The following is a 43513-nucleotide window of genomic DNA, read 5'->3' as shown; positions in this document are numbered from 1 at the left end:
CGTGAGACAGGTCGGTCCCTATCTACTGTGGGCGTTCGAAACTTGCGGAGGGTCTTCTTTAGTACGAGAGGATTTAGAAGGACGTTCCTCTGGTGTTCCAGTTGTCGCGCTAGCGGCATGGCTGGATAGCTAAGAACGGAAAGGATAAACGCTGAAAGCATATAAGCGTGAAGCCCGCTCCAAGATCAGGTTTCGTTGAGCAATAGCTCGAGAGTCCCCTGGAAGACGACCAGGTTGATAGGCCGGATGTGTACGCGCAGTAATGTGCTTAGCTAACCGGTACTAATGGACGATTGCTTGACCACATTTATCAAACGCTTCCAGTCGCCCGGTGTTCCGGCGATGTAACGGTAAGCTTCTTTACAGAGGCTCTGCCACGCGATTCCTCAAATCGTGTACGTCGTCAGATTCCAGGCTGCTAGATGCCGTGACCACCTTGCTTCAACCACAGCGTTGCTTTAACCAAGCACGTTGATAAAACAGTTCTGTCAAAGAACACCCAAGTGTGCGGGGTTTTACCGCCCCGCCCACTTTTTTCCGGTGGCCATATCGGAAAGGTCACACCCGTTCCCATTCCGAACACGGTAGTTAAGCTTTCCGAGCCGATGGTAGTACCACAAGTGCGAGAGTAGGTGCTGCCGGATTTTTACAAACAACGCCCCGCGTGAACCAGTTTCACGCGGGGCGTTTTTGTTTGCACATGCATGTTCCTTTGTGAGGACGTCGCTGTTCGTTCGCCGGCCCTCGTTCTTTGCGCAACTCGACGATGACCACTACCGAACTTTGGTCCTTTCTCTGGCGCGGCTATCTGCTGACCGTCGCGGTTGAGACGCCGATTCTGTTGGTCGGCCTGCGGGCGTGTCATTCGCTGCGCCACCGGCTACTGGCCGGCTTGTGGCTGACGGCCTGCACTTACCCGATCGTGATTCTCACGATGCCGGCGCTGCTGCTGAGCGATGATGCGCGCTGGCCGTATTTGCTCGTGGCCGAAGTGTTCGCCCCGGGGGCCGAATGCCTGCTGTTCTGGCTGGCCTTCAATCGCCGAACCGCGTCGCCGCCGGCCGGCGCCCGGCGAGACTACGTGGCGATCATCGTCGCCAACCTGGCGTCCTTTGCGACGGGCGAAGTCGTCGGACGTCTCGGGATGTGGTGAACTGTTTTGTCCGTGGTCAGTGGTCCGTTGTCAGTTGCCAAAAAGCGATTAGCGGCTAGCGATTGGCGATTAGCCAGCAGCAAATCGCGATGGACGACCTGCATCGCCACCTTCGCCACATCGATGCAACGGTTTTGCAGCTTTGTCTGCACTAGCAACTAGCCACTAGCAACCAGCAACTTTTCCCCCTCTTCACCCCCCCAACCCCTACATTCGTCACGATTCCGATAGAGCGGAGCACCCGAACCGGCCGATGATAGAGGCGAGACGCCTTAGGGCCTTTTGCTAGCACTGCTGGTAACAGCAGGAGAACGATTCGTGGCGCTTCGCAACAACCATCTGCTCGCCCTGGTGCTGACGGCCGCCGTTACGGCGTCGGGCTGCGCCACCGGCTCGGGCTTCAGCTTTCCGGTCCCGTCCTGGCTGGGCGGCACGGGGCAACCCACGCCGGCCGCAACCGCCAAGAAGAACGCGGATATCTCCAAGGCCCAGGCCGCCGCTCAGCATAAGGAAATGAACAAGCAGTTCGGCGTCAAAGAAGACGCCAACTTCTTTCAGAAAGCCGGCACGTCGATGTCGGTGGCCTATCATTCGACCACCGACAAGGTCGCGGGCTGGATCGGACAAAAGAAGCCCGAGGCTCAGACGGTCGACGCCGTGTCGCTCAAGACGCCCGCCAACGCCAGCGCCGAGACCTATGTCATCGCCGCTCGCATGCAGGAGCGTAAAGGCAATCTCGACGACGCGATCATCAAGTATCAGAAAGCTCTCGAAATCGAGCCCAAGCATCTTTCCGCCCAGGTCGGCCTGGCCCGGCTTTACGATCGCCAGGGCAAGTTCGATGAAGCGGTGAAGATTTATCACCAGGCGCTGTGCAACGTGCCCAGCGAAGCGGGCACGTGGAACGACCTGGGCCTGTGTGAAGCCCGCCGTGGCAACCTGGAAGATTCGGCCAAAGCGCTCCGCAAGGCGACCGACCTGCAGCCCGATCGGGTGTTGTATCGCAACAACCTGGCCAAGGTGCTGGTCGAACTGAACCGTGCGCCCGAGGCCGTCGCGCAACTGCAAGCGGTCCACGGCAAGGCCGTCGCTCACTACAACATTGGCTATCTGCTGCAAGAACGCGGTCAGTCGGCCGCCGCCTTGCAAGAGTTCCAGCAAGCCGTGGCCGCCGATCCCAACATGGAGCAGGCCGCGCAATGGGTCGCCCAGCTTTCGGGCGCTTCGGCCGCGGGACTGGCGGCTAACGGGACGTCCGGCGCCAACAAGAACCAAACGGTCCTGTCTGTGCCGGCCGTCGCCGCAGGAACAACGACCACCGAACCTCGCGTGGCCGCGCGGCCGAATGCCGGCGCGCCGATAGCGCCGCCGCTGCAACAGCCTGCGGGCATTCAGCCCTTGCCTGCCGCGCAGCAACCCGTCACCGCGCCAGGTGTTCAAACTCAACTACTGCCGCCGGCTCAGCCCACCGCACCGGTACAACCGACGATCATTCGTCCGGTCGGGCCAGCTCAACCGGCCGCACCGACGCAACCTGCGGCGACAGCGCCCCAGGCCCGGCTGCCGTTGAGTGTCGAAAGCTTGCCGCCGCCGGTCGCGGTGCCGAGCAACCAGGTGCAAATGCTGCCTCCGGTAGGCTCGGGCTCGTAGAATCACTCTTTAACGAGTCGCTACCAGGGCGGACTGTCGTGGGTGGCCCAGGTGCTTTCACCTGGGTGGCCGAAGGCCACAAGAAACCTCGCGCGCCGTCCCACACGGGTGGCGAGTTTCCATTGGGGTTGCGCGTGCCCATCGAGTTTCTTGTTGCTGCGCAACACCGATGGCTAAGCCATCGGTGCCACCCAGGCGCTAGCCCTAGCTCGCGCAGCCGATCAGGATTTCACCGCGGCCGCCGTTCAGATGATCGCCGGCGAATTGCTCGAACGCGGTTGGCCAGTTCTCGGGGGTGAAGCCCAGCCCGCGTAGGAACTCCTCGTACAGCCGCAGGTACGTCGGCTGGCACCGACCCGAGGGGCGAAACATCGGCAGCAGCTCCGGCCTTCCGGCCAACACAATCAGGCTGCCACGTCGCATCCCCGCCGCCGGCCGGGCCCCACAGCCTTGCGCAGCCACGATGGTTCCAGCAATCATGTTGATGGCGGCAAAGTCTCCTACGAGTCCGCCGACGGCAATGAGGCCGCGCCGCATGGTATGGCCGACTTCGGCGCCGGCGTCGCCATGAATCACGATCGAGCCGCCGCGCATGCCGCGCGACGAGCCAACGTATGCGCCCCCGGCACAGCGTCCGGCGTTCCCCCGCACGACGATCGTACCGCCTCGCATCTCGACCCCCAGCCAATCATCGGCCGAGCCGTCGATTTGCAGTCGGCCGCCGCGCATCTCGGCCCCGGCGTGCCGCCCGACGTTGCCTGTGACATGCAATTCGCCGGCCGCCATGCCTCGGCCCACGCCGTGGACATTCGACAGTTCTCCGACCAGTTCCAGCCGGCCGTCGTCGATCGAGCCCGCGACGTCAAAGAACTCCCCCAGCGGCACTTGCCGCTTGCCGTGCCAGGCCGGCAAAGTCGCCACCTGGGCCGCCGAAAGCCCCGCCAGCCGGTCGGGGGCCAGGCTGTCGACTTCGAGCGCCGTCGCGGCGCGGGTACGATAGGTAAGGCGCAGGGGCATCGTGCGTGCAAAATCCGAATGACGAAGTCCGAATGACGAACGCTCGGGCGCGGGCCGCGACGTTCGTTGGCTTACCATCATAACGTAGCGAGGACAGCATGTCTGCCGATCGACCTTGTGGGCTGATTCTCTGCGGCGGCGCCAGCTCGCGCATGCGCCAGGACAAAGCCACGCTCCCGTTCGGTGGCGAGACGCTGATCGAGCGGATGGTTCGCATCGTAGGCTCAGCCACCAGTCGAGTTGTCGTCGTGGCCGCGCCGGGGCAAGCGTTACCGGCGCTCCCGCCCGCGGTACAAGTCGTTCATGACCGCACGCCGGGGCGCGGCCCGCTCGAAGGTCTGGCGGCTGGCTTGCGCGCCCTGGGGGACGATCAGGCCGTCGCGTTCGCAACCAGTTGCGACGCGCCCTTGTTGCGCGCGGAGTGGATCGAGCGGGTTTCCAGTTTGCTCGGCGCGCACGACTGCGCGGTCCCATTCATCGGTGGGTTCTATCAACCGTTGGCGGCCGCCTATCGCGCCCGGGTATTGCCCCAGATCGAACAGGCCCTGACAGCCGAGCAACGGAGCATCTGGCGGCTATTGAACCAACTCGACACGCGCCAGATCGCGGCCGAGGAACTCCGCGACGTCGATCCAGGACTCGACTCGCTGCGCAACTGTAACACCTGGGAAGAGTATCGGGAAATGCTGAGTGATGAATGATGAGTGAGGATTGCTGCGGTTTTCTATTCATCACTCATCATTCAGCACTCATCACTTGTCATTCTCCTCCACCGCTTCCATCAGCAACACCGCCAGACCTTCTAGCTCTCGCAGTTCGGCGGCGACGCGGGGATGAGCGTAGATGCGGACGCGTTTCACATAGTCGTCAAATTGATGCTCGGCCAAGGTCCGCACCACCGGGGACACGTCGCCGAGCCAGCGGTAGCGTCCCTCTTTGCTGTAGAAGACTTCGACGTTGAACTCGACTTCGCGTTCTTGCGGCGGGGCGTCGAACAGAATCTCGTGCGGGGCAATCACCCGACCGAGTTGCCGGCTGGCCAGATGGGCGAACTTTTCGGCGCACGCCACCAGCCAGGCCTGCGGCCGCCGCGACAGCAGCTCGAACAGCTCGCGCTGCTCGAACCAACTGCATTGCGTCACCCGCTTGTACAATTGCCGCTCGGGCCCAAACAGCCCGTCGAGCAACACACCGGCCGGCGTGCCGTCGCTGCGCCGCAACAACTCGGCAATCATCTCGGGCTCGTTCATTCGGAACAGTCGATCGAGGTCGAGCGCGTGGTGCAGCAGGTAAAACGCTCGCTGGAACATCGCCGTTGCCGAGCGCACGCCGTGATGCCAATAGACTTCGCTGAACATCACGTACCGGGCGAACAGCATCATCTCGGCCGCGGTTTTGCCCTTGTCGGTGATCGCCAGCCCGTCGCCAGCTTCGTTCAGGCACAGGCTGCCGATCAGCCGGCCTTGATCGAAATTGCGACCGTAGGGCACGCCGGCGTGCAAGCTGTCGCGGGCCAGATAGTCCATCTTGTCGATGTCGATCGGCCCGGAAAGAAGGCTGGCCAGGATGCGCCCCCCCTGCGGTCGTTGCTGCTCGGAGAGAATGCTCACCACGTCGCGCGGCTGCAGTCCCCACTCGTCGCGGAGCGTGTCGGCGATGTCCCCTTCGAGCAGAAAACTGTTGGCGAATAATTCGTGCCGCGGCACGCCGGGCAGGTGCATGTCTTCGATCGGGTGACAGAACGGCCAGTGGCCCAGATCGTGAAGCAGGGCGGCGCAAATGAACGCTTCGGCGTCGATCGGGCGAATCGCCTCGGCAAATCGCGCGTCCTGGCTCAACTGGCGTAAGAACATCAGGGCCAGGCGATAGACCCCCAGCGAATGTTCAAATCGCGTGTGCAAGGCCGACGGATAGACCAGCGAGACGAGCCCCAACTGGCTGATCCGGGCCAGGCGGCGGAACTCGGCGGTGTCGATCAAGGCCCGCACGCGCGGCGTCAGCGGCACGTCGAGCTCGGCTGGTATCCGCACCATGCCGCGCGGGGCGTCGAGCGCGGCCACCTCGGGAATATCTCGCAATCCGTTCATAGCGGCAGCCTACACCTTGAGCCCCCGGGGGTGCAACCAGACGGACGCGGTGTTACGATCGAACAGTTCCTTCGGGCGACAATCAGGCAATTCGCGAAGAGAATCCGGGATGCTGTGGAGCGAACTAATCGAGATGCGGAGCCTGCGGCGATGCGCGTTCCTGGCGCTCGCGCTGTGTGTGCTTGGTTCCGCGCCGTTGGCCGCGACCGAGTTCGAGGTGATGCTGCCCGAGGGCGCTCATAAAACTAGCGGCCGATTGTTCGTGTTCCTGTCGGCGCAGGAATCGCCAGCGCCGATGAACGGCCCCAACTGGTTTCGTCCCGAGCCGTTTTTCGGCCTGGATGTGAAGGACGTCCAGCCGGGCTCAACAGTGCGTGTCGACGCCACGGCCGACGGTTATCCAGGGCCGCTCAACACAATTGAAGAAGGGCGGTATCACTGTCAGGCGATTCTGCACTCGAACCTTGATGTGCCGCAGCCTTCGCGTGGCGTCGGCAATCGATACAGTCCGATCGTCGAGGCTTCGATTACCCGCGATGCTGACCACGTGGTCAAGCTACGCCTGAACCAGTCGGTGGCTGCGCAGACGTTTGCCGAACGTGACTGGCTAAAGCGAGTCGAAATAAAGAGCAAGCTGCTGAGCGATTTTCACCGCCGGCCTGTCGTCGAGCCGGTGGGCGTCGTGTTGCCTGCTGCTTACTTTCGCGACACCGAGCAGCGCTTTCCGGTGATTTACTCGATCCCCGGCTTTGGCGGCAGCCATCGTGACGCCTTGCGCTACGCGGCGGCGGCTCCGGCGGTCGAAGCCAAGGCGGTCGATTTCATTCGCGTCTTTCTCGACGGCCAGTGCCAGTGGGGGCATCACTGTTTCGCCGACAGCGCCACCAACGGCCCACGCGGCCAAGCCCTGATCGACGAGATCATTCCCGAAATCGATCGCCGCTTTCGGACGATTGCCGATCCGCGAGCGCGGTTCCTCTCGGGGCACAGCTCGGGGGGCTGGTCGAGCTTGTGGGTGCAGGTGAAATATCCGGACACGTTTAGCGGCGTTTGGAGCACGGCCCCCGACCCGGTCGACTTCCGCGACTTCCAACAGATCGACCTGTACGCCGAGCCGCCGCAGAACATGTTCACCGATCCCGAGGGAAATCGGCGGCCGATCGCGCGGCGCAACGGCAAGCCCATGCTCTGGTACGATTCGTTCTGCAAAATGGATGACGTGATCAAGCGCGGCGGGCAATTGCGTTCGTTCGAGGCGGCGTTCAGCCAGTTGGCCGACGATGGCTCCCCCCAGAAACTCTGGAATCGACAGACTGGGTTAATCGTCCCCGCAGTGGCCAAGACTTGGGAGGCATACGACATCAGCTTGTATTTAGAGCGGAACTGGTCGCGGCTTGAGCCCAAGCTGCGCGGCAAGCTGCACGTCTACATGGGGGCGGTCGACACGTTTTACCTCGAAGGGGCGGCCGAGAAGCTTGCCGCGCGGCTGAAGGAGTTGGGGAGCGATGCCGAGATCAAGATCGTACCTGACCGCGACCACAGCAATCTGATGACCACCGAGGTCTATGCCGAAATCCGCCGCCAGATGTCACGGAAGTATCGCGAGCACTTCGCCGAAGAGCCGGCCGCGGCGAAATGATCGCGCGTTGAATACCCTGCGCGCCAATTAAGACCCCCTACCCCACAAGGGGCGATGGTGCGCTGCTTCTGGTCTCTGTGATTCAATTACTTGTCACGCACCGCGCCGGACCAGTCGATTTCATACAGCAGATGCCCGCTCGGCTGCATTCCCAATCGGCCGTACGTGGCCAACGCGGCCGTGTTCTCGCGCTCGACGTACAGGCGCATGCCACGCGCGTCAGGATCGGCCTTGGCGGTTTGCATCACATGGTCGAACAGCGCGCGGAATACGCCCTGGCCGCGGTACTCGGGCCGGACGAAGACGCTTTGCAGCCAATAGAGGATCCCGTCGCGCCAGTCGGTCCACTCGAACGTGATCATCGTCTGGCCGATAACTTGCCCGTCGATTTCGGCCAGGAAATAGCGACACTGCTCGGGTCGCGCCATTCCACGGGCGACGCCGCGCTGGATCACGTTTGGATCAAGCCGCTTATGCTCGCTCTCTTCGGCCAAGCGAGAGTTGAACTCGGCGATGATGGCAACATCGTCAGACGAGGCATCGCGGACGTGAATTGAAGATGCCATGATCCCGCGATGTCTCAATGAAATAGCTTCCCTTGGATGGCACGGCCGCTCGTCGGCCGTGTTGCGAAGCAACAAGAAGAAGCCTCTGCAACGCCTGGGTTTGCCCGGTTTGTCGTGTCGATCGTTCTTCTTGTCGCTGCGCGACCCAGCCGACAAGCGGCTGGGCCACCCACTAACTACGTTCGCTCACTAGCCCCTCTTCTTACCCCTGCATATACATCACCACGGCCACGATCGTCGCCACGGCGGCCGCTCCGGCCACCACGGCCAGCGTGATCTTGGCCCAGCTATAGGGCCGCGAGCCGCTTACCTGGCCGGTGCGGGCGTTGACCAGGATGCGGAATGTCCGATCCTGATAGCGATAAACCGCTAGCCAGATCGGCAGCAGGATGTGTTTGAATGTCATGGCCGCGTGCTGCGTCTTGACCGTCGACAGCGTCTGGTGATCGCCGCCGATGTCCTGGCAGCAGAGTTGCCGGATCACGCCGTCCATGATGCCTTTGGCCAACTCGAACCCGCCCCCCAGGTCGATGGCGTAACGCTCGGTCTTGAAGCCGGCCAGAAAGGCCAGATCGAACGGCCGCAGGTGCTCCAGATCCCATGATGTCAACTTGGCCAGCAAGTCGGCCGGCAAGCTCTTCGACGCGCAGATCAGCACGTCGTCAAAAAAGTGATCGACCCGGCCGTTGACGTTGGTCCACGACGTGTACGTGACCATTCGCGTGTGGGTTTCGGTCTGGCCTTGCGAATTGGTGGTCGTGTACGTCTCGGGCACCTGGTAATCGTCGCCGCGCTGGCCGGTGTACCAGGTGACCGTCATCGAATCGTAGGTCCAGTACGGAACATAGATGCCCGAGAGCTGTCCCAGGTTTGCCAATTGTTTCAGCTCGGTCGGCGCGAACCAGCGGCTGGTAATCCAGCGATTGAAGGCCTCGATGGCGTTTCGCTCGTCGACGGCGAACGGCAGCACCCCTTTGGGGGCGATCAGCGCGTGAACCGGCGTCGGCTTGTTCTGCAGCGTCGTCGCGCAAAACGGACAGCGATCAGCCGCGACGTGGGCATCGAACACCACCACCGCGCCGCAGCTCTCGCAGCGCACTTCGGCGGCGTTGGGGTTGGTGACCTCTTGCTGCTGTTGCTCGGCCTGGCGAGAGAGCCATGTTTCCAGGTCGTTCTCGGCCACGTCGGCCTGCTCGACGGTAATCGCCTCGGTGTGGCCGCAGTAAGGGCAATGCAACGACTCGGCCGTCGGATCGAAGGTCAGCTTCGCGCCACAATTCCGACAGGGAAACTTCTTCTCGGTCGGCGGCGCAGGACGTTGCTCGACGACTTCGGCCACGACCGGCGCGGCAATAGCGCCGGCGGCGCTTGCGCTAGGGTCTGATCGATTCGGCGCTACCGCGTCGCTCATCGCTCGGGTCCATCCACTACCAGGCGAATGAGAGACACGTTATTGCGGCGGCAGCGGCGGAGGGGCCGCGGCGAACAGCGACGCCAGATCGGGTACCGTCGAGGCCGCCACCCATTCGGTCAGCCCGCGTCGCCAGACTAGCGAGTCGCGCTTCAACTGCCCGTTCTGTAGCATGGTGCCAAGTGTCGGCAGGTCGAACGGCCCCGCTTGCTGGCCATTGACGGCCACGTAGAACCCCGCGGCAGTTGGCAAGGGTGGCGGCGCCGTCCCGGCCCCCATCGAGCCGGCCAGCACATTGGCCATCTGCCCACCTACCGCGATGCCCGCCCCCAGACCTACGCCAGCGCCGGCCGCGCCGCCGGGGTTGTTGGCGGCGTCGCCGATGGCCGTGGCGGCCTGATAATGGGTGTACCGGTTCAAATCACCGATCACGCTCATCTTGCTGCGAGTGTCGAGCGCCTTTTCGACTTCCTCGGGCAATGAAATGTTCTCGACATAGAACATCGTCAGCGCCAGGCCCAGTTGGGCCAGGTCGGGCTTGATGGTTTGCAGCGCCAACTGATTGAGCTTCTCGTAATTGCCGGCCAGATCGAGGATCGGCATCTTGATTTGCCCCATCACGTCGGCAAACCGCGAGACGATGGTGTTGCGCAACTGGTTCGAGATTTCAAACGTCTCGAACGACGGATCGGTCGCCACCAGTTCCTTCAGGAACACGGCCGGTTCCGAGACATGCATGGCGTAGGTGCCAAAGGCGCGAATTCGCACCGGGCCGAACTCGGGGTCGCGAATCATAATCGGGTTGGCCGTGCCCCATTTCTGGTCGGTCCATTGGCGCATCGAGATGAAATAGACTTCGGCCTTGAACGGCGACTCGAAGCCGTACTTCCACCCTTGCAGCGTGGCCAAGATGGGCATGTTCTGGGTCGACAGGGTGTACGTCCCTGGCGCGAACACATCGGCCAGCTTTCCTTCGTTGACAAAGACGGCGTTCTGTCCCTCGCGGACGACGAGCTTGGCCCCCATCTTGATTTCGTTGTTATAGCGCGGGAAGCGATAGGCCAGGATTTCGTTCTGCGACGGCTCGGTCCATTGAATGATGTCAATGAACTCGCCGCGAAGTTTGTCCATCAGTCCCATACGAACATCTCCCCAGTTTGGAATGACGCTAAGGTGTTTGAATGATTACTTACGTAGGCCCGGTTTCTTGGCTGGTTGTGCGGCGGCGCTGGCGGCGTTTGTTTTCTTTGGCTGAACAAGTTGATAGGCCCCGAGGCCAATCATTGCCAAGTCGACGACGATCTGCAAATAATATCCGTACATCAGGCTGGTTTTCAGCCCGCCGCTGCGGGCAATGTCAGCTCGTACAAAATCGCCGGCGCTTTGATCAAACGCCGTCACGGCATACGCAATCGCCATCAACAGCAGCACCACTCCCACGGCCAGCGGCGGGTATGCGACCCAGCCGGGTTGCGGCTTCCAAGTGACCACGATCGACAGCAACGAACTGACCGCCAGGCAGAGGATCAACGACGCAAAGCCCAGCCAACTGCCGGCTCCTTGCCCATTGTCCTGCGGCGACGGCGTCTTCCAGGGCATCACACAACTGAACATGCCGATCGCGCCGACGACCAGCACCCATACGGTCGGATTCGTTAAATACGAAGCGGAAGCTGGCTTGGTTGTTGTCGATTTCGCCATTTCTATTCGCTCATCGCTGACTGGGATTGGATCGCTAACAGGAAAAAATGTTCTCGCCCCCTGGCTCACCAAAGGCTCGGCTTCCCCATCAGCCGGCGCAGCAAGCCAATCTGTCCGGCGTGCAGCATCTCGTGCCGCGCGTTCCAGAGCAGGCATTCGAGCTTGGTCGCGGCCAACGGGTGGGGCTTGTGCGGCGCGGCGTCGCATTCCAGGTCGGACAGGTTCGGCAGCTCGCGGGCCGCTTGCTCGTACACCCGATCGAACACGACGCGAATCTCGGCCGGCGGCGGATACGCCCCGGCGTTCAATGTTGGCGCGGACCCCTTGGCAAACGTGGCGACAAAATCGGGGCTGATTAGCGCATCGTCGCTGGGCCGATGATCGCGGATGCGTTCGAGTGCCAGTCGATAGTTCGCCATCGCCAGATGCCCGACCTGCCAGGCCACGTGCGTGATTCCCTGGGGCGGCATCCAGAACCAATCGTCGGGGCCGATGTCTTCGAGCAGCCGCACGGTGTAAGCGCGAGCGGCTTGAATCTCGTGCCAGGCGGCGGCCACGCGTGAACTGGCAAAACTGGTGTGATTCATGCCTAGGAACATAACACACCGCCGGGGGACGACCAATCGACTGGCGTTGATTACACTGAAGGGCTATGAGTTTGCTGCGAATTCAAGGCGGACGGGTCTACGACCCGGTGCATGGCGTCGACGGCCAGGTGGCCGACGTCTGGCTCGACGGGGGCAAGGTCGTCCCTGCGCCGACCGACCCGAGCGTGCGCCCGGTGCGGACGATCGATGCCCGCGGCATGGTGGTGATGCCTGGCGGCGTGGACATGCACTGTCATATTGCCGGCCCCAAGGTGAATCTGGCGCGCAAGATGCGCCCCGACGACAAGCGCACCTCGCCGGTCGTCGCCCGCCGCCCCGGTTGGCGTAGCGGCACCTTGGGCGCGGTCCCCAGCACGTTCGCCACTGGCTACAAGTACGCCGCGCTCGGTTACACCACGGCGTTCGATGCGGCGATCACGCCCCTGGCCGCCCACAGCGCCCATCAAGAACTGGCCGATACACCCTGTCTGGACAAGGGCTTCTTTGTCCTGATGGGGAACAACCATTTCATCATGCAGGCGATCCGCGATCGCGAGCCCGAGCGGTTGCGAGCTTTTGTCGGTTGGCTGCTCGGCGCTGCGCGGGGTTACGCGCCCAAGATCGTGAATCCTGGCGGCGTCGAAGTCTGGAAAGAAACAGCCGGCAACGTGCATGGGCTGGACGAGCAAGTCGGCGTGTTCAATGTCACGCCGCGGGCGATTGTTTCCGAGATTACGCGCGCGGCTAATGAGCTGAAGCTGCCTCACCCGGTGCACATCCACTGCAACAATTTGGGCGTGCCGGGCAACTGGTCGACGACGCTGGAGACCATGCGGGCCATCGACGGCCAGCGCGGACACTTAACGCATATTCAATTTCACAGCTACGGCGGCGGCCCCGACGACGAAACGTCGTTCAATTCCAAAGTGCAGCCGTTGGCCGACTATGTGAACGCGCACCAGAACATCACCGTCGACGTGGGGCAGGTGTTGTTTGGCCGCACCACCAGCATGACCGGTGACGGACCGCTGGGTTATTACCTGTCGCGGGTCTATAAGACCAAGTGGTTTTCGAGCGATACCGAGTTGGAGGCGGGCTGCGGCATCTGCCCGATCGAGTACAAGGATAAAAGCCTGATCAACGCGCTGCAATGGGCGATCGGGCTGGAATGGTTCTTGCTGGTCAACGATCCGTGGCGGGTGGCGCTGACGACCGATCATCCGAACGGCGGTTCGTTCCTGGCGTATCCGCAGATCATCAAGCTGCTGATGGACAGCGACTTCCGCCGCGAGGTGGCGCGCCGGCTGCCCGAGCAAGTGCGCCAGCGTTCGCTGATTGGCGAGTTGGATCGCAAATACTCGCTGTATGAAATCGCCATCATCACCCGGGCCGGCCCGGCGCGAATGCTGGGCCTGCGCGACAAGGGGCACCTGGGCGTGGGGGCCGACGCCGACGTGACGATCTATGCGCCGAATGCCGACGTGCAGCAGATGTTCGAGCTGCCGCGCTATGTAATCAAAGCGGGGCAAGTGATCGTCGACGACGCCGAGCTGTGCGATGCGCCGATGGGGCAAACCTTGGCCGCGTGCGCCGATTATGACCGCGGCTTCGAGCCGGCGATTGCCGAGTGGTTCAATCGGCATTCAACGATTCGGTTCAGCAACTACCCGGTCCACGACATCGAGGGGCTGACGCCATCGACCACCGAGAGCGAGGTGGCTGGGTGAAATCGCGCCGCTTGTTGTTCGTTGTGGCTGGTTGCGTCGTCGGAGTGGCGGCGATTGGTTTGGCCGCTGATTACTTTTGGGCGTTGCCGGCCGGCCGGGAAGCCAAGTTCGTCGGGCGTGAATCGTGCGCCGAGTGTCACCGCGCCGAAAGCGAAGCCTGGAACGGGTCGGATCATGATCTGGCGATGGACCTGGCCACGCCCGAGACGGTGCTGGGCAACTTCGACCACCAGGAGTTCACGCACTTTGGCATCACGTCGACCATGGACCGTGACGGAGACAAGTTCTTCGTCACCACCGAGAATGCCGCAGGGAAGCTGGAAAAGTTCGCGATCAAGTACGTGTTCGGCGTCCGGCCCTTGCAGCAGTACATGGTCGAATTTCCCGACGGGCGTGTGCAGGTGCTGTCAATCGCCTGGGATGTGAAGGGGAAACGCTGGTTCGATTTGCATCCCGACGAGCGTGTGCCGCCGGGGGATGAATTGCACTGGACCAAGCCGGCGTCGAACTGGAACTACATGTGCGCCGAGTGCCATTCGACGAATCTGCAAAAGAACTTCGACGTCAAGTCAAACACCTACCACACCACGTTCAGCGAAATCGACGTCAGTTGCGAAGCTTGCCACGGGCCGGCAAGCCTGCACGTCGAGATCGCCAAGAACCGCCGCGTGTTCTGGGATCGCCGCTATGGCTACGGCCTGGCGCAATTGAAGACCACTGCGAACAAGGCGCAGGTCGACGCCTGTGCGCGCTGCCACGCGCGTCGTCGCGTGGTGCATGGAGACTATCTGCCAGGGCACGAGTTTCTGGACTTTTATCAGCCCGAGCTGATCGAGCAGCCGCTGTACACGGCCGACGGGCAGATACGCGACGAGGTCTACGAATATGGCTCGTTCCATCAAAGCCGGATGTATCGCGAGAATGTCCGCTGCAGCGACTGCCACGATCCTCATTCGTTGAAGCTGCGGTTCGAGGGGAATCAGCTTTGCCTGCGCTGTCACACGTTGGCCAAGGGGAACTACGATTCTCCGACCCATCATCACCACAAGTTCGAGAGCGCCGGCGGGCAGTGCGTGAATTGCCACATGCCCGAACGGACCTATATGGTGATCGATCCGCGGCGCGATCATAGCCTGCGCGTGCCGCGACCCGATCTGACCGTGAAGTACGGCGTGCCGAATGCGTGCAATGATTGCCATGTCGAAAAGACCGATGCGACGGGCAAGGCGATTGCCGTCGAGCCGAACGACGCCAAGGTGCCGAAGCTGCCCACCGACAAAGCGGCTCAGTGGGCGGCCGACAAAGTGGTGGAATGGTACGGCCCGGTTCGCAAGCAGAGCCCCTATCACGAGCACCTGGCCCACGCCGCCGCGGCACCCGCCGACGAGGCCAATAGACTGTTGCGCGAGCTGGCCCAGGACCGACCCGGCGCCGACAAGGCCGTCGTGGTTCCCGACATCGTTCGGGCCACGGCCATCAACATGCTGTCGCGCATCGGCGGGACCAACGCGCAATTGACGTTTGAAAAGGCGCTGACCGATCGTGACCCCTTGGTCCGCGCCACGGCGGTGCAGACGTTCGACATGGCCGGTGCCACGTCGCCGGAACAGCAAGCCGAGTTGCGACGACGATTGATGCCGCTGCTCGGCGATCCGATCCGGCTGGTGCGCACCGAGGCGGCCAAGGTGTTGACGCATGTGCAGCGCGGGCAGATGACGGCGGACCAGGCGCGGCAGTTGGACGCGGCTTTGGCCGAATTGCGCGCCGGCTTGCAAGCGACGAACGATGACGCCGGCCCGCACATGATCGAAGCCACGGTCTATTTCAATCAAGGGCAGCTCGAAAAGGCGCGCGACGAATACAAGCTGGCGATCATGCTGGCCCGCAACGGACTGCAAGCCGGCCAGTCGCGGATGCAACTGGCCACCGTCGAGCACGCGCTGGGGAACAACGCCGAGGCCGAGCGACTATTCCGCGAGGTGATCAAGATTGAGCCGCGCTACAGCGAGGCCTGGTACAACCTGGGGCTGGTGATTGCCGAGAACGAATCACGACTTTCCGATGCGACCGAGGCGCTGCGGCAAGCCGCCCAGTTGTCTCCGAATGTCGGGCGCGTGCAATACAACCTGGGGTTGGCGCTGCAGAAGCTGGGACGCACCGGCGAGGCGGAACAGGCCCTGACACGTGCGTGTACGCTCGAACCACAAGTCTCGGCGTATCTGTACGCCACGGCGGTGCTCTATGCTCAGTTGGAAAAGTGGCGTGAAGCGGCGATTTACGCCAAGCGACTCCTTGATTTGGAGCCGCGTCCCGAGTACCAACAACTGTTCCGCATGATCCAACAGCGCGCTGGGGGCAGGCCTTAAATCGTAGATCGAATTCGACCACGACGACACGACGGGCACGACGTCGGAAAAAAGGCAGAATCAGGTCGAATGCGGGGCAAGTGCGGTTGTTAATTCACGAACATTTTCAAATCACTTATGCTGAAGGAACGTATCATGGCTGACAGTCGCAAAGCCGAAGTCGAAGCTGCTCAGAAGTCATTCGATTTCGCGAAGAACAAGTACCAGTTGAAACTCGAGACGAACCAGGGGGACATCCTGCTGGATATGTGGGCGGACGTCGCGCCGGGGCACGTGAACAATCTGCTGGGGCTGGCCGAGATCGGCTTCTACAACGGTGTGAGTTTTCACCGGATCATCAAGGGCTTCATGATCCAAGGTGGCTGCCCCGAGGGACGCGGCACCGGCGGCCCGGGCTACACGATCAAGGCTGAGTTCAACGACCGGAAGCACGAGCCAGGCGTGCTGTCGATGGCCCGGACCAACGATCCCAACTCGGCCGGCTCGCAGTTCTTCATCTGCTTGGACCGGCACACCCACTTGGACCGGCAATACACGGCCTTTGGCAAGACGACCGATCAGGCCAGCTTGGACGTGGTGAAGAAGATCGGCTCGGTCGCCGTCGACGGCAACGACAAGCCGCGCTCGCCGGTGACGATCACCAAGGCCACGGTCATCGAAACCCCGGCCGGGTAGTTTTTACACCTCTCCCTTGATGGGAGAGGTCGCTGAGCGGAGCGAAGCGGGTGAGGGTGAAAACGTCGCGGGCCAGATGGCCGCGATTAGTGAGGTGGGCTAACCTGAGTTTGTGATTGTCGGCTCGCAGCGCATTTACCCTCCCCCCGCCTCTCCCTGAAAGAGAGGGGTGTTGGCCGATCGAGCTGCCGCGCGATAATTAGCGGCGTCACTCGTACGTCCACTTGGTGAACCAGGGGTCGCGGGTTTGCTGTTGCCAGTTGCGAACTCGCTCTTGCAACTCGGCCAGCGTCGTGGCGTGAGCAGAATCGTCGGCCAAGTTCTTGGTCTCGTGCGGATCGGCTTCCAGGTCGTACAACTCGTGCCGCGCGCGCATCGAATAGGCCCGCGCCGTCCGCTGGCCGTACATGGCGTCGGGGCCGCGCTTCAGGGCCGCTTGCCAAGTGCGCGAGGCGTACAAGTCGGACGCGAACGGAAACGGCAGCTCGTGGGCCACGTTGAAGATGTACTTGTACTTGCCCGACACGAGGGCTCGCATCGGGTAGTACATCGTGATCTCGTGGAACGTGTGGGACAGAAACGCCGAGTCCCAACCGTCGGGATGATCCTGCTCGACGATGTCGAGGAACGAGCGACCGTGGCTGCCGATGGTTTGCGGTCCCGGCGGGCGCTTGCCGTTCTTGTTGGCCTTGGGGGGCGTGACTTCGTAGCCGGCTAGCGCCAGCGCCGTCGGCGTGATGTCGACCCAGGTCACGCGAGCGTCGTTCATCACGCCAGTGCGCGATTGATGCGGTCGCTTGACGATCATCGGCAAGTTAGCCCCTGGCTCATAGAGCGTTGTTTTGGCCCCAGGAAACGGCGGCCCGTTGTCGCTGATGAAGACGATCAGCGTGTTGTCGTACTGCTTGGTCGCCTTGAGCATCGAGATCAATGCCCCGACCTTTTGATCGAGCCGGTTGATCGCCGCGTAGTACTGGGCCAGCTCTTGCCGAACCTCGGGCAAGTCGGGGAGCCAAGTGGGGACGGTGATTTGCGCCGGGTCGAATGTCACCGGCTCGACGCCTGGCTCGTCACCGGTATTGTGAAACCCCGAGGCGTCGTTGGCCCGATGGGGTTCGGTGGGGCAGTAATAGAGGAAGAACGGCCTGGCATCCTGTTCGCTGAGGAAGGACCAGGCCTGGGCGGCGAACGCCACCTTGGTAGGCGCCCCGGCCGGCTTCAGATCTTTGCCATATCGCTCGAAGTGATAGGTCTCTTCCGGCGCGACGTGGTACTTGCCGATCGAACACGTGCGATAGCCGGCCTTGGCCAACGCGACGGGGAGCGTGAGCTGCGTCTCAAAGGTGCGGAAGTGGTGCTCGCTATGCTCGTGGCCATAATGGGCCGTGGCGTGGTTATAGAGCCCCGTCAAGATCACCGAGCGGCTGGCGCTGCAACTGGCCGTGGTGCAATAAGCCCGTGTGAAGCGGGTGCCGTCAGCGGCCAGTCGATCCAGTGCTGGCGTGCGGGACAGCTTGTCACCGAAGCAGCCCAACTGCATTCCCAGGTCATCGGCGACGATGACGACGATGTTCGGCTTGGTCGCGGCCCAAGCGGATGAAACCAGCAAGACCAACAGCAACGACAAGGGGGCAAGCGCGCGGAGCTTCACGGCAAGGGCTCCCAAAGGGCGGGGCAAAGCGGGCGGGGAATGCCGCCATTGTGCGTCGGCGCGCGGGTGAATGCCACCCCCACAAGGGAAGTCAACCGGCAGTCATCTGAAGCGGCCTACTTGGCGTCGGCCGGCGGGGGCTCGGGAACCGGCGGCAGGTCGGCCGAACCGAGCGTTTGCAATTCGCTCAGGTCTTCGACCTGGCAGACGGCCGACAGATCGGCCACCGCTTGCCACTGGGCGCCCAGCACGGTGAGGTAGACCGTGATGGTCGAGGCCAGCGTCTGTTGCGCGACGATCACGTCGCCAAAGCTGACGCGGTCGGGCTGCTGTTGATGGCGTTCATAGACGCCCCGGTAGACGCGGGCCTGGTCGGGCAGGATTTGCACCCGATAGAGTTCCAGCAGCACGCGGTTGTTCTCGTACCGCTCAAAGGCGTCGGCCGCGACGGCCGTCAGTTCGTTGCGAACGCGCGTGGCTTCGAGCGAGGCCTTCTGCAGCTCGCCCTGGGTGCGCATGATGTCGCCGGTGTTGCGGTCATAGATCGGCAGCGGCAAGCCAGCCTGCATGTTGAACGTGGTGCCGAACGGGTTCGACGTGAAGTCCTTTTGCACCGCGGCGTAGAAGACCAGGTCAGGGACTGGCGTGACTTCTTCGACGCGCAGGTTGAGCCGAGCCTGGGTCTCGCCGAACCGCGCCGATTCGATGTCGGTGTGACGCTGCAGCACGCGATTCCAAGCGATGTCGAATCGCAGCGGCGGCGCCGCCACGTCGAGCGTGCCGGCCAACTGAATGGGCGGCATGTCGGGCACGCCGGCCCCAGCCGCCAATTGCTTCCAGGCCGAGAAGTAACGGTTCCTGGCCTGGATCAACGCGCCTTGCGCCTGGTTGGCTAGCACGCGCAATTGCATTGGTTCATAGGGCGCGGCCTCGCCGCCGCGCAGTTGCTCGACCTGCACGCGGTAGGCTTCGTTGGTGAACGCCGCCAGGGCGTGCGTCGCCCGCACCGCCTCCTGGGCGACCAACACGGCGTAGTAGCGAGATTGAACCTGGGTGATGACCGTGATGCGAGTCTTGCGCAGATTCAGTTCCGCTTTGCGGATGTCCATCGACGCGGCGGCCTGGGCCAAATGCAGCTTGCCGGCGGTCTTGATCAGTTGCTGGACGTAGCCGCCGTGATAATTGGCCGTCCCGCCCGAGCCGACGGTATCACCCTCGTAGCCCATGACCGGGTTCGGATGGGTGCCGACCTGAATGGCGTTGCCGCGCGCGGCGGTGACGGCGGCTTGCGCCTGGCGCATGGCTGGGTTCGCCGCCAGCGCCAAGTTTTCGAGTTCAAGCAGCTCCATCGGCCGACCATTTGCGCCCGGTGGCGGCAACAGATCAGGCGGCAGCGGTGGCGCGCTGGGGAACAATTGATCGATGTTCCGTTGCCGCGCCTTCGGGTTGCCCGGGTCGTACGGCGACAGCTTGAGCGGCGGCGCCAACGCGCCGGGCAGTTCCGGCGGCAAACGCAAGCCGCGGGGCGCGGCCTCGGGCTGGGCCTGTGGGGCTTTGACGCGTTCTGGGGTTGTCGGCGGTGGTGGCGGCGCCAGCGACAAGTCGAGCGAGCGCGGCGGCTGGGCCAGGTGGATTCGCGATGGAGCCGGCGTGGCCTTTTCCTGGGTCGCCGGTTCCTGCGCGCTCACTTGCGTGACGAACGTCGAGCGCAGTTCCGCCACATGGGGCAGCGGATAAACCTCGGCGGCCGACGACGGGACGTACTGGGCCGAAGCGACATTCGCGCACGCGAACGCCAGCGCAGCGCCGGTAATTTGTCGTAGGCGGAGCAGCCAAGCGCGAAACTCGATTTGTAAGTGGGCGAACGACATGCGTCTCGCGTTTCAGGCCGACGAGTCTTTCGAGCGCTAGTGGACGAGACATGCGGCGCCGCAGATGACGGATTTGCCGAACCTGCGGGCATATTTCGACCTAACAGTTCTATCGGCTGTGCCATTTATAGGACTTACTCAATCAACGGCACGCCGCGCGGATGGCAGCGAGTTCCGGTCGCGCAGCGGCGCGAGATTGCGGAGACTTTGACGGCGCGCTGGTTGGCGTCGCGCAGGAGGATGCAAGGCGTTGCCGCCAACTCCAATTAAAGAAGCCATGACAGCAGCCAGCGCGACCTCAGTCGACGAACTCACCGGCCCCTTCGGGCGGCTCGCGGTCGCCATAGAAGCTGTAAAGCAGCGGCACCGGATTGAACATCAACACGATCATCAGCATGCCGCCGACGACCACAATGGCCAGCGGGCGCTGCGACTCGGAGCCGATCTTGGACGACATCGCTGCTGGCAAGAGCCCCAAGATAGCGGTCAATGCTGTCATCGTGACCGGCCGAATGCGGTTCTCAACGCCTTTATGGATCGCCTGGAGCAGCGGCTCGCCGTGGGCGCGGAAGTGATTGAACGACGACACCAGCAACAAGCCATCCATGATCGCCACGCCCAGGATCGAAATGAACCCGACCGCGGCCGAGACGTTGAAGTTGATGCCGGTGATAAAGAGCATCCAGATGCCCCCCATCGACATCACGCCGACGTCGGCAAAGACGACAAACGCGTCGATCAACGAGCGGAACGCCAGATAGAGAATCACCAGAATCAGTACGAAGGCCAAGGCGACAATCTTGACGAGCCGCGCTTCGGCTTCTTGCATCTGCTGGAACTCGCCCGCCCAGACCATTTCGTAAGGCGCTTCGACAAACTTGGTTTTCTGCTGACATTCCTCGACGGTGCTGGCCAGGTCGCGACCATGAACACCGAATTTGACAGCGATCAATCGTCGGCCTTGCTCGCGCGAGATGGTCGACGCGCCAGGGCGGACGTAGCTGCCATGTGGGTCGGGCTGTCCTTCGGCGTTGACCGGCGTGACCAGGTCGCCCAACCGGCGGCGCGGCACGCGCGACAGGCTGTTGACTGCGGTGTTAAAAGCGCTGCCCGTCAGGCTGGGCATCGGCAAGCTGGTGCCCATCGTTGACAGGCCGACGCTGGCGCCGCTGATGGGCGTGGCTTGCACGGTCGCGACCGTGCCTTGCGATACGGTGTTCTTCACCACATCGACGGGGATGTTCAGAATCTCGTCGATGTTTTCTCGCAACTCAGGAGGCCAGCGCAGAATGACATCGAAACTCTTTTCTCCTTCGACCATGTCAGTAAACGGCTTTCCACCGACTGCCGTTTCGATGACGTCTTCCAGATCGGCCACGCTGACGCCCCATAGAGCGCACTTTTCACGATCAACCGGCAACGTCAAGTTGGACTGACCTTTGATATGGAAGATGCCAGGGTCTGACACGCCTGGCACGTTGGCAATCGTGGCACGGACCTTTTCGGCCAGCACCTCTAGTTGATTAAGATCGCCGATCCCTGATGAGCCTGGCGGGGCGATGATTTTAACTGAGTTTTCACCTTTGACGCCTGATAATGATTCGAGCACGTTGTCACGAATCATCTGGGAGAAGTCCCAGTTGATGCCAATCAAATGGCGTGACAAGTTCCAGTTCATGTGCGCGATCAGCTCTTGCTTGGTCCGCGCGCGCTTGGCCTTGAACCAACTGGCAATGCCGCGGGTCTCGACCGTTGCTGGCCACTCTTCGTACGGCTTCAATGGCACGAAGCATTCGACGTTGTAGTAGCCCGTCGGGTCGGTGCCGTCGTCCGGCCGGCCGACCTGTGCCGTGGCCATGCGCACTTCTTCATATTGCGACATGATGCGGCGCGCAATCGCCGACTTTTGCGCAACTTCCTGCAACGACACGTTCACCGGGAACGTGCCGCGCACGATCATGTTGCCTTCTTCAAGTTCGGGCATGAACTCGCGTCCCATATAGGGCAGCGCCACCACGGTCGCGATCGCAGCCGTGGCATAAATCGTGACGGCGACGCCACGATTGCGCAATTGCATGTCGACTACGCGCGACGCGGTATGCTTTAGCAGCCGAACCAGCACGTTGTCACGGCTGGGCTTCAGGTTTTTGAAGAACAGCATGCACATGACCGGTGAAACGGTCAGTGCCAACAGCAACGCGCCGCCGAGGGCAAAGGCGTACGTGTCAGCCATGGGGCCGAAAATCTGACCTTCCGAGCCTTTCATCGTGAACAACGGAAGCATCGCGCAGATCATGATAATGGTCGAGAAGAACAAGCTCCGCTCGACTTCGCGCGAGGCGCGGACAATCCGTTCGCGAATGCTCAAGCCCGAAGTGTCATAAGTGCTCAGCCGGCGGTAGATATTCTCGACCATGATCACCGACGAGTCGACGATGATGCCGAAGTCGACAGCTCCAATCGACAACAGATTGGCGCTCTTGTCACGCAGGAACAGCACGCCGAACGAAAAGAATAGCGCTAAGGGGATATTCAGCGCGACAATTAACGCCGCGCGGACGTTGCTAAGAAACATCAACAAAATTACGCTGACCAGCAGAATGCCGACGAGCAGATTCTCGTGGACTGTCTCGGTCGTAACATCGATCAGTCGCGAACGATTATAGAACGGATCGATTTGCACGCCGGGAAGCAGTCGTCCCGGTGTGCCATTCAATTCGGCGATTTTCACCTGGACCTTGGTCAACGCCGGGATCGAGGCGCGGCCTTTGTAGAGCAGGATGATCCCTTGGACCATGTCGTCTTCATGGTCCCAGATCCGTTCATGGTTGTCGTCGCGCAGTTCTTCGCCTTGCTCGTCAGTCCTGGCGCGGGATATGCCCAGCATCCCTTGGCGGGTTTGCCAGCCGACAATTACACCGCGCTGGCCGATTTCCTCCCCTTGGCGAATCGGGCCTCCTTCGACGACGTGCTCGACGCGAATTGGCACGTTATTCGTCGAGGCGATGACGATGCGACGGATTTCATAGAGCCGGCGACGTTCTTCCTTGCGGAGGAAATCGAACGCCTCTTCCGGCGTCTTCATCTGCATGGCTCGCTGCATCGGGTCTTCGCCGCCGCCGATCAGGCCGATGCCGCGGACAGGTTGAATCGACGGCCCTTGGATCACGTAGTCGCCGCCGACGTTGGCGTTGCTCTGCGAGATGGCGTCCTGCAATTGGTCAAGCGTGATGCCGTATTCCTTGAGCCGCTGCGGATCGGGGTGAATTTCGTAGCGTTTGACGCTGCCACCCGAACTGACCACGCCGGCAATCCCGTCCACGCGGCGGAATTCACGAACCAGGGTCCAGTCGTTGAGCGCCTTCAGGTCGTTCTGCGTGTAGATATCGCGCCCCATCTTGTCGTGGGGATTGGTCAGCGTGTAACGCAGGATTTCGCCAATGGGCGAAGCGGGAGAAATGACCGGGTCGACCCCCTTCGGGAGATCCCCCCTGGCATTGTTTAGCCGGTTGATCACTTCCTGCTTGGCGCGTTCGTAGTCAACGCCATATTCAAACTGGTTCCGCAGGTGGGCCAGGCCGAACATGCTCTTGGCTCGGGTATACTTCAAGCCCGGGATGCCAGTCAGGGCGACTTCGAGCGGGATGGTGACCTGACGCTCGATCTCTTCAGCCGAGCCGCCGGGGTATTGCGCCACGATCTCGATGATCGCCGGGGCCGGGTCAGGATAGGCTTCGACGTTGACGGCAAAGAAGCAATACATGCCGCCGCAGGCCAGCACCACGACCAGCAAGACCACAACCACGGGGTTGTTCGTGGCCCATTGAATCAGCTTGCCGACCATGCGACGACCTACGCTGCCGTAATGCCCGCGGCGGAGCCGGCAGCCCTATCTATTTGTTGGCGACTTTGGTGTTGGCGCTCAGATCGCGCAGTTCGCGGGCCATTTCCAAGCAGCCCGAGTCGACGACCTCTTCTCCGGCCCGCAGGGGGTGCAGGCCGTGCTTGCTCTGTTCCACGGTGAGTTGCGAGGCAATGTAGACTTGCTGGTCATGGCGGCGCGTGGGAAATACGCGTCGCAACGTGAACTTCAGCTCATTGGGGCGCCGACGCACAAAGACCGACGTCTCGCCGTCCTGATCGACCAATGCCGTGGCGGGTACCGCGACCTCGTGGGGATTGGCTGGCAGCTTGACTTCGGCGCTGACGAATTGGCCGACGCGCAGCCGTCCGCTGGCGTTGTCGACCCAGCCGCGAATCAGCGCCGTGTGCTGATTGGGGTCGATGATCCGGCCGATCTGGTCAAACGACCCGATCAGCGGCTGTTCGGTCGACCCGCTCATCAGCTTGACCTGCCACTCCCGTTCTTCCGGTTTCAGTTCTTCGAGCAGTTCCAGGTCTTCTTCATAGGCGTGGGCCAACACGTCGAGCCGCGTCAGGTTGGCGATCTTGTACAGGTCGAGCGCGGTTTCCACATAGTCGCCGATGTTGAGGTTCTTTTCGACGATCACGCCGTCGATGGCCGAACGAATCTCGACGCGCGCCCAAGACTGATTCAATCCCCCTTCGGTCTTGCCCTTATTGGCGTGCAGACGCCGGGCCTCGGTTCGGATCTCCTCCAGATCTTGGTCAGTCAACCGCCATGTGCGCAAGGTGCGCTCGGCGCGATCGACGGCAATTCGGTCGGCCTCGACCAGCCGTTCGGTCTCGCGCAAGGTGCGCTCGGCCAGCGAGCCCTGGCGGAACAGCGGCTCGAGTCGCGTGAATGTCTCTTCATCCAGGTACAGTCGCGACAGAGCGTCGACGAGCTCGCTTTTCTTCTCGCCCAGGTCTTTGCTCCAGATGACCGCCATCAACTGGCCCTTCTTGACCGGATCGCCAAAGCGGAGATGCAAGTTCAAGCGATTCGGCGTGGCGTCCTTGTCGACGATCTCAAGCGTGCCAAGTTCCACCACCTCGCCGGCAAAGCGAGTGTGAACGTGCGTCAAGCGATCGGCGTTCAAAAATAGCGAGCCTTCCATCCGCAACGCGGCCGGCGGTGGCGCCTTGATCACCGTAACGGTGTGGGCCTGCATTCGCTCATAGACGTCGGAAGGCAGTTCGATCGTCTGGGGCTCATTCTCCACCAGCGCGGCACGCGGCGCTTTCGCATGATGATGCGGATCGGCGACTTTCTCGCTTTCCCGAGCGCGTTGCCACGCGCGCAGCGACACCACGGCGATCGCGACAATGGCGACCGCCAATCCGATCTTGATCCAGCGGCTGGCGTTCGGCTTCATGGCGTGGTGCGTTGAGCGGAGGAGTCCGCGCGAAGCAAGCGACGAAGCCACGATGCGACAAAGTGACGCATCGCGACTTATTCGCACAGTATCGGCGTGGACGATTCAGCGTGTCCTCTGACGTCCCCCTCATGGAGTCCGCCGGCACTTTAATTGCCAACAGATCCCTTAGTCTACTTAATCTTACACTCGGCCGATGCTTTATTGCGGTTTCTAAAGGTTTTGACACTCGCGGCGAACCTGGCCGGCCGGTCACTCGGAACCTGCCAGTCGGTCGGCCGGACTGGGCGCAATAATCCGCCCAAACGGCCCCAAAATCGGGGAACTTGCGATTAGTGTCGCTGGGGTTTGAACAGCACCATCCCCAGGGGGGGCAGCGAGATTTGGGCCGAGAAAGGTCGCCCGTGCCACGAAATCGGCTCGGCTTGCAGCCCGTTGGCGTTGCCCACGTTGCTGCCCCCGTAGAACGACGAATCGCTATTGAAGATTTCGCGATACCAGACCTGCTCGGGCAGCCCGATTCGATGATTGAGCCGTGGCACTGGCGTAAAGTTAAAGGCCGCCACGACGTAATCGCGAGGATCCTTGGCCTTGCGGATGTAGATCAACACGCTTTCGTCATAGTTGTGGCAGTCGACCCATTCAAAGCCCGAAGCTTCAAAATCGACCTGGTGCAGGGACGGCTCGCGGCGCATCAGGTCGTTCAGATCGGCGACCAATTTCTTGATCCCCTGGTGTGACTCCCATTGCAGCAAGTCCCACTGCAGGCTTTGATCGAAGTTCCACTCGTTCCACTGGCCCCATTCGCCACCCATGAACAACAGCTTCTTGCCCGGGTGAGTCCACATATAGCTGTACATCAGCCGCAGGTTGGCGGCCCGCTGCCACAGGTCGCCCGGCATCTGGTCCAGCAGCGATCCCTTGCCATGCACCACTTCGTCGTGTGACAACGGCAAGCAGAAATTCTCGTGGAAGGCGTAGATCAAGCTGAAGGTTAGCTCGTCGTGATGGAAGCGACGGTGGATCGACTCGTGACGCATGAAGCGCCGCGTGTCGTTCATCCAGCCCATGTTCCACTTCAAGTCAAAGCCCAAGCCGCCCAGATAGGTCGGCCGCGACACGCCACCCCAGGCGGTCGACTCTTCGGCAATGGTCAGCGTGCCGGGATACTGCAGGTGAGTCTGGATGTTCATCTCTTTGACCAACGAGATGGCTTCCAGGTTTTCGCGCCCGCCAAAGGCGTTGGGGAGCCATTCCCCTTCCTGCCGGCTGTAATCCAGGTACAGCATCGATGCCACGGCGTCGACGCGCAAGCCGTCGATGTGATACTTGTCGAGCCAAAACAGGGCGTTGCTCAGCAGGAAGTTGCGAACTTCGTGCCGGCCATAGTTGAAGATCAACGTGCCCCAGTCTTTGTGCTCGCCCTGGCGCGGATCGGCGTGCTCGTACAAGGCCGTGCCGTCGAACAGCCGCAGCCCGTGCCCGTCGCGCGGAAAGTGAGCCGGCACCCAGTCCAGCACGACGCCGATGCCGTTCTGGTGGCAATGGTCGACAAAGTACATGAAGTCTTCCGGCGTGCCGTACCGTGACGTCGGCGCATAGTACCCGACCGTTTGGTAGCCCCAACTGCCCGAGAATGGATGTTCGCTGACCGGCAACAGTTCGAGGTGCGTGAAGTTCATCTCCTTCACGTAGTCGACCAGTTCGTGCGCCATTTCACGATAGGTCATCCAGCGCTGCGGATCGTCGCCGGGCCGCCGCCAGCTACCCAGGTGAACCTCGTAGAACGACATCGGCGCGTTTAGCGCGTTGTGCTGGGCGCGTGTGGCCAGCCACTGGCCGTCGTTCCAACGATAGCGCGTCAGATCGACCACCTTCGACGCGGTGCGCGGCGGCACTTCGGCGCCAAAGCCGTAAGGATCGGACTTCTCGAGCGTCTCGTGGCCGTGCTTGAGTTGGTACTTGTACAGCGTCCCTTCGCCGAGACCGGGAACGAATAGTTCCCAAAAGCCGCTGGGAATATGCTTGCGCATCGGGTGACGGCGGCCGTCCCAAGCGTTGAAGTCGCCGACCACGCTCACCGAGTCGGCGTTCGGCGCCCAGACGGCGAAGTTCACCCCTTGAATGCCATCGACGGTTCGTAGTTGCGCGCCAATCTTGTCATAGCTGCGCCAGTGCGTCCCCTCATTGAGCAAATGGCGATCGAACTCGGTGAGGTATGCTGGGAACGAATACGGGTCGTGCAACATGACGCGCTTGCCTTGTTGATCCGCCAATTGAATCTGATACCGCACGGGAGGGTCGGTCGGGCTGCAAATGGCCTCGAACAACCCCGCGGGGTGAATCCGGCGCATCGGGCGTGGCGTGCTTCCCTGTGCCGGATCGACTACCCAAGCCTGTTCACAACCAGGTGCAAACGTCCGCACGGCCAGCGCCTGTCGCCCCTCGACGGTCACTTCGTGCGGGCCAAGAATCTCGAACGGATCGTGATGTCTACCTTCGACCAGCCGGCCAATACTTTCCAAGTTTGCCGCAGTCCGCAAAGCGCGCTCCTTCGTCAGTCGTTTTGGATTGTCGTTCGTCGCTAGTGTGGCGTCCAGCTACCAAAAGCCATGCTCAAAACAAGGGGCGGCGTGCCGGGTCAATTCGACCGGCTCGCTCCGTTTCGTTCAAGCCATGAACCGCCGCAATGTGCCGAATGGGGCCAGGGATCGGCATTCAGCCAGCCGATGAGTTGTTCGACTTTAACCCGTGTCCAGTTAATGAGTTCCAGCCCATGCTGCGGCAGCCAGGCCGAGAGCCATTGTCCGTGACGCTCGGCCGTTGGCGGCCGCGAATCACCCCGGCATTCGACCTCGACCAGTTCAAACGGCTCGGCTTGGGCAGCCGGCGATTCGACGACCAAGGCGGTCTCGGCAGGCAGGTTTTTCCCCTGGCGACGCAGGAAGTGGGGAGCGCGAACCTGCAGCTTTGGCGCAGCTTCGGCTCCCCTGGCTGGTGTGGCCAAATCGCTCGCTGGTTCAACGTGCGCCGTGTCGACACGCGACGTACGCAGCTCGATCTGATGAAATGCCATCGCTCGGTCGAGCCGCTGCCAGAGGTCGCGGTTCTTGACCGGCACCATCTCGCCATAGCATTCCCAGGTCCAGTCGTTGGCCCGCCACTCGTCGAGCCCATAGGCGATGCCGCGCCGCACGTATTTGCTGCGTGTCACCAGCGTGACTCGCGAGGGCTGATCCAAAGCTTCGAGCCCACGGATCACTGACAACAGCTCCAGGCGCTCGCCGTGCTGGTCAGGTTCCAGTTCCTGGGCCGTTTGCATCGCCGTTCCATCGGCCGCGTGCAAGACGAAACTCCATTCGTCCCTTTGGTTCCGACGGCTGACATCGGCCAGCAGCAGGAAATGCGGTTCCGGGGGATTCATACGCGTTACGCTTCAATCACTGGGGGACACATCGAAACATCAGCAATCGTGAACAGAACGCCCTCGGGCCGGCAGTGGCCGCCGTCGTCATGGCAATATTGGCCGTGGACGAAACGGAGCTAGGCGCACTTTAGCGGGCCGGTCAGGTTTTGCTGATCGACAACTGCTTCGTAGTCTCACAAGTTTATCACGCGGTTCGCTGCGCCTCGGAATCAGCAATCACAGTTTGCCCAGTTCATCTGTTAAACTGTGCGCTCTATAGCGACTGCTGGGTACTTTTCCGCCGGGAGATTACGCCATGAGCGTCAAACGTGTGCTGATGATCGTTGGTGACTTCGTGGAAGACTACGAAGTGATGGTCCCGTTTCAGACCTTGCTCACCCTGGGGCACCAGGTCGACGCCGTCTGCCCCGACAAGAAGGCCGGCCAAACCGTCGCCACGGCTATCCATGACTTTGAGGGGGACCAGACGTACAGCGAGAAGCGCGGCCACAACTTCCGGCTTAACGCCACGTTCGCCGAGGTCGATGTGGCCGGTTATGACGGCTTGATGGTCCCGGGCGGGCGCGCGCCGGAGTATTTACGGCTGAATCCACGGGTGCTCGACCTAGTCCGCGCCTTTGCCAAGGCCATCAAGCCGATCGGCGCGATTTGCCACGGCATTCAGGTACTGACCGCGGCCGACGTGATACGCGGCAAATCATGCACCGCCTACCCAGCGTGCCGGCCCGAGTTGGAACTGGCCGGCGCCAAGTGGGTCGAGCCTTCGGCCGGCTTTGACAGCGCGCACACGGACGGCAACCTGGTCACCGCCCCGGCCTGGCCAGCTCACCCAGCGTGGGTCCGCGCGTTTGTCGCGGCGCTCGGTTCGCCGATCGCGACGTAGCGAGTTCGCGAGCGTCAAATAAAAACACAAGCCCAGGGCATGAAGCCTCCTGGGCTTGTGTTGGAACAGCAGAACGTCGCGCGATTCGCGAACTGACTAGGCGGCGATCTTCAGCACCGACACGTCGCCGGTAATGCCGCAGACGAACTCTTCAAAAATCCGCAGATCGAGCGCCGAGGCCGAATCGTTCTCGGGGTGGAACTGGGTGCCCAGCGCGAACCAGTCGGGACGAATGCTCTCAATCGCTTCGACCACGCCGTCCGGGCAGCGGGCCGACACAATGAAGCCCGGCGCGACTTCGTCGACCGCCATGTGGTGGAAGCTGTTGACGCGGATTTCACCTTCGCCGTAGACCCGTTCCATCAGCGTGCCCGGTACTACTTCCAGGGCGTGACGATGGGCGTTGTCCAGCGGGTCGCTGTGCGGCAGCGCCTTGGGCATGTCTTCGGGGAGGTGGAAGAACAGGTTGCCCCCTTCGTTCACGTTCAGCAGTTGCATGCCCAGGCCAATGCCAAACACGGGCAGCCGGCGATCGGCCACCAGCTTCATCAGCCGGCGATCGAAATCTTCGCGGCGATTGGCCATCATGCGAATCGACGGGTGGAGCATGAAGCCGTCGCGGCGTGGGTCCATGTCGGCACCGCCGACCATGACGATGCCGTCCAAAAGTTCGAGCACGCGGCTCAAATCCTTGTCTTCTTCCATCGGAGCAATGATCACTGGCACGCCACCGGCTTTGACAATCGAATCGTAGTAGCCGGCACAAACATAGCTGAACGCCGGCGAATCCTTCTTGGCGGCGCGGAAGTCCATGTTCAGACCGATCATTGGCTTCGTGCTCATGTTTTCCCTCTCCTGTGGGTGCGAGGACACATCCTGGTCCACGCTAAGCGGAACGAACGTTCAGAGACTCTGGGGCCGAGTCGTCTCGTGTTCGATGTCCAAGGAGCGAGCGGTGAGCGGGAGCTGATGGTCGACGTGCGAACAGTCGCCATCAACGATCGCGCGAGTAGCGCGTTCGAGACCGGGGTGCGGAAACGCGGTCGTCATCCCTGACATCCTCGCAAAGCAAAACGCCGCGGCTCGCCATCAACAGGGCGGAGCCAAGCGTCTTGCGGCCCATCCTTGAGCACTTCGCAAGAGAAACTTCGACTCGACAAGACAAGCAACCGAGTGCGTCCAACGCAAACGGCTGATAGGGTCGGGTTATAGAGCGAGGTGAAAACTTTGCAACAAAATTGCCGATTTTGGGGGGTGGACTCGCTGCTTGCACAAGATGAAGTGCTAGCGACAGTTAGGTCCGGCTAAAAGAGCGATTGACCCGCGAGGCGCGGGGCCGCGATTCGCGCCATTTCGACGGCCGAGCGCGCGGGCCATGTAAAAACCGTGTCATTCTTCTGTCATCGCCCCCAATTTCGCGGCAAAAACTGGTACTTTACCCCCAAGCCAGCCGTTCCTATGCTGGCCGCTTCAACCCGATCACCCCAGCGCCGCGCTTCGCCCGACACGTGTGGCGAACACCGGCTGTTTTCATGCAATATCAGCACGTTTGCCTCGAAGCCTTCGGCTACCAGCTTCCAGGCGAAATTCTCACTACGGCCGAAATCGAAGCGCGGTTAGAGCCTGTCTATCGCCGGTTGCGCCTGCCCGCCGGTCGCTTGGAATTGATGACTGGCATTCGCGAGCGCCGCTTCTGGTCGCGCGAGACAATGCCCAGCAGCCCCAGCGTTACTAGCGCTGAACAGGCCATCGCCGCGGCCGGGATCGACCGCCGCAAGATCGGCGCGCTGCTCCACGCTTCGGTCTGCCGCGATTATCTCGAACCCGCCACCGCTGCCGGCGTGCACAATCGTTTGGGTCTGTCGAGCGATTGCCAGGTTTACGATGTCTCGAACGCCTGCCTGGGCATCCTGAACGGCATGGTGCAAATCGCCAACATGATCGAGCTGGGCCAGATTCAAGCCGGCCTGGTCTGCGGCACTGAAAGCAGCCGCGCCCTGGTCGAGAACACCATCGACACGCTCAACAACGATTTGACGCTGACGCGCGAATCGATCAAGTCAGCCGTGGCTTCGTTGACCATCGGTTCGGCCAGCGCCGCCGTGCTGCTGGTTCACCGCAGCTTGAGTCGCACGCAGAATCGGCTGACCGCGGCCGTGGCGCGCGCGGCCACGACAGGGCATGAACTCTGCCGCAGCGGGCGCGACGAGTCGATCGGCGGCGACGCGCTGCCATTGATGAACACCGACAGCGAACGCTTGTTGCGCGACGGCGTGGCCGCCGCCGTGCCGGCCTTCGCCGCGTTTCAAGCCGCCACCGGTTGGAGCGCTTCGGAGATTGACAAGACGATCTGTCACCAAGTCGGCGCGGCGCACCGCAAGCTGATGTTCGAGTCGCTCGGCCTGTCGCCGGACATCGACTTTGCCACGTTCGAGACCCTGGGGAACACCGGCTCGGTCGCGGTTCCCATGACGGCCGCCATGGCCGTCGAGCGCGGACACTTGAAGCGAGGCGATCACGTCGCCCTGATGGGCATCGGCTCAGGGATCAACGTCCTGATGCTGGGCGTCGACTGGCAGACCGCGCCAGTCGTAGTCCGTGAAACGGCCAGCGTCCCCCACGCCCGCACCACACGCTTGCCAACCGCCGGCAGCGCATCGTAGCGAATTTCAAGCCCAGGGGTTTCAGTCCCTGAGGCTTCGTATCAGCTCGTAGATCAGCACGCGGCAGTCGACGGCCTTGAAAACCGCAGACAGGGGCCTGACAATGCCGCGAGTCGCGTCGTAGCGTCTCATGTCGTGGCGGCGCGCCGCAACCCCTGCACGCTCGCCACTTCCTTCAACCGACCCCCGGCCAGCAGGATCATCGCTATGCGACCGCACATCTGGCTGGCAGTTGTCGTCATGGCGAATCTTTGGCCGGATGCATTGCAAGCCGCTGATTGGCCTCACTGGCGCGGCCCCGCCTATACCGGCATCAGCGCCGAGACCGATTGGACCTGGCAATGGTCGGCGGACGGCCCGGCCGAAGTATGGCACGCCGAAGTGGGCACCGGGTTCAGTTCGATCGCCGTGGCCGGCGGCCGCGCGTTCACGTCGGGACACCAGGGGGGAAACGACACGTTCTACTGCTTCGACGCGCTGACGGGTGAGCAGCGCTGGAGCTACAGCTATCCCGCTCCGCTGGTCGACAACCTGCACGAAGGGGGCCCGGCCGCCACGCCGACGGTTGACGGCGGGCTCGTTTACACCTACAGCAAGGACGGCCGACTGTTGGCGCTGCACGTGGCCGACGGTTCGGTGGCCTGGCAAGCCGAGGCCGGCAAGCTGGCCGACGTCGAGATGCCTGCTTGGGGCTTTTCGAGTTCGCCGCTGGTGCTGGGCAACAAGGTGATCGTCGACGCCGGACGCGTGATGGCGTTCGAGAAAACGACCGGCAATATCCTGTGGCAGACTGACGCTTGGCGACCCGGTTATGGCACCGCCGTGCCGCTGACGTTCGACGGCCAGGCGTGCATTGCCGTGCTGAATAACGACGTGTTGCTGGTGGCCCAGGTGGCCGATGGCAAGGTGCTGGCAACGTACCCCTGGGAAACCGATTACATCACCAGCGCGTCGACGCCCGTGGTCGTTGGCAACGAGTTGTTCGTCTCAACCGGCTACAACCGGGGCTGCACGCTGCTCAAGTGGGATGGCAAAGAATTGGTCAAAGTCTACGAGAACCGCCACATGCGAAACCACATGGCCAACTCGGTCCTGTGGGAAGGAGGCCTGTTCGGCATCGACGGCAACAGCCACAACCGCCGGCTGTGCGAGGTGGCGTGCATTGACGCCGCCTCGGGCGAGTCACGCTGGCACCAGCGTGGGCTCGGCTGTGGTTCGCTGCTGCTGGCCGCCGGCAAGTTGCTCGTTCTGAGCGATGAAGGGGAGTTGGTCGTCGCCAACGCCACCAGCGAGAAGTTCGATGTGCTGGCCCGGGCCAAGATTCTGGACGGGCGTTGCTGGACGGTGCCGACGCTGGCGAACGGCCTCTTGTACGCCCGAAATGCCGACGGACACCTGGTCTGCGTCGACCTGCGCCGGAAGTAAAGCGTGACCATGTTGACACTGGTAACTGGCGCGACGGGCTTCTTGGGGCGCTATATCGTCGAACAACTTGTCTCGCGCGGCGATCGGGTGCGCGGACTAATGCGGCGCGACGATCCGCAGTTGGCCGCGCTTGGTGTTGAGCAATGCCTGGGCGATGTGCGCGACGCTCATTCCGTCGAACAAGCCTGCGCTGGCGTGGACCTAGTTTTCCACACTGCGGCGATTGCGGGCATCTGGGGGCGCTGGACCGACTTCTATCAGACCAACATCCGCGGCACCGAGCACGTTTTGTCCGGTTGCCGGCGTCACAACGTCCCGCGGCTGGTGTTTACCAGCAGCCCGAGCGTCACCTTCGACGGCGGCGACCAGTCTGGCATTGACGAATCGGCGCCGTATCCGACCCGCTGGCTGGCGCATTACCCGCACACCAAGGCCCTGGCCGAACAAGCGGTGCTGACCGCCAATTCGCCAACGCTGTCGACGTGCGCGTTGCGACCTCACTTGATCTGGGGGCCGCGCGATCGGCACCTGGTGCCGCGCCTGATCGAGCGAGCGCGAGCCGGGCAGTTGCGCCGCATTGGGGCTGGCAACAACGTGATCGACATGATTTACGTCGAGAACGCGGCCCGAGCGCACTTGCAGGCGGCCGACGCCTTGATCCCAGCTTCGCGCGTGGCCGGGCAGGCATATTTCCTGAGCCAAGGTTCGCCAGTGAACTGTTGGGGCTGGATCAACGAACTGTTGGCTCTGGCTGGTTTGCCGCCCGTACGGCGCAGCGTGCCGGTGGGAGTGGCATACGCGGCCGGTGCTTTGCTCGAAGCAATCGCGAAGCTCACCGGGTCGACGAGTGAACCGCGGATGACGCGGTTCTTGGCGTTGCAACTGGCGCGGGATCATTACTTCGCGCTCGACCGCGCTCGGCGCGACTTCGGCTACCAGGCGACCGTATCAACGGCCGAAGGGATGGAGCGACTACGCGCGAGCATGAAACAGCGTGCGTGAGATTTGCTCAATCTAAAGCAATGGAAAGGGTGCCATGCTCAAGCCCTTAAGGCTTGAGCATGCCGAGAACACGCTTCACATGCTCAAGTCTGCTGACTTGAGCATGGCACCCGCTGACGATGGGCGACCAAACAGGCTGCCTACGCCAGCTTGGCGCGGATTTCGCCGAGCGCTTGTTCCAGCGCGGCCGGAATCTTTTCCGGATCCTTGCCACCAGCCTGGGCCAGGTTCGGCCGACCGCCGCCGCTGCCCCCAACCGTGGCGGCTGCGCCGCGAATCCAGTCGCCGGCCTTGAGGCCACGTTTCTCCAGGTCGGGCGAAATCCCGGCGACGAGCGTCACTTTGCCTTCTTCGGCGGCGGCCAACATGATGGCGGCGCTGCCGGCCTTTTGCCGCACGGCATCGATCAGCCGACGCATGTCGTCGGCCGACGCCCCCGGCGCATCGCAGACCACGACCTGGGTCTTGCCGACCGTGATTGCCTTGGCCATCAAATCGTCGGTCGTCACGGTGCCCGAGCGCGGCGCGCTGGTGGCTTGCTTCTTCAGGTCGCGGACTTCCTTGACCAAGGCCGCCACGCGGGTCGGCGCGTCGTCCAATGAAGTGCGCAGCGCTCCGGCGATCTCGCTCAGCGCGTGTTCGATTTTGCGAATGCGTTCCAAGGCGGCGTGACCGGTCAGGGCCACGATGCGCCGCGTGCCGGCCGAGACACTTTCCTCGCCGACGATCTTGAACAGGCCCACTTGCCCCGTGTTGTCCAAGTGCGTGCCGCCGCACAGTTCCTTGCTGAACTCGCCCATCGAGACCATCCGGGCCATGTCGGGGTACTTCTCGCCGAACAGCATCATCGCCCCTTGCTTGCGGGCTTCGGCGATCGGCAACACCTCCCAGCGGATCGGCTGCGACGAGGCCACCAATTCGTTGACCTCTTCTTCGATCTTGGCCAGTTGATCGCGTGGGATCGATTGCGGATTGGTGAAGTCAAACCGAAGGAAGTCGGCGTCAACCTTCGAGCCTTGCTGCTTGGCGTGGCCGCCCAGGTGCTTTTGCAATGCGTGATGGAGCAGGTGCGTGGCCGAGTGCGCGCGGCGAATGCCTTGCCGGCGCCCCAGATCGACGCGCGCGGTCACCGTGGCCCCTTGCGTGATTCGTCCCTCGCGCAGATGCCCGACGTGCAGCACCAGTCCGTGCCCCTTCGCGTCCTTCTGGGTGTCTTGGACGTCAAAGCGGAAGCCCGGGCCGACGATTTCACCTTTGTCGCCCACCTGGCCGCCACTTTCGCCGTAGAACGGCGTCTGGTCCAGGACGATGGTAATCGGCTTGGCATTGCCGATCTCATCGACCTGGTCGACCAGGTGATCGCTAGCGATCAGACCAATGACCTTGGCCGCCGACTCGGTGGTGCCATAGCCGAGGAACTTGGTCGCTCCTTGGGCTTTGACCAGCGCGTCCAATGGGGTCGATGTGGTGGACATCACGTCTCCCATCCGACCTTCGCCCGAAATCTTGCCATGCTCGTCCATGGCCTTGCGGAAGCCGTCCCAATCGAACGTCAAGTTGTGCTCCGCGGCCAGCGTCTCGAACAGCTCAGGGGGAAAGCCGTGGGTGGTCCACATGTCGGCGGCTTCGTCGCCGCTGACCATGATGCGACCCTTGTTCTTCATTTCGCCGAACAGGCGCTCGATGCGATCCAAACCAGCGTCGATCGTCGAGAAGAAGTTGGCCTCTTCCAGGCGAATGACATTCTGCACGCTGGCAATCGTCTCGCCCAGCTCGGGATACGGCGCCTGCATCATTTCAGCGACCTTGGGGACCAGCTGGAACAAGAACGGCTCGTGCAGGCCCATTTGGCGGCCGTCGAGAACCGCGCGGCGCAGCAGGCGCTTGATGACGTAGCCCTGTTTTTTGTTGCCCGGGTGGACGTTCTCGTGGATGGCAAAGGCACACGCGCGCACGTGGTCGGTAATCCGCCGCAGCCGGCGCCCGTTCTCGCTGGCCGCGTCGTATCTCACGCCGGCCACTTCGGCGGCCGCCTGGACGATTGGGAATAGGATATCGATGTGGAAGTTCGTCTCCACGCCTTGCAGCGTGGCGGCCGTGCGTTCGAGCCCCATGCCGGTGTCGATGTTCTTGCTAGGCAATGGGCGGAGATTGTTCGGCGGCTCGCCCACGCGGTTGAACTGGGTGAAGACCAGGTTCCAGATTTCGACCGAGCCGCCGGTCGGCGGATGGTAGAAGATTTCACTGCACGGGCCGCAGACGCCGTCCGGGCCTTTGCTCGGCGCGCCGGCCGGCCAGAAGTTGTCGTCTTCGCCCATTCGCTCGATGCGATCGGGCGTCAGCTTGACGTCACGAACCCAGATGTCGGCCGCTTCGTCGTCATCGTGATAGACCGACACGGTCAGCCGGTCGGCGGCCAGGCCGAGCCACTTCTTCGACGTGAGGAATTCCCAACCCCAATTGATCGCCTCGCGCTTGAAGTAATCGCCAAAGCTGAAGTTGCCGAGCATCTCGAAGAACGTGTGGTGATAGGCCGTGCGACCGACGTTGTCGATGTCGCCGGTACGAAGACACTTCTGGCAAGTCGTGGCGCGCGTGAAGTCGAGCTTGCACTTGCCCAGGAAGTGGTCCTTGAACTGGTTCATGCCGGCCGGCGTGAACAAGACCGAATGGTCCCAGGTGGGAACCAGCACATCGCTGGGGCGGCGGGTGCAGCCTTTGGATTCGAAAAAGGCGAGATACTTCTCACGGAGTTCGTCGGTTTTCATCGCAGGCGTGGAACCTTGCTCGAAGGGCTGGAAAGATAAGCCCTTAATGATACCGGCCGGGGCTTAATTCAAAAAGACGAGCATTGGCCCGGGAAGTTCGCCATTTCGCGGCCAATTCGAACTCGCTGCAATGTTAGCGCTAGCCTTGCCCGCTTGGCCCTAACGCCCCTGGTCTGGGCACGCTAGCGCAATACCGGTCGCGAACACCGGTTTCGACGTCGACCAAGCGATTACGGGAACACGAACGACGGGTCAGCGCCGCAGTTCTTCACAATGCCCCAAACGGCCATTGCGCCGGTCAGGGCTAATAGCGCCACGCTCGACAAGACGACTAACTGGAACCGCCGGCGGAACGCGGAATTGTCGTCCAGCGTCGCCAACAGCCCGAACGGCAGCAGCACCAACGCCCCAAAGAAACAGACGATCGTCATGTACCGCAGCGTCAGACACGCGGCATGGGCGTTGATGGTGAACATGACCGTAATGGCGATCGCCAGCGTCAAGATCACCGCGCCGGCTACCACCAGCAACCAGACCCACAAGGGCAAGCCGGTGGACGATTCACTTTGGTTGGTCGACATCAACGGTCTCGGAGGGGGCGGCTGCGGGGTGGATGATAATGGGTGGCAAGCGCGCCGCGTCTTCGCGCGTCGGGTCGCCTCCCCCGAACTAGTGTAGCGCCTGAATGCCAACTCGGCCATACTTTCGTGGCTGGGCCGTTGGCGGTTAACGATTATTCCAGCGCCGACCGCCATTGTCGGCAAATTCACGCGCTGGTATTCATCAAGGCGGCCGCCGAAACATTGCCCAACGCCGCGCCGCCCGATACGATTCGGGCCAGTCACGACGAAGTCGACTTTCACCATTTACCTTGGCCAAGACGAAACAAAGGCTTTCGACCATGAGCAATACCCAGGCTTGCCTCAAGCGTCAGATGCAACAGGCACGGCAATATACCGAAGCGCTGCTGGCCGACTTCAAAACCCCGGAACAATGGCTGCACCAGGTGCATCCCCAGGCCAATCACGCTCTCTGGTTCGCGGGGCACATGGCCACGGCCGACAACTACTTCGTCTCCTGCCTGGCTCCCGACAAGGCCAAGAAGTTTCCCAGTTACGACACGCAGTTCGGCATGGGCTCGCAGCCAACCGCCGAAGCGGCAAAGTATCCGCCGATCGAAGAGGTGTTGGCCGCCATGCGCGAGCGCCGGACCACGCTGATGGAACTGCTCGACAGCTTGAAGGAAGACGATCTGGACAAAGCGCCGGCCAGCGGGGCTTCGGACTTTTTGCCGACCGTGGGCAAGGTATTCGAAGTGGCGGTCTGGCACGAGGGGCTTCACTCGGGGCAAATCTCGGTCACGCGCCGCGCGCTGGGGCACAAGCCTGTGTTTGGTGGAGCGTAATGTAGGGACCGCGCTGATAAGTGAAGCGACGTCGAATGCCCCCGGTCATTGACCGGGGGCTAATGGCCGAATGGCGATGCTGCGCTAGCCGATCGTGACCAGAATCTTCTGGGCGGCTTGCGAGCCGAGCGTTGATTCGTGCCCCTGGCTCGAGATCTTCACTACGCCTGATTCGGCCCGGTTCGACAACACCTTGCCCGAGGTGCCAATCGTCAGTCCTGCTTCGGTCAGGAATCGCAAGAACTCGGGGGACTGGTCCAACACGCGGACAAGCGTGAATGAGTCCCCCGTTGCACAGTCGGCCAGCGACTGGCTCGATGGTTCCTCGTCGAGCTTCCCTTCATGGCTGGGAATCGGATCGCCATGAGGATCAACCTTGGGGCGGCCGAGATAGGTATCAATCCGATCGATCAGCAAGTCGCTGACCGCGTGTTCCATATGCTCGGCTTCGGCATGCACCTCGTCCCACGTCAGATTCAGCGTCTTGACCAGAAACAGTTCGATCAGCCGGTGGCGACGCACGACGTGCAGGGCCAGGGCTTGCCCCTTGCGCGTCAGCTCGGCCCCCGAATAGGGCGTATACGTCGCTAGCCCCGCGTCGGCCAAGGTCTTGAGCATGCTGGTCACCGTGCCGGGCGACACGTCGAGCGCCTGGGCAATGGCACCGGTCGTGGCGGGCTGGCCGGTGGTGTGGCACAGTGTGTAGATGGCTTTCAGGTAGTTCTCGACGGTCAAACTAGGCACGACGGCAATGCTCGCTGGTTTTGGGCGGCCCGTTTCGCCCCCGGCCATTGGTCGGGGGCATTGGGCAAAGGTCACGGCAAGAAGGGCTGATTCTAAGGGCTTTGCCCCGGAACTTGTACCCTGAGCTTTATGGCTTTTGTACCACGTTTGGGCCGCTAAACCCGGGGTTTTCAGCGGCCTTAAGCTCGGCTGGCCAGTTGTTTTGGCGTCGGGCGTCAGCTAATTTAATGGCTCGATTGGCGGACGCCGCTGGCCAGGCATGGCCGGCCGCCGTCCAATGTTGGTCACAGCCAAAAGCTGGCCTAGTGGACGCACCGGCCTTGAGTTTCGTCCGTTCGCCATCGAACCCCGCCCGCGGCCCCTGCCCGCCCTGACTCGTCCATCGTGCGATGAGCTTCCAGTCCGACAAGGTGAAAACCCATGAGTGCTAGTACGTCTGTGGCTCCTGATTCCGCCGTCAAAGCTGCCCGCGAACGTCTCGACGCGCACACGGTCGAAACCGTGCATTGGCACTTCAGCGAGTCGAGCGGCTGCCCGTTCTGGCTCGAATACAAGTCAAAGCTGAAGTTCGACCCGCTCAAAGAGATCAAGTGCTTTGATGATTTGAAGAAGTTCGAGCCATTTCAGGACGAATGGCTGCGCGGCGGCCCGGTGCGACGCTGGGTTCCCAAGGCGCTGGCGACCAAGCCGTTGTATGTGTTCGAGACGGGCGGCACGACGGGTGTGCCCAAAAGCCGCGTCTCGCACGACGACTGGCGGATCGATTACTCGCTGTTCAGCGACACGCTGCCTGACGAACATTTTCCCAAAGGGGCCAATTGGCTGATGCTAGGCCCCTCGGGTCCGCGCCGGCTGCGATTGGCGATCGAGCACTTGGCCCAGCAACGAGGCGGCATTTGCTTCTGCGTCGACTTGGATCCCCGCTGGGTCATCAAGCTGATCAAGCGCGGCTGGATGGAACACCTCGAAGCTTACAAGCAGCACTGCATCGACCAGGCGCTGACGGTGCTGGGCGCTGGTCACGACATTCGCTGCATGTTCACCACGCCCAAGCTGCTCGAATCGCTTTGCCTGGCGCTGGAAAAGCAAGGCAAGCGGCTCAAGGATTCTGGCATCACGGGCATCTTCTCGGGTGGCACCGAGTTCACGCCACAGTGGACTCGCTTCATCACCGAGGAATACCTGGACGACATCTACATGACGCCGACCTACGGCAACACGCTGATGGGCCTGGCCTGCTCGCGTCCGGTGACGGCCGAGGAGAAATACAAAATCGCCTACTACGCGCCCCAGCCGCGTGCCGCGACCGAAGTGGTCGAGTTCAACGACTACAACCAGGTCGTGGGCTATGGTCAGACCGGCCGCGTGAAGCTGTACACGCTGACCAAGGAGTTCTTCGTGCCCGGCTTCATGGAACGCGACGAAGGCGAGCGCGAAATGCCGTACACCAAGTATCCTTGGGACGGCGTGAGCGGCGTGCGGCCGTTCCACGAGCTGGCCGAAGCCACGACGGTCGGCGTCTACTAAAAGCTCGCTGGTGACACGCACTCGATGCGCATTCTTTATTTAGATGACTCAGGCAAAATTCATCCCAATGATCCGACGTCGGTCGTCGTGTTCGGTGGCTTTTCCATTGACGAGTCGAATTGGCATCGCTTGGTTCGACAGCTTAATGGCGCGAAGGCGGCCTTCTTTTCAAACCGCGGAAATCCAAACGACTGGGAAATCAAAAGCAGTGATTTCTTGACGCGCAACAACTGGAATCGCGCCAAGAAACGACAGTTTTGCCATGAAGTGGCCAGCATCTTGAGACGCAACGGCTGCCACGTTTATGTGGTCTCAATGAACAAGTCGAATGCGACTCCGCCATTACAGGAGCCACGATTCGTGCCGTTGGCCTTTCAGCGATTGGCGGCCAAGTTTCACGAAGAAGTCAAAAACCACAACACAAAGGGTACGATCGTCTGCGACTGGTCAACTCACCACCTAGACCGGCACATCACGCACTGCGTCAGCAGTATGATCTCGACCTATGGGATGTACGACTTATTTGGTGGCGTCACGTATGGCGACTCGATTGCTTTGCCGCCGCTTCAGATCGCGGACCTCATTGCAAGGACGTTTAGAATCACGTTGGAAGGGCAGACTTACCTCGCCCAATTCAAGGCTCTGTTTGACGCTCAAGAGTTTACGGCTCCTGGGTTGGATGTGCTTGGATTTGATATTGGAAGTATCTTTAAACTCTTTTGAGTTTTTGATTTCGGCTTCAAGTGGGGTGGTGTAACACGCGTTGACTGGTACATTCCCGGAGCGTATGGTTAAAGTGTGGCCGAGGTTTGCCTAGTAAGGGTTTTCCCTGAATGCAGGCGATCCTAGGACACAACCGGCCGGGATTCGCATCGCGAGTTCCGGCTTTTTTTTCGTAACTTGAGAGGTGAATTCATCGTGCTCAATATCCCCGCCTTGCGTTGGGGCAAGCCTTACGAATCGCTCGAGACCGACACCGTCACGCACTTCATGACCGGCGAGGCGATCGCCAAGGTCAGCCAGACCAACGGCGCGCTGTTGGCTCGCGACATGCGCTTCGCCCAGCGGGCTCGCGACGTGCTGCGCGACATTCCGACCGACGACTTGATCGAGCGGATCAAGAAGGCGGCCGATTTGTACTTGAACGCCACGCTGCCCATGGGGGACGGCGTGCAAACGCCCGACGACTTTGCTCGCCAGCAAAGTGCGTCGACCGGCTTGCCCGAGCACATGGCCAAGTTCAACATGCAGAAGAATCATTTCGTGCTTTCGCACATGCGCGAAATGCTCGACGCGCTGACCCGCGGGCTCGATCTGAACATCCTCACGCGCGGCTATGGCAAGGAAAGCCGCGGCGTGATCGTCAGCTACCAGGTCCAATCGCCGGTCCTGGGTCTGGTGCTGCCGTCGAACTCGCCGGGCGTTCACACCCTGTGGCTGCCGGTGATTCCGATGCAGGTCGGCTTGGTCCTCAAGCCAGGGCCGCAGGAGCCTTGGACGCCGTATCGGATGGCGGCGGCGTTTTTCGAGGCGGGCATTCCGCGCGAAGCGATTTCGATCTATCCCGGCGGACCCGAAGTCGGCGCCGCGGTCCTTTCGGCTGTCGGCCGCAGCATGATCTTCGGCGGCACCGCCACCGTTGAGCGCTACAAGGGAAACCCCGCGGTCCAGGTTCACGGCCCAGGCTTCAGCAAGATTCTGCTGGGCGACGATGTGGTCGACGAATGGGAAAAGTATCTGGACCTGATGGTCGACAGCGTTTACTTGAACAGCGGTCGCGGCTGTATCAACTGTTCGGGCATTTGGGCCTCGCGCCATACCAAGGAAATTGCCAAGGCGATTGCCGAACGAATTGGACCGATCGCGCCGCTGCCCCCCGAAGATCCCAAATCAGCGCTGGCGGCCTTCACAGTGCCGAACGCGGCGCAGAATGTTTGGAAGATGATCGAGTCGCGGATGAGCGAAGCGGGCGTGTGGCACGCCACGGCCGATTACGGCCCGCGCTTGGTCGAAAAGGAACGCTGTGCGTATCTGCGGCCGACGGTCGTGCAATGCGACGCGCCCGAAAAGCAGATCGCCAAGGACGAATACATGTTCCCCTTCACCACGGTGGTGCAATGCCCGCAGGAGCAGATGCTCGAGAAGATCGGGCCGACGCTGGTCTGTAGCGCCATCACCCGCGACGCCAAGTGGCAGCGTCAACTGACCGAGGCGGTGCATATCGATCGCTTGAATATCGGCCCGGTGCCGACGATCAAGCTCGACTGGCTGCAACCGCACGAAGGGAAC

At 61.9% G+C, this 43513-nt stretch carries 32 protein-coding genes and 2 rRNA genes; 17 read left to right on the top strand and 17 right to left on the bottom strand.

Features of this window, described 5'->3' with window-relative positions; genetic code table 11:
- The 4 genes from JSS27_17515 to JSS27_17500 form a co-directional block, all read left to right on the top strand.
- Positions 1-305: ribosomal RNA gene (locus tag JSS27_17515) — 23S ribosomal RNA — on the top strand; the annotation flags it as partial.
- A gap of 231 nt (positions 306-536) precedes the next feature.
- Positions 537-644: ribosomal RNA gene (gene rrf / locus JSS27_17510) — 5S ribosomal RNA — on the top strand.
- A gap of 122 nt (positions 645-766) precedes the next feature.
- Entirely contained in the window at positions 767-1153 is a 387-nt protein-coding gene (locus tag JSS27_17505; GenBank protein ID MBS0210743.1) for a hypothetical protein, read from the top strand.
- Positions 1154-1471: 318 nt separating this feature from the next.
- Positions 1472-2803: a tetratricopeptide repeat protein gene (locus JSS27_17500; protein ID MBS0210742.1), complete on the top strand. Its 1332-nt coding sequence runs from the start codon at positions 1472-1474 to the stop codon at positions 2801-2803.
- A 204-nt stretch (positions 2804-3007) separates the two neighbouring features.
- On the opposite strand, the gene JSS27_17495 is transcribed toward JSS27_17500, so the two are convergent.
- Positions 3008-3820, bottom strand: coding sequence for a formylmethanofuran dehydrogenase subunit C (locus JSS27_17495; GenBank protein MBS0210741.1), 813 nt, complete (start codon positions 3818-3820; stop codon positions 3008-3010).
- 98 nt (positions 3821-3918) lie between these two features.
- On the opposite strand from JSS27_17495, the gene JSS27_17490 reads away from it, so the two are divergent.
- Positions 3919-4521 (top strand): molybdenum cofactor guanylyltransferase, encoded by a 603-nt coding sequence (locus JSS27_17490; protein MBS0210740.1) that lies wholly within the window; start codon positions 3919-3921, stop codon positions 4519-4521.
- Positions 4522-4572: 51 nt separating this feature from the next.
- Here JSS27_17490 and JSS27_17485 read toward each other — a convergent pair whose 3' ends face one another.
- Entirely contained in the window at positions 4573-5907 is a 1335-nt protein-coding gene (locus JSS27_17485; GenBank protein ID MBS0210739.1) for an HD domain-containing protein, read from the bottom strand.
- 109 nt (positions 5908-6016) lie between these two features.
- On the opposite strand from JSS27_17485, the gene JSS27_17480 reads away from it, so the two are divergent.
- Complete coding sequence (locus JSS27_17480; protein ID MBS0210738.1) at positions 6017-7546, top strand: hypothetical protein; 1530 nt, start codon at positions 6017-6019, stop codon at positions 7544-7546.
- A gap of 86 nt (positions 7547-7632) precedes the next feature.
- Here JSS27_17480 and JSS27_17475 read toward each other — a convergent pair whose 3' ends face one another.
- From JSS27_17475 to JSS27_17455, 5 genes are all read right to left on the bottom strand, one after another.
- The gene (locus JSS27_17475) at positions 7633-8112 is read right to left on the bottom strand and encodes a GNAT family N-acetyltransferase (GenBank protein MBS0210737.1); all 480 of its coding nucleotides are present in this window, start codon (positions 8110-8112) and stop codon (positions 7633-7635) included.
- Between the two features lie 202 nt (positions 8113-8314).
- The gene (locus tag JSS27_17470; protein MBS0210736.1) at positions 8315-9523 is read right to left on the bottom strand and encodes a hypothetical protein; all 1209 of its coding nucleotides are present in this window, start codon (positions 9521-9523) and stop codon (positions 8315-8317) included.
- Between the two features lie 39 nt (positions 9524-9562).
- Positions 9563-10663, bottom strand: coding sequence for an SPFH domain-containing protein (locus tag JSS27_17465; GenBank protein MBS0210735.1), 1101 nt, complete (start codon positions 10661-10663; stop codon positions 9563-9565).
- 45 nt (positions 10664-10708) lie between these two features.
- Positions 10709-11293 carry a hypothetical protein gene (locus JSS27_17460; protein ID MBS0210734.1) on the bottom strand — a complete coding sequence of 195 codons (585 nt, stop codon included), beginning with the start codon at positions 11291-11293 and terminating at the stop codon, positions 10709-10711.
- Positions 11290-11811 (bottom strand): DinB family protein, encoded by a 522-nt coding sequence (locus JSS27_17455; protein MBS0210733.1) that lies wholly within the window; start codon positions 11809-11811, stop codon positions 11290-11292. The genes JSS27_17460 and JSS27_17455 overlap by 4 nt, the downstream gene beginning before the upstream one ends.
- A 65-nt stretch (positions 11812-11876) precedes the next feature.
- On the opposite strand from JSS27_17455, the gene JSS27_17450 reads away from it, so the two are divergent.
- From JSS27_17450 to JSS27_17440, 3 genes are all read left to right on the top strand, one after another.
- The gene (locus tag JSS27_17450) at positions 11877-13538 is read left to right on the top strand and encodes a formylmethanofuran dehydrogenase subunit A (protein ID MBS0210732.1); all 1662 of its coding nucleotides are present in this window, start codon (positions 11877-11879) and stop codon (positions 13536-13538) included.
- Positions 13535-15904: a tetratricopeptide repeat protein gene (locus tag JSS27_17445; protein MBS0210731.1), complete on the top strand. Its 2370-nt coding sequence runs from the start codon at positions 13535-13537 to the stop codon at positions 15902-15904. The genes JSS27_17450 and JSS27_17445 overlap by 4 nt, the downstream gene beginning before the upstream one ends.
- Positions 15905-16039: 135 nt before the next feature.
- Positions 16040-16579, top strand: a complete 540-nt coding sequence (locus tag JSS27_17440) for a peptidylprolyl isomerase (GenBank protein MBS0210730.1) — start codon at positions 16040-16042, stop codon at positions 16577-16579.
- Between the two features lie 208 nt (positions 16580-16787).
- Here the strand turns inward: JSS27_17440 and JSS27_17435 are convergent, their stop codons facing one another.
- The 6 genes from JSS27_17435 to JSS27_17410 form a co-directional block, all read right to left on the bottom strand.
- Positions 16788-18119, bottom strand: coding sequence for a sulfatase (locus JSS27_17435; GenBank protein ID MBS0210729.1), 1332 nt, complete (start codon positions 18117-18119; stop codon positions 16788-16790).
- A 227-nt stretch (positions 18120-18346) separates the two neighbouring features.
- Positions 18347-20101: a TolC family protein gene (locus tag JSS27_17430; GenBank protein ID MBS0210728.1), complete on the bottom strand. Its 1755-nt coding sequence runs from the start codon at positions 20099-20101 to the stop codon at positions 18347-18349.
- Positions 20102-20399: 298 nt separating this feature from the next.
- Positions 20400-23945 carry an efflux RND transporter permease subunit gene (locus JSS27_17425; protein ID MBS0210727.1) on the bottom strand — a complete coding sequence of 1182 codons (3546 nt, stop codon included), beginning with the start codon at positions 23943-23945 and terminating at the stop codon, positions 20400-20402.
- Between the two features lie 49 nt (positions 23946-23994).
- Positions 23995-25380, bottom strand: a complete 1386-nt coding sequence (locus JSS27_17420) for an efflux RND transporter periplasmic adaptor subunit (GenBank protein MBS0210726.1) — start codon at positions 25378-25380, stop codon at positions 23995-23997.
- 332 nt (positions 25381-25712) lie between these two features.
- Complete coding sequence (gene glgB / locus JSS27_17415) at positions 25713-27923, bottom strand: 1,4-alpha-glucan branching protein GlgB (protein ID MBS0210725.1); 2211 nt, start codon at positions 27921-27923, stop codon at positions 25713-25715.
- Positions 27924-28021: 98 nt separating this feature from the next.
- A complete protein-coding gene (locus tag JSS27_17410; GenBank protein ID MBS0210724.1) occupies positions 28022-28804 on the bottom strand; it encodes a hypothetical protein in 783 nt (260 codons plus the stop codon).
- Positions 28805-29102: 298 nt separating this feature from the next.
- On the opposite strand from JSS27_17410, the gene JSS27_17405 reads away from it, so the two are divergent.
- A complete protein-coding gene (locus JSS27_17405) occupies positions 29103-29690 on the top strand; it encodes a DJ-1/PfpI family protein (GenBank protein MBS0210723.1) in 588 nt (195 codons plus the stop codon).
- Positions 29691-29786: 96 nt separating this feature from the next.
- Here JSS27_17405 and JSS27_17400 read toward each other — a convergent pair whose 3' ends face one another.
- Positions 29787-30533, bottom strand: a complete 747-nt coding sequence (locus JSS27_17400; GenBank protein ID MBS0210722.1) for a gamma-glutamyl-gamma-aminobutyrate hydrolase family protein — start codon at positions 30531-30533, stop codon at positions 29787-29789.
- Positions 30534-31222: 689 nt separating this feature from the next.
- On the opposite strand from JSS27_17400, the gene JSS27_17395 reads away from it, so the two are divergent.
- The 3 genes from JSS27_17395 (at position 31223) to JSS27_17385 (ending at position 34780) form a co-directional block, all read left to right on the top strand.
- On the top strand, positions 31223-32353 hold the full coding sequence (locus tag JSS27_17395) for a 3-oxoacyl-ACP synthase III (GenBank protein MBS0210721.1): 1131 nt from the start codon (positions 31223-31225) through the stop codon (positions 32351-32353).
- A gap of 207 nt (positions 32354-32560) precedes the next feature.
- On the top strand, positions 32561-33778 hold the full coding sequence (locus tag JSS27_17390; GenBank protein MBS0210720.1) for a PQQ-binding-like beta-propeller repeat protein: 1218 nt from the start codon (positions 32561-32563) through the stop codon (positions 33776-33778).
- 9 nt (positions 33779-33787) lie between these two features.
- A complete protein-coding gene (locus JSS27_17385) occupies positions 33788-34780 on the top strand; it encodes an NAD-dependent epimerase/dehydratase family protein (GenBank protein MBS0210719.1) in 993 nt (330 codons plus the stop codon).
- 140 nt (positions 34781-34920) lie between these two features.
- Here the strand turns inward: JSS27_17385 and alaS are convergent, their stop codons facing one another.
- Positions 34921-37548 carry an alanine--tRNA ligase gene (alaS, locus tag JSS27_17380; GenBank protein ID MBS0210718.1) on the bottom strand — a complete coding sequence of 876 codons (2628 nt, stop codon included), beginning with the start codon at positions 37546-37548 and terminating at the stop codon, positions 34921-34923.
- Positions 37549-37778: 230 nt separating this feature from the next.
- Positions 37779-38129, bottom strand: a complete 351-nt coding sequence (locus tag JSS27_17375) for a hypothetical protein (GenBank protein ID MBS0210717.1) — start codon at positions 38127-38129, stop codon at positions 37779-37781.
- Positions 38130-38449: 320 nt separating this feature from the next.
- Between JSS27_17375 and JSS27_17370 the strand changes: the two genes are divergently transcribed.
- A complete protein-coding gene (locus JSS27_17370) occupies positions 38450-38953 on the top strand; it encodes a DinB family protein (protein MBS0210716.1) in 504 nt (167 codons plus the stop codon).
- Between the two features lie 84 nt (positions 38954-39037).
- On the opposite strand, the gene JSS27_17365 is transcribed toward JSS27_17370, so the two are convergent.
- Positions 39038-39697: a metal-dependent transcriptional regulator gene (locus JSS27_17365; protein ID MBS0210715.1), complete on the bottom strand. Its 660-nt coding sequence runs from the start codon at positions 39695-39697 to the stop codon at positions 39038-39040.
- 420 nt (positions 39698-40117) lie between these two features.
- On the opposite strand from JSS27_17365, the gene JSS27_17360 reads away from it, so the two are divergent.
- The 3 genes from JSS27_17360 to JSS27_17350 form a co-directional block, all read left to right on the top strand.
- On the top strand, positions 40118-41224 hold the full coding sequence (locus JSS27_17360) for a hypothetical protein (GenBank protein ID MBS0210714.1): 1107 nt from the start codon (positions 40118-40120) through the stop codon (positions 41222-41224).
- Positions 41225-41248: 24 nt separating this feature from the next.
- Positions 41249-41947, top strand: a complete 699-nt coding sequence (locus tag JSS27_17355; protein MBS0210713.1) for a DUF3800 domain-containing protein — start codon at positions 41249-41251, stop codon at positions 41945-41947.
- Between the two features lie 195 nt (positions 41948-42142).
- Positions 42143-43513, top strand: a 1371-nt coding sequence (locus JSS27_17350) for an aldehyde dehydrogenase family protein (protein MBS0210712.1), incomplete at its 3' end; no start/stop codon positions are given.

This window comes from Planctomycetota bacterium, from assembly GCA_018242585.1.
GTDB lineage: Bacteria > Planctomycetota > Planctomycetia > Pirellulales > PNKZ01 > JAFEBQ01.
This window is presented reverse-complemented; position numbering and strand designations above follow the sequence as displayed.

Bases quoted from the DNA above. Each gene is read 5' to 3' on its own strand.
- JSS27_17470 (MBS0210736.1), bottom strand. From the start codon at position 9,523: ATGAGCGACGCGGTAGCGCCGAATCGATCAGACCCTAGCGCAAGCGCC.
- JSS27_17440 (MBS0210730.1), top strand. From the start codon at position 16,040: ATGGCTGACAGTCGCAAAGCCGAAGTCGAAGCTGCTCAGAAGTCATTC.
- JSS27_17425 (MBS0210727.1), bottom strand. From the start codon at position 23,945: ATGGTCGGCAAGCTGATTCAATGGGCCACGAACAACCCCGTGGTTGTG.
- JSS27_17355 (MBS0210713.1), top strand. From the start codon at position 41,249: ATGCGCATTCTTTATTTAGATGACTCAGGCAAAATTCATCCCAATGAT.
- JSS27_17420 (MBS0210726.1), bottom strand. From the start codon at position 25,380: ATGAAGCCGAACGCCAGCCGCTGGATCAAGATCGGATTGGCGGTCGCC.
- JSS27_17405 (MBS0210723.1), top strand. From the start codon at position 29,103: ATGAGCGTCAAACGTGTGCTGATGATCGTTGGTGACTTCGTGGAAGAC.
- JSS27_17475 (MBS0210737.1), bottom strand. From the start codon at position 8,112: ATGGCATCTTCAATTCACGTCCGCGATGCCTCGTCTGACGATGTTGCC.
- JSS27_17505 (MBS0210743.1), top strand. From the start codon at position 767: ATGACCACTACCGAACTTTGGTCCTTTCTCTGGCGCGGCTATCTGCTG.
- alaS (MBS0210718.1), bottom strand. From the start codon at position 37,548: ATGAAAACCGACGAACTCCGTGAGAAGTATCTCGCCTTTTTCGAATCC.
- JSS27_17375 (MBS0210717.1), bottom strand. From the start codon at position 38,129: ATGTCGACCAACCAAAGTGAATCGTCCACCGGCTTGCCCTTGTGGGTC.
- JSS27_17410 (MBS0210724.1), bottom strand. From the start codon at position 28,804: ATGAATCCCCCGGAACCGCATTTCCTGCTGCTGGCCGATGTCAGCCGT.
- JSS27_17390 (MBS0210720.1), top strand. From the start codon at position 32,561: ATGCGACCGCACATCTGGCTGGCAGTTGTCGTCATGGCGAATCTTTGG.
- JSS27_17430 (MBS0210728.1), bottom strand. From the start codon at position 20,101: ATGTCGTTCGCCCACTTACAAATCGAGTTTCGCGCTTGGCTGCTCCGC.
- JSS27_17455 (MBS0210733.1), bottom strand. From the start codon at position 11,811: ATGAATCACACCAGTTTTGCCAGTTCACGCGTGGCCGCCGCCTGGCAC.
- JSS27_17385 (MBS0210719.1), top strand. From the start codon at position 33,788: ATGTTGACACTGGTAACTGGCGCGACGGGCTTCTTGGGGCGCTATATC.
- JSS27_17485 (MBS0210739.1), bottom strand. From the start codon at position 5,907: ATGAACGGATTGCGAGATATTCCCGAGGTGGCCGCGCTCGACGCCCCG.
- JSS27_17480 (MBS0210738.1), top strand. From the start codon at position 6,017: ATGCTGTGGAGCGAACTAATCGAGATGCGGAGCCTGCGGCGATGCGCG.
- JSS27_17435 (MBS0210729.1), bottom strand. From the start codon at position 18,119: ATGCAGTTGGGCTGCTTCGGTGACAAGCTGTCCCGCACGCCAGCACTG.
- JSS27_17465 (MBS0210735.1), bottom strand. From the start codon at position 10,663: ATGGGACTGATGGACAAACTTCGCGGCGAGTTCATTGACATCATTCAA.
- JSS27_17490 (MBS0210740.1), top strand. From the start codon at position 3,919: ATGTCTGCCGATCGACCTTGTGGGCTGATTCTCTGCGGCGGCGCCAGC.
- JSS27_17400 (MBS0210722.1), bottom strand. From the start codon at position 30,533: ATGAGCACGAAGCCAATGATCGGTCTGAACATGGACTTCCGCGCCGCC.
- JSS27_17450 (MBS0210732.1), top strand. From the start codon at position 11,877: ATGAGTTTGCTGCGAATTCAAGGCGGACGGGTCTACGACCCGGTGCAT.
- JSS27_17395 (MBS0210721.1), top strand. From the start codon at position 31,223: ATGCAATATCAGCACGTTTGCCTCGAAGCCTTCGGCTACCAGCTTCCA.
- JSS27_17360 (MBS0210714.1), top strand. From the start codon at position 40,118: ATGAGTGCTAGTACGTCTGTGGCTCCTGATTCCGCCGTCAAAGCTGCC.
- JSS27_17370 (MBS0210716.1), top strand. From the start codon at position 38,450: ATGAGCAATACCCAGGCTTGCCTCAAGCGTCAGATGCAACAGGCACGG.
- JSS27_17495 (MBS0210741.1), bottom strand. From the start codon at position 3,820: ATGCCCCTGCGCCTTACCTATCGTACCCGCGCCGCGACGGCGCTCGAA.